This is a genomic window from Microbispora sp. NBRC 16548, from assembly GCF_030268985.1.
Lineage (GTDB): Bacteria > Actinomycetota > Actinomycetes > Streptosporangiales > Streptosporangiaceae > Microbispora > Microbispora catharanthi.
Genome location: NZ_BSSF01000009.1, coordinates 284,338 through 342,008, shown reverse-complemented (window position 1 = coordinate 342,008; position 57,671 = coordinate 284,338). Strand labels below are relative to the sequence as shown.

At 72.5% G+C, this 57,671-nt stretch carries 44 protein-coding genes, 1 tRNA gene and 3 pseudogenes (2 of these 48 only partly in view); 25 read left to right on the top strand and 23 right to left on the bottom strand.

Features of this window, described 5'->3' with window-relative positions; genetic code table 11:
• The 9 genes from QSK36_RS26060 to QSK36_RS26020 all read left to right on the top strand — a co-directional run.
• Window positions 1–515, top strand: the 3' end of a protein-coding gene (locus tag QSK36_RS26060; protein WP_183543386.1) for a class I adenylate-forming enzyme family protein. The gene continues 1,177 nt to the left of window position 1, outside the view; the window shows 515 of its 1,692 coding nt (coding positions 1,178–1,692); its start codon lies beyond the left edge, outside the window; it ends in the stop codon at window positions 513–515.
• Between the two features lie 180 nt (window positions 516–695).
• Window positions 696–1,778, top strand: a complete 1,083-nt coding sequence (aroF, locus tag QSK36_RS26055; RefSeq protein ID WP_183543388.1) for a 3-deoxy-7-phosphoheptulonate synthase — start codon at window positions 696–698, stop codon at window positions 1,776–1,778.
• Window positions 1,779–1,821: 43 nt separating this feature from the next.
• Window positions 1,822–3,951, top strand: coding sequence for a molybdopterin oxidoreductase family protein (locus QSK36_RS26050; protein ID WP_285784204.1), 2,130 nt, complete (start codon window positions 1,822–1,824; stop codon window positions 3,949–3,951).
• Complete coding sequence (locus QSK36_RS26045; protein WP_285784203.1) at window positions 3,948–5,429, top strand: FAD-dependent oxidoreductase; 1,482 nt, start codon at window positions 3,948–3,950, stop codon at window positions 5,427–5,429. Before QSK36_RS26050 ends, QSK36_RS26045 begins: the two co-directional genes overlap by 4 nt.
• A gap of 35 nt (window positions 5,430–5,464) precedes the next feature.
• Window positions 5,465–6,958, top strand: coding sequence for an MFS transporter (locus tag QSK36_RS26040; protein WP_183543394.1), 1,494 nt, complete (start codon window positions 5,465–5,467; stop codon window positions 6,956–6,958).
• Between the two features lie 352 nt (window positions 6,959–7,310).
• Complete coding sequence (locus tag QSK36_RS26035; protein ID WP_183543396.1) at window positions 7,311–8,537, top strand: ATP-grasp domain-containing protein; 1,227 nt, start codon at window positions 7,311–7,313, stop codon at window positions 8,535–8,537.
• Window positions 8,534–9,811, top strand: coding sequence for an MFS transporter (locus tag QSK36_RS26030; protein WP_285784202.1), 1,278 nt, complete (start codon window positions 8,534–8,536; stop codon window positions 9,809–9,811). The genes QSK36_RS26035 and QSK36_RS26030 overlap by 4 nt, the downstream gene beginning before the upstream one ends.
• Before the next feature lie 15 nt (window positions 9,812–9,826).
• Window positions 9,827–10,606 carry a cupin domain-containing protein gene (locus QSK36_RS26025; RefSeq protein WP_285784201.1) on the top strand — a complete coding sequence of 260 codons (780 nt, stop codon included), beginning with the start codon at window positions 9,827–9,829 and terminating at the stop codon, window positions 10,604–10,606.
• 183 nt (window positions 10,607–10,789) lie between these two features.
• A complete protein-coding gene (locus QSK36_RS26020; protein ID WP_183543400.1) occupies window positions 10,790–11,734 on the top strand; it encodes an aldo/keto reductase in 945 nt (314 codons plus the stop codon).
• A 53-nt stretch (window positions 11,735–11,787) separates the two neighbouring features.
• Here QSK36_RS26020 and QSK36_RS26015 read toward each other — a convergent pair whose 3' ends face one another.
• The 3 genes from QSK36_RS26015 to QSK36_RS26005 form a co-directional block, all read right to left on the bottom strand.
• Window positions 11,788–12,483 carry a response regulator transcription factor gene (locus QSK36_RS26015; RefSeq protein WP_225898814.1) on the bottom strand — a complete coding sequence of 232 codons (696 nt, stop codon included), beginning with the start codon at window positions 12,481–12,483 and terminating at the stop codon, window positions 11,788–11,790.
• 94 nt (window positions 12,484–12,577) lie between these two features.
• Complete coding sequence (locus tag QSK36_RS26010; protein ID WP_183543402.1) at window positions 12,578–13,666, bottom strand: sensor histidine kinase; 1,089 nt, start codon at window positions 13,664–13,666, stop codon at window positions 12,578–12,580.
• Window positions 13,667–13,708: 42 nt separating this feature from the next.
• Window positions 13,709–14,590: a UbiA family prenyltransferase gene (locus tag QSK36_RS26005; protein WP_182900637.1), complete on the bottom strand. Its 882-nt coding sequence runs from the start codon at window positions 14,588–14,590 to the stop codon at window positions 13,709–13,711.
• A gap of 363 nt (window positions 14,591–14,953) precedes the next feature.
• Between QSK36_RS26005 and leuA the strand changes: the two genes are divergently transcribed.
• The 4 genes from leuA to QSK36_RS25985 all read left to right on the top strand — a co-directional run bounded on the left by leuA (window position 14,954) and on the right by QSK36_RS25985 (window position 21,714).
• Window positions 14,954–16,687: a 2-isopropylmalate synthase gene (gene leuA, locus QSK36_RS26000; RefSeq protein ID WP_285784200.1), complete on the top strand. Its 1,734-nt coding sequence runs from the start codon at window positions 14,954–14,956 to the stop codon at window positions 16,685–16,687.
• Window positions 16,688–16,779: 92 nt separating this feature from the next.
• Window positions 16,780–19,578 (top strand): helix-turn-helix transcriptional regulator, encoded by a 2,799-nt coding sequence (locus tag QSK36_RS25995; protein ID WP_285784199.1) that lies wholly within the window; start codon window positions 16,780–16,782, stop codon window positions 19,576–19,578.
• Window positions 19,579–19,648: 70 nt separating this feature from the next.
• Window positions 19,649–20,965, top strand: a complete 1,317-nt coding sequence (locus QSK36_RS25990) for an APC family permease (RefSeq protein ID WP_285784198.1) — start codon at window positions 19,649–19,651, stop codon at window positions 20,963–20,965.
• Between the two features lie 107 nt (window positions 20,966–21,072).
• Window positions 21,073–21,714 (top strand): phosphatase PAP2 family protein, encoded by a 642-nt coding sequence (locus QSK36_RS25985; RefSeq protein ID WP_285784197.1) that lies wholly within the window; start codon window positions 21,073–21,075, stop codon window positions 21,712–21,714.
• Here QSK36_RS25985 and QSK36_RS25980 read toward each other — a convergent pair.
• From QSK36_RS25980 to QSK36_RS25960, 5 genes and pseudogenes are all read right to left on the bottom strand, one after another.
• Complete coding sequence (locus QSK36_RS25980; RefSeq protein ID WP_183543408.1) at window positions 21,677–22,339, bottom strand: response regulator transcription factor; 663 nt, start codon at window positions 22,337–22,339, stop codon at window positions 21,677–21,679. The genes QSK36_RS25985 and QSK36_RS25980 overlap by 38 nt on opposite strands.
• Before the next feature lie 41 nt (window positions 22,340–22,380).
• Complete coding sequence (locus QSK36_RS25975) at window positions 22,381–24,015, bottom strand: sensor histidine kinase (protein WP_285784196.1); 1,635 nt, start codon at window positions 24,013–24,015, stop codon at window positions 22,381–22,383.
• Window positions 24,016–24,822: pseudogene (locus QSK36_RS43745) on the bottom strand (site-specific integrase); the annotation flags it as partial. It abuts the gene before it with no gap.
• Between the two features lie 126 nt (window positions 24,823–24,948).
• Window positions 24,949–26,217 (bottom strand): annotated as a pseudogene (locus tag QSK36_RS43740) (RNA polymerase sigma factor); the annotation flags it as partial.
• 88 nt (window positions 26,218–26,305) lie between these two features.
• Complete coding sequence (locus QSK36_RS25960) at window positions 26,306–26,656, bottom strand: YciI family protein (RefSeq protein WP_285784195.1); 351 nt, start codon at window positions 26,654–26,656, stop codon at window positions 26,306–26,308.
• A gap of 396 nt (window positions 26,657–27,052) precedes the next feature.
• Between QSK36_RS25960 and QSK36_RS25955 the strand changes: the two genes are divergently transcribed.
• The gene (locus tag QSK36_RS25955) at window positions 27,053–27,856 is read left to right on the top strand and encodes a DUF998 domain-containing protein (protein ID WP_285784194.1); all 804 of its coding nucleotides are present in this window, start codon (window positions 27,053–27,055) and stop codon (window positions 27,854–27,856) included.
• 207 nt (window positions 27,857–28,063) lie between these two features.
• On the top strand, window positions 28,064–28,795 hold the full coding sequence (locus tag QSK36_RS25950) for a dienelactone hydrolase family protein (protein WP_285784193.1): 732 nt from the start codon (window positions 28,064–28,066) through the stop codon (window positions 28,793–28,795).
• Window positions 28,796–28,901: 106 nt separating this feature from the next.
• On the opposite strand, the gene QSK36_RS25945 is transcribed toward QSK36_RS25950, so the two are convergent.
• The 8 genes from QSK36_RS25945 to QSK36_RS25910 form a co-directional block, all read right to left on the bottom strand.
• Entirely contained in the window at window positions 28,902–30,251 is a 1,350-nt protein-coding gene (locus QSK36_RS25945; protein WP_285784192.1) for a sensor histidine kinase, read from the bottom strand.
• Window positions 30,248–30,919: a response regulator transcription factor gene (locus QSK36_RS25940; protein ID WP_183543418.1), complete on the bottom strand. Its 672-nt coding sequence runs from the start codon at window positions 30,917–30,919 to the stop codon at window positions 30,248–30,250. Before QSK36_RS25940 ends, QSK36_RS25945 begins: the two co-directional genes overlap by 4 nt.
• A 51-nt stretch (window positions 30,920–30,970) precedes the next feature.
• Complete coding sequence (locus QSK36_RS25935; protein ID WP_285784191.1) at window positions 30,971–31,909, bottom strand: hypothetical protein; 939 nt, start codon at window positions 31,907–31,909, stop codon at window positions 30,971–30,973.
• 302 nt (window positions 31,910–32,211) lie between these two features.
• The gene (locus QSK36_RS25930; RefSeq protein WP_285784190.1) at window positions 32,212–33,354 is read right to left on the bottom strand and encodes a sensor histidine kinase; all 1,143 of its coding nucleotides are present in this window, start codon (window positions 33,352–33,354) and stop codon (window positions 32,212–32,214) included.
• A 64-nt stretch (window positions 33,355–33,418) separates the two neighbouring features.
• Window positions 33,419–34,057, bottom strand: a complete 639-nt coding sequence (locus tag QSK36_RS25925; RefSeq protein ID WP_285784189.1) for a DedA family protein — start codon at window positions 34,055–34,057, stop codon at window positions 33,419–33,421.
• Between the two features lie 206 nt (window positions 34,058–34,263).
• Entirely contained in the window at window positions 34,264–34,554 is a 291-nt protein-coding gene (locus tag QSK36_RS25920; RefSeq protein WP_139577553.1) for a hypothetical protein, read from the bottom strand.
• Between the two features lie 250 nt (window positions 34,555–34,804).
• Window positions 34,805–36,283: an N-acetylmuramoyl-L-alanine amidase gene (locus tag QSK36_RS25915; RefSeq protein WP_285784188.1), complete on the bottom strand. Its 1,479-nt coding sequence runs from the start codon at window positions 36,281–36,283 to the stop codon at window positions 34,805–34,807.
• 5 nt (window positions 36,284–36,288) lie between these two features.
• Window positions 36,289–37,191: a M23 family metallopeptidase gene (locus QSK36_RS25910; RefSeq protein ID WP_183543428.1), complete on the bottom strand. Its 903-nt coding sequence runs from the start codon at window positions 37,189–37,191 to the stop codon at window positions 36,289–36,291.
• Between the two features lie 105 nt (window positions 37,192–37,296).
• On the opposite strand from QSK36_RS25910, the gene QSK36_RS25905 reads away from it, so the two are divergent.
• The 4 genes from QSK36_RS25905 to nrfD all read left to right on the top strand — a co-directional run bounded on the left by QSK36_RS25905 (window position 37,297) and on the right by nrfD (window position 45,192).
• On the top strand, window positions 37,297–40,221 hold the full coding sequence (locus QSK36_RS25905) for an AfsR/SARP family transcriptional regulator (protein WP_285784187.1): 2,925 nt from the start codon (window positions 37,297–37,299) through the stop codon (window positions 40,219–40,221).
• A 29-nt stretch (window positions 40,222–40,250) separates the two neighbouring features.
• On the top strand, window positions 40,251–43,418 hold the full coding sequence (fdh, locus tag QSK36_RS25900) for a formate dehydrogenase (RefSeq protein WP_285784186.1): 3,168 nt from the start codon (window positions 40,251–40,253) through the stop codon (window positions 43,416–43,418).
• Window positions 43,411–44,160 carry a 4Fe-4S dicluster domain-containing protein gene (locus QSK36_RS25895; protein WP_285784185.1) on the top strand — a complete coding sequence of 250 codons (750 nt, stop codon included), beginning with the start codon at window positions 43,411–43,413 and terminating at the stop codon, window positions 44,158–44,160. The genes fdh and QSK36_RS25895 overlap by 8 nt, the downstream gene beginning before the upstream one ends.
• 96 nt (window positions 44,161–44,256) lie before the next feature.
• Window positions 44,257–45,192: an NrfD/PsrC family molybdoenzyme membrane anchor subunit gene (nrfD, locus tag QSK36_RS25890; RefSeq protein ID WP_285784184.1), complete on the top strand. Its 936-nt coding sequence runs from the start codon at window positions 44,257–44,259 to the stop codon at window positions 45,190–45,192.
• Window positions 45,193–45,456: 264 nt separating this feature from the next.
• Here nrfD and QSK36_RS25885 read toward each other — a convergent pair whose 3' ends face one another.
• Complete coding sequence (locus tag QSK36_RS25885) at window positions 45,457–45,888, bottom strand: hypothetical protein (protein WP_285784183.1); 432 nt, start codon at window positions 45,886–45,888, stop codon at window positions 45,457–45,459.
• Window positions 45,889–46,110: 222 nt separating this feature from the next.
• Here QSK36_RS25885 and QSK36_RS25880 point away from each other — a divergent pair, with 222 nt between their 5' ends.
• The 3 genes from QSK36_RS25880 (at window position 46,111) to QSK36_RS25870 (ending at window position 49,350) form a co-directional block, all read left to right on the top strand.
• On the top strand, window positions 46,111–47,370 hold the full coding sequence (locus tag QSK36_RS25880; protein ID WP_183543436.1) for a sensor histidine kinase: 1,260 nt from the start codon (window positions 46,111–46,113) through the stop codon (window positions 47,368–47,370).
• Window positions 47,355–48,002 (top strand): response regulator transcription factor, encoded by a 648-nt coding sequence (locus QSK36_RS25875; protein WP_183543438.1) that lies wholly within the window; start codon window positions 47,355–47,357, stop codon window positions 48,000–48,002. The genes QSK36_RS25880 and QSK36_RS25875 overlap by 16 nt, the downstream gene beginning before the upstream one ends.
• A 175-nt stretch (window positions 48,003–48,177) precedes the next feature.
• Complete coding sequence (locus QSK36_RS25870) at window positions 48,178–49,350, top strand: MFS transporter (RefSeq protein ID WP_285784182.1); 1,173 nt, start codon at window positions 48,178–48,180, stop codon at window positions 49,348–49,350.
• Between the two features lie 60 nt (window positions 49,351–49,410).
• On the opposite strand, the pseudogene QSK36_RS43550 reads toward QSK36_RS25870, so the two are convergent.
• Window positions 49,411–49,920: pseudogene (locus tag QSK36_RS43550) on the bottom strand (DUF6886 family protein); the annotation flags it as partial.
• Window positions 49,921–49,966: 46 nt separating this feature from the next.
• Window positions 49,967–50,980, bottom strand: coding sequence for a selenide, water dikinase SelD (selD, locus tag QSK36_RS25865; protein WP_285784181.1), 1,014 nt, complete (start codon window positions 50,978–50,980; stop codon window positions 49,967–49,969).
• Between the two features lie 90 nt (window positions 50,981–51,070).
• Between selD and QSK36_RS25860 the strand changes: the two genes are divergently transcribed.
• Together QSK36_RS25860 and QSK36_RS25855 are read left to right on the top strand one after the other, a co-directional pair.
• Window positions 51,071–51,164, top strand: a tRNA-Sec gene (locus tag QSK36_RS25860).
• Window positions 51,165–51,273: 109 nt separating this feature from the next.
• The gene (locus tag QSK36_RS25855) at window positions 51,274–52,272 is read left to right on the top strand and encodes a hypothetical protein (RefSeq protein ID WP_285784180.1); all 999 of its coding nucleotides are present in this window, start codon (window positions 51,274–51,276) and stop codon (window positions 52,270–52,272) included.
• Window positions 52,273–52,299: 27 nt separating this feature from the next.
• Here the strand turns inward: QSK36_RS25855 and QSK36_RS25850 are convergent, their stop codons facing one another.
• The 4 genes from QSK36_RS25850 to QSK36_RS25835 form a co-directional block, all read right to left on the bottom strand.
• Window positions 52,300–53,139, bottom strand: a complete 840-nt coding sequence (locus QSK36_RS25850; protein WP_285784179.1) for a hypothetical protein — start codon at window positions 53,137–53,139, stop codon at window positions 52,300–52,302.
• A gap of 1,023 nt (window positions 53,140–54,162) precedes the next feature.
• Window positions 54,163–54,345 carry a hypothetical protein gene (locus tag QSK36_RS25845; RefSeq protein WP_285784178.1) on the bottom strand — a complete coding sequence of 61 codons (183 nt, stop codon included), beginning with the start codon at window positions 54,343–54,345 and terminating at the stop codon, window positions 54,163–54,165.
• A 458-nt stretch (window positions 54,346–54,803) separates the two neighbouring features.
• Window positions 54,804–55,565 carry an IclR family transcriptional regulator gene (locus tag QSK36_RS25840; RefSeq protein WP_183543452.1) on the bottom strand — a complete coding sequence of 254 codons (762 nt, stop codon included), beginning with the start codon at window positions 55,563–55,565 and terminating at the stop codon, window positions 54,804–54,806.
• 80 nt (window positions 55,566–55,645) lie between these two features.
• On the bottom strand, window positions 55,646–56,788 hold the full coding sequence (locus QSK36_RS25835) for a pectinesterase family protein (RefSeq protein WP_285784177.1): 1,143 nt from the start codon (window positions 56,786–56,788) through the stop codon (window positions 55,646–55,648).
• Between the two features lie 206 nt (window positions 56,789–56,994).
• Here QSK36_RS25835 and QSK36_RS25830 point away from each other — a divergent pair, with 206 nt between their 5' ends.
• Window positions 56,995–57,671 carry the start of a hypothetical protein gene (locus tag QSK36_RS25830; RefSeq protein WP_285784176.1) on the top strand. 1,198 nt of this gene lie beyond the right edge of the window, so only the first 677 of its 1,875 coding nucleotides appear in the window; its start codon is at window positions 56,995–56,997; its stop codon lies beyond the right edge, outside the window.

Here is a 57,671-nt window from a genome sequence, read left to right as displayed (position 1 = left end):
CGGCGATCACCGCCGGATACTGGAGCGACTCCGACACCACCTACCGCAGCAAGCTGTCGGGCTACTGGCTGACCGGGGACATGGCCTACCGCGACGAGGCGGGCAACTACTTCCAGGTCGACCGGGCGGTGGACGCGATCGAGACCCCGAGCGGCACCGGCTACTCGGTCTTCATGGAGGAGCTGCTGCTCAACGACCTGCCCGAGGTCCTCGACTGCGCCGTGGTGGCGGGCATCCACCGCGGCCGCACGGTCCCGGTGGCGGTCGTGACGTCCAGCGCCGCCAGGCCGGACGCGCAGAGGCTGCTCAACGAGGCCAACGAGAAGCTGAAGGCCGCCGGTCACCCCGAGCTGACCATGCTGGAGGTCGCGCGCAACGAGGAGGACTTCCCGGTCGGTGTCACCGGCAAGGTCCTCAAGCGCCGGCTGCGGGAGAAGTACAGCTCGCTGTCCACCTACATCCGCGAGAACGGCGGCAAGTCGCTCGGCACGATCCTCACCGACGTCTTCGTCTGATCCCGCCCCGCCGACGCCCCCCGATTCCCGCGATCCGCACGCGGATCAACGGCGATCCGCACCCGATCCGCGCCGCCGGGCCGGAGGTTCCCCCCCAGGCCCGGCCCGGCGGCGCACACGCAGACGACACTGCCGCCCCGACGCCACGAAGACCCGACCACACGGATGTGGAGAATTCCCATGACTGACGCCGAGCTGTTGCTGGTGTTCGACTCGACGATCGACCCGTCCGGCATCGAAGGGTGGGCCCAGCACTTCGACTCCACCGGCACCACGGTCACGACGTACCGGCTGGGCGGGGCGGACGTGATGGTGGCCCAGGGGCCCGGCACCCTGCTGCCCCTCCCGGCCGACCTGCCCCGGCCCCGGCAGACGGCACGGGCGAGCGGCGGCTTCCGGCTCGGCCGGCGCGAGCTGTTCCCCTCGGGCACGGCCGTGACCATCGGCTCCGCCGTGGTCGGGGACGGGGACATCGCCGTCTTCGCCGGACCCTGCGCGGTCGAGAACCCCGGGCAGATGATGTCCACGGCCAGGGCCGTCGCCCGGCACGGCGCGGTCGGCCTGCGCGGCGGCGCGTTCAAGCCGCGCACCACGCCGTACTCCTTCCAGGGCCTCAAGTGGGCGGGCCTGGACCTGCTGGTGCAGGCCAGGGAGGAGACCGGCCTGCCGATCCTCACCGAGGTGGTCGACCCCCGGCACGTCGACCGGATGGCCGAGGTGGTCGACGGCTTCCAGATCGGCACCCGCAACATGCAGAACTTCGAGCTGCTGACCGAGGTGGGCCGCAGCGGCATGCCGGCCGTGCTCAAGCGCGGCTTCGGCTGCACGGTCGACGAGCTGCTCACCGCCGCCGAGTACATCCTCGCCGAGGGCAACGACCAGCTCGTGCTGTGCGAGCGGGGGATCAGGACGTTCGAGGGGGCCACCCGCTTCACGCTCGACCTGTCGGCGGTGGCGCTGCTCAAGCGGCGCACCCACCTGCCGGTGATGGTCGACCCCAGCCACTCCCTCGGCATCCCCGAGCTCATCGAGCCGCTCACGCTGGCCGCCGTGGCGGCGGGCGCGGACGCCCTGCTGATCGACGTGCACGTCCAGCCCGAGCAGGCGCTGTGCGACGGCAAGCAGGCGCTGCTCCCCGAGGACTTCGCCCGGCTGATGAGCCGGCTGGAGATGCTCTCGCTCGGCGTCGGCCGCCGGCTGGCCCCGGCCCCGGCCGCCGACTACTCCGAGATCCACGACGCCCTCACCCCCGACGTCGTCTAGCCCGGCCCGGCTGCGTACGAGTGCCGGTCGAGGAGGTGGAGCGATGCGCGCGGCGACGAGCACGCGCCCGGCGGACGCCGCTGTCGGTGCCGACGGCACCGCCGTCGACACTCACTGCCCGTACTGCGCCTTGCAGTGCGGCATGACCCTCAGCCCGGCGGGCCGCGCCTCGGTGCGGGTGCGGCCCCGCGACCCGTCCGCGGGCGGACTGTGCCAGAAGGGCTGGACCGCCGCGGCCCTGCTCGGCTCGCCGGCCCGGCTCACCACGCCGCTCGTCCGGGACGGCGGGACCCTGCGCCCGGCGAGCTGGGACGAGGCCCTCGGCCTGGTCGCCCGCAGGATCAAGGAGATCGCCGCGGAGCGCGGGCCGGACGCCGTCGCGGTCTTCGGCGGCGGCGGGCTCACCAACGAGAAGGCGTATCTGCTCGGCAAGTTCGCCCGGGTGGCGCTCGGCACCTCCCAGGTGGACTACAACGGCAGGTTCTGCATGTCGTCCGCGGCGGCCGCGGCGCACCGCGCCTTCGGCCTCGACCGGGGGCTGCCGTTCCCCCTGGCCGACCTGGAGGGCGCGGACGCGGTGCTGCTCGCCGGGGCCAACCCGGCCGAGACGATGCCGCCGTTCCTGTCCCACCTGCGCCGCGCCATGGACGCCGGGGGGCTGATCGTGGTCGATCCCCGGCGCACCCCCACGGCCGAGCGTGCCGCGCTGCACCTCGCGCCGGCCCCGGGCACCGACCTCGCGCTGGCGCTCGGCATCCTCCACGCCGCCGTGGCCGACGGCCGTCTCGACCAGGCGTACGTCGCCGGCCGGACGACGGGCTTCGAGGAGGCATGGCGGGTGGCCGCCGCCTGGTGGCCCGAGCGGGTGGAGCGGGTGACCGGCGTCGCCGCCGCCGACCAGCGCAGGGCCGCCGCGATCCTGGCCGAGGCCGCGAGCGCCTATGTGCTGACCGCCCGGGGGGCGGAGCAGCACGCCACCGGCGTGGACACGGTCGGGGCCTGGATCAACCTGGCGCTCGCGCTGGGCCTGCCCGGCCGCCTGGGCTCGGGCTGGGGCTGCCTGACCGGCCAGGGCAACGGGCAGGGCGGGCGCGAGCACGGGCAGAAGGCCGACCAGCTGCCCGGCTACCGGCGGATCGACGACCCCGCGGCCCGCGCGCACGTGGCACGGGTGTGGGGGGTCGAGCCGTCCGCGTTGCCCGGCCCGGGACGGTCGGCGTTCGAACTGCTCGACGCGCTCGGCACTCCGGACGGCCCGTCCGCGCTGCTGGTCTTCGGCAGCAACCCGGTCGTGTCGGCGCCGCATTCGGCCCGGGTGGCCGACCGGCTGGCCGCGCTCGACCTTCTCGTGGTCGCCGACATCGTGCTGTCGGAGACCGCCAGGGCCGCCGACGTGGTGCTGCCGATCACCCAGTGGGCCGAGGAGGACGGCACGCTGACCAACCTCGAAGGACGTGTGCTGCTGCGCCGCCGCGCGCTGGCCCCGCCGCCCGGGGTGCGCACCGACCTGGAGGTCCTGCACGACCTGGCCGTACGGCTCGGGCAGCCGCCCGAGCGCTTCCCCACCGACCCCGAGACGGTCTTGACCGAGCTGCGGGCCGCGTCGGAGGGCGGTCCCGCCGACTACTCGGGCGTGACCTGGGACCGGCTGCGCGCCGGGGAACGACTCCACTGGCCGGTGCCGCGAACACCGGGGCATCAGGGGACGCCGCGGCTGTTCCTGGACCGGTTCGCCCATCCCGACGGGCGGGCCAGGTTCGCCGCCGTGGACCACAAAGGGCCGGCCGAGCCGCCGGACGAGGAGTTCCCCCTGTACGCGATCACCGGGCGGGTGCTCCAGCACTACCAGTCGGGCGCGCAGACCCGCCGAGTGGAGGAACTGCGCGCGGCCGTGCCCGAGGCGTACGTCGAGGTGCACCCGGACACCGCCCACCGGGCCGGGCTGCGCGACGGCGCGGCGGCGGCGGTCGTCGGCAGGCGCGGACGGGTCCTCGCGACGGTGCGCTGCGTGCCGTCGATGCGGCCCGACGTGGTCTTCCTGCCGTTCCACTTCCCGGGCGCCCAGCGCGCCAACCTCGTGACGAATCCGGCGCTCGATCCCGTCAGCCGGATGCCCGAATTCAAGGTCTGCGCCGTACGGCTGTCGCCGGCGGGGGAACGGGAGGCGCAGTGAAAACCAGGGTCGTGATCGCCGGCTACGGCATGGCCGGCGCCCGGCTGGCGGAGGAGATCCGCCGCCGGGACCCGGCGGGAGAGCGCGTCGCGATCGTCGCGATCGGGGACGAGCCGCACCCGCCGTACAACCGGGTCCTGCTGTCCAACGTGCTTGCGGGCGCGATGTCCGCCGAGTCGGTGCGGCTGCAGGAGGAGGGCTGGGCCGTCGCGCACGGCGTGGAGGTGCGGCGGGGCCGCGAGGTCGTCTCGATCGACCGCGACGGGCGCCGCGTCACGCTCGACGACGGCACGCTGGTCGACTACGACGTGCTCGTGCTGGCCACCGGCGCCCGCGCGTGGGTGCCGCCCGTCGAGGGGCTGATCGGCGACGACGGCGAGCTCGCCCCCGGCGTGACGACGTTCCGCACGCTGGACGACTGCGCCGCGATCGCGGCAGGAGCGCGCGGCGGCGTGCGGGTGGCCGTGCTCGGCGGCGGCCTGCTCGGGCTGGAGGCGGCCAGGGGCCTGGCGGCGCGCGGCAACGAGGTCACCGTCGTCCATCCGAGAGGCCACCTGATGGAGCGCCAGCTCGACGACGGCGCGGGCCAGGTGCTCGCCCAGGTCCTGCGCGGCCTCGGCGTGCGGGTGCTGCTGAACTCGCGGGCGGCCCGCTACCTGCCCGGCGACGGGCTGAAGCTGGACGACGGCCGGCTGGTCGAGGCCGACCTCGTCGTCGTGGCGGCGGGGGTGCGTCCGCAGACCGCACAGGCGTGGGCGGCCGGGCTCGACGTCGAAGGCGGCGTGCTGGTGGACGACGACCTGCGCACGAGCGACCCGTGGATCCACGCGATCGGCGACTGCGCCCGGCATCCCGGCACGGTCCCCGGACTGGTGCAGCCCGCCTGGGAGCAGGCCGCCGCGCTGGCCGCGCTGCTCACCGGCACGCGGTCGCCCTACCGCGGCACAAAGGTGGTGACCCGGCTCAAGGCGAGCGGGGTGGACCTGGCCGCGCTCGGCGACGTGCACGCCGCGCCGGACGACCCGCGCGCCGAGGTGCTGTGGCTGAGCGAGCCGGCCCGGGGCCGCTACGCCAAGCTCGTCGTCCGCGACGAGCGGGTCGCGGGAGCCATCGCGCTCGGCGTGCCCGACGCCGCCGCCGCGATCACCCAGTTCTACGACCGCGGCCTGCCCGTGCCTCCCGACCGGCTCGCGCTGCTGCTCGGCCGGGCCATGCCGTACGGCGAGGGCGCGGCCCCCGGCGGCGGGAACGCGGCGGGGCTGCCGGGAGCGAGCGTGGTGTGCCGCTGCAACGCGGTCAGCAAGGACAAGCTGGTCGCCGCGTGGCGGTCCGGAGCCCGCGACCTGACCGCCCTCGCCTCGGCGACCCGGGCGACCACGGGCTGCGGCACCTGCACCGACACGGTGTGCGGCATCGCCCGCTGGCTCGCCCAATCGGAGAAGGCCGAAGCCGCGGGGACCGCGCATGCCCAGTCCTGAGACCCCGACCCGACCACGCTGACGAGGAGTTGCCCATGAGCGGAACGAGGGCGGCCGCCCGGCGCGGCCGCGGATGGATCGAGCACTGGAACCCGGAGGACGAGGAGTTCTGGGAGACCACAGGCCGCCGGGTGGCCCGGCGCAACCTGATCCTTTCGGTCTTCACCGAGCACCTGGGCTTCGCGATCTGGGTGCTGTGGTCGGTGGTGGTGCTGAGCCTGCCCGCCGCCGGGCTGCCGATGAGCGTGTCGGAGTCGTTCTGGCTCGTCTCCGCGCCCAACCTGGTGGGCGCGGCGATCCGGATCCCGTACACGTTCGCGGTGCCGCGCTTCGGCGGCCGCGTGTGGACGACGATGTCGGCGGCGCTGCTGCTGGTCCCGTCGTCGCTGCTGGCGTTCGTCGTGCCGAGCGGCTGGCTGGCCGCACAGGACCACGACACGAGGTTCTGGGTCCTGCTCGCCTGCGCCGCCGTGGCCGGCGTCGGCGGCGGCAACTTCTCCTCCTCCATGGCCAACATCTCGTTCTTCTATCCCGAGCGGCGCAAGGGCTTCGCGCTCGGCCTCAACGCGGCCGGCGGCAACCTCGGCGTCGCGGTCGTCCAGCTCCTGGTGCCGCTGGTGGTCGTCGCCGGCGTGCCCGTGGCGGCGTCGGGCACGCGGGTCCACCTCGCGTACGCCGGCCTGGTCTGGATGCCCTTCATCGTGGTGGCCGGGCTCGGCGCCTGGCTGTTCATGGACAGCTTGGCCGAGGCCAAGGCCGACCCCCGGTCGTACGCGGCGGCGCTGCGGCACGGGCAGACCTGGATCGTGTCGCTGCTCTACGTCGGCACGTTCGGCTCGTTCATCGGGTTCTCCTTCGCGCTGCCGCTGGTGACCAGGACGACGTTCCCCGAGTTCCTCGCCCAGCATCCGTTCGTGCGCGACTACCTCGCCGGGCTCGGCTTCGTGGGGGCGCTGGCCGGGTCGGTCGCCCGGCCGCTCGGAGGCAGGCTGTCCGACCGGTACGGCGGGGCCCGGGTCACGCTGGCCGTCTTCGCCGGGATGGTCGTGGCGACCGTCGCGGCGGCGGCCGGGGTGATCCGCCACGACTTCGGCCTGTTCTTCTGCGCCTACCTGGTCGTCTTCGCCTGCTCCGGCGTGGGCAACGGCTCGACGTACCGGATGATTCCGGTGATCTTCGGCGAGCTGGGACGCAGGGAGGCGGCCAAACGCGGCCTCGACCCGGCGCTGACCGCGACGGACTACAAGCGCAGGGCCGCGGCCGTGATCGGCATCGCCGGGGCGATCGGCGCGTTCGGCGGGTTCCTGATCCAGCAGGTGTTCCGCCTGGCGAGCCTCGACGCGGCGAGCGCGATGAAGGGCGTGACCGGCGCCGCCGCGGCCCGCGTCGCCCAGGAGCACGCGGGGTGGTCGCTGCCCGCCCTGTGGATCTTCATCGGTTCCTACGTGCTGCTCGCCGGGCTCACCTGGTGGACCTATCTGCGGCGCGGGCCGAGCCGTGCGCCGAGCTTCGCCTACGCCCGAGTGTGAATTTTCGTAGCACTCCGGCGTAACCAAAGTTGTAGGCCGACTGCCCCTTCCGTCATCCGGCCTGGTCATTAGGGTGCGCGGCCGTTGTGGCGGCCATATGCGCGTGCCAGCGTGCTGGTCAGAGGGCCCGTGAAACGGCTCGTACGGGACTTGGAGGGATTTCGATGGCACGTCGCATCCGCGTGAGCAAGCCGACCAGGAAGCCCCAGTCGAACTCGCCCGACCTCCGCACGCCGTCCGGCCGCGAGCTGCCCTACTGACCGGCCCACTTCACAGAACCCACTCAAAGCACCCACTCAAAGCACCCACTTACACACACAGCCGCTTCCAGCAGCAAGAGGGGAGGATCCCGGTGAGCAATCTCGTCATGGTCATGCCCTACCGGGCGTTCGTCATCAAGGCCCGAGAGGAGGGGCACCGGATCTGCGCGGTCTGGGATCCCACCCTGCAGACGCCGGACTACCTGGCCGGCATCGCCGACCTGGCCGACGCCCTCGTGCTCACCGACTTCGCCGACCCCGTCGCGTTCGACCGGACCGTACGGCAGGCCGTGCGCGACTTCGGCGCCGACCTCGTCTACCACATCGGGGCCGAGGAGAGCATGCTCGCGACCTACCGCATCGCGGAGGACCTCGGCAAGGCGGTCAACCCCGCACGCTCGATCGAACTGCTCAACGACAAGCTCCAGCTGCGGCGGCTGCTCGCCGAGCACGATCTCTCGCCCGTGCGGTTCGCCCACGCGGCGCGCTGGCAGGACGTGCCCGCCCTGCTCGGCGGCTTCGAGCTGCCCGTGGTCGTCAAGCCGACCGAGCTGGCCGGCAGCCGGGGTGTGTACCTGCTGCGCGAGCCCGGCCAGGTCGCCGAATGGGGCGCGCTGCTCGACTCGTACGGCTACGGCGGCCCGGTCCTCGTGGAGGAGTACCTGCGCGGCCCCGAATACAGCGTGGAGTCGCTCAGCGACCACGGCCGCCACCAGGTGGTCGGCGTGACCCGCAAGGTGCTCGGACCGCCGCCGCTGTTCGTCGAGGCCGGGCACGTGCACCCCGCGCAGGCCGGGCCCGACACGGCGGCGATGGCCGAGCTGACGGTCGAGATGCTGCGGCTGACCGGCTACCAGACCGGCCCGGCCCACACCGAGATCATCTGGACCGCCGCCGGTCCCCGGATCGTCGAGTCGCAGGCGCGGCTCGGTGGCGACCAGATCCCGCGCCTGGTGCAGCTCGCAACCGGGCTCGACATCGAGCGGGCCGTCTTCCGGGTCCTCGACGGCAGGGCGCCGGGCACGGTGGAGCGCCGGGCGGTCGCCCACATCTCGTACTTCAGCCTCACCCCCGGCGAGGTCCGCGCCGTCTCCGGTGTGGAGGAGGCCAGGGCTCTCGACTTCGTGGACATGCTGGAGTTCCCGTTCCGGCCGGGCGACCGGATCCCGGAGACGGTGGACTGGCGCACCCGGCACGGCTTCGTCGTCGTGACCGGGGAGACCGAGGAGCAGGCCGTCGCGCGGGCGCGGCACGTCCACTCGCTCGTACGAGCCGAGGTGGGCGAGCCCGTCGCGGCCGGGGCGGGCGTGGCGTCATGAACCTGGCCGCCCTCCATCCAAATCTGCGCGTCCGCATCGCGGTCGGCTTCCTGCAGCGCCTGCTCGACTCGATGGTCATGTCGTTCATGGCCATCTACCTCGCCTTCGAGTACGGCGTGGCGGTCGCGGGCGTGCTGGTCGTGACCGTCATGGTGCTCGGCGTCGTGGGCACGCTGGCGGGCGGGCACATGTCCGACGCGCGCGGGCGGCGGCGCACGCTGCTGCTCGGCGAGACCGGCGTCTGCCTGACGTTCGCGCTCATGGCGGTCGCCGACTCGTCCGCCTGGCACAGCCCGGCGATCGTCTACTGCGGCTACCTCGTCAACAAGTTCGCCGCGAGCTTCGCGATGCCGGCGAACGACGCGATGATCCTCGACGTCACGACCCCCGAGAGCCGCAAGCTCGTCTACACGATCAACTACTGGTCGATCAACCTCGCGCTGGCCTTCGGCGCGCTGCTCGGCGGCTTCCTCTACAACGGCCACTTCACGCTGCTGCTGACCCTGGCCGCCGCGGGCACGGTCGCGATCGCCGCGGCCACGTACTTCCTCATCGCGGAGACCAAGCCGGAGGAGGCCGAGCAGGCGGAGACCGGTGCGGCGGCCGAGCCGCGCGGGTCGATCCTGCGGGACTTCGCCAACGGCTACCGGCTGGTGCTCCAGGACCGCGCCTTCGGCCGGCTGCTGGTGGCCGCCACGCTGTTCATGTCCATCGAGCTGCAGCTGATCAACTACATCGGCGTCCGGCTGGCCAGGGACCTGCCGGCGCAGGACCTGCTGTCGATCGGCTCGTGGTCGGTCCGCGTGGACGGCGTGGAGATGCTCGGCATCCTCCGCGCGGAGAACACCGTGCTGGTCGTGGCGCTCGCGCTCGTCGCCCACGTGGTGCTGCGCCGGGTGCCCGACCGGGTCCGGATGTACGCCGGGGCGGGGCTGTTCACCGCCGGATACATGGTGCTGGCCATCAGCGACACCGGCTGGCTCCTGCTCGTGGCCGCGCTGGTGCTCACCGTGGGCGAGCTGATGGACGTGCCGGTGCGGCAGGCCCTGCTCGCCGACATGGTCCCGGCCGCGTCCCGCACCCGCTACATGGCCGTCTACAACCTCAACATCCGGGTGGCCCTGGTCGTCGCGTCGCTGTGCATCACGATCGGCTCGGTCCTTCCGCCGTGGGGCATGGCCGCGCTGTACGGCGTCTTCGGCCTTGTGATCATCTGGCAGTACCACGCGATCCTCACCCCCTCCGCCGCCCGCGCCGAACTCGCGCGGGCGTGATCAGGGAGAGACCCGATGAACCTGACCACGCAAGAGATCGGCACCAGGCAAGAGACCGGCGCGGTGCTGCGGGGCGCGGAGCTGGAGTATCGGCGGCACGGCGACTGCTGGGTGAGCCCGGTGGCCGGCCCGCACATCGGTGCGCGGCACTCCGCCGTCGACGCCGTCCGCATCCCCGCGGGCCGCCAGTGGTCGCCGCCCGGCGCGGCGGCGGCCGAGCAGATCGCGGTCGTGCTGGCCGGCGCGGGCGTCGGCACCGTCGGCTACGAGATCAGCCGGATGCGCGCCGCCTCGGCGCTGTACTCGCCCATGGGCAGTACGTACTCCCTGTCGGCCGGCGACCGGGAGATGACCGTCTACATCTGGAGCGCCGTGCCGTCCAAGGGCGGCACGGCCCGCACCACCCGGCCCGGCACCGGCCCGGCCCGGTTCCGCTCGCTGTGGAACGGCGAGACCTGGCTGACCCCGCCCGCCGCGAACGTCCTGTTCCGGCCGGAGGCCGGCTGCGCGGGGCTCTGCCTACGCTGCGGGATCATGCTGCCGGGGGAGACGCTCGGCGTCCGCCCACGCGAGGAGAGCGAGGCGGTGTACTTCGTCTTCGAGGGCGAGGGACAGTTCTACCTGCACGACCGGTGGGTGGACCTGGGGCCGGGCGACGGCGTCTTCGCGCCGCCGGGCGTCCGGCACGGCGCCCGCAACCCCCACGCGGGCCACCTGGCAAGCCGCTTCGTCCTGTTCGGCGGTTCCGTGGCCGAAATGCCGTCATATCTGGCCGATGGTTTGCCAGATTTGTAGCGCGTACGGCCGCAGCGGTAGGGAAAAATAGGGGTGGAAAATCCGCCTCGTGCAATCTGAGTGGTATCGGGTGCATCCTCGCGTTTCTCGTACCTCCATTACTTCCAGCGGTGTCCACGTGAATGACAAAGCGATATCGAAACCGTTCAGACGGTCACGGCCACGCGGGTCGCGGGTGGCGTCATGCGGCGCGTGAGCCTCGGCGGGCAGGGCCTGGTCTCCACGAGCCTCGGGCTCGGCTGCACCGCGCTGACCGGCGCGTACGGCCCGGCCGACCCCGATGAGGCGATGCGGGTCGTCCTGCGCGCGCTCGACGGCGGCGTGTCGCTGATCGACCTGATCGACGCCGACGGCGAGGCCGAGCGCCTGGTCGGCAAGGCCGTCGCCCACCGGCGCGACGAGGCCCTGATCGCGGCCGGCCCTGGTGCGGTTCGATGGGACGGTGCGGCCCGATGGGAGGGGCGAGACTGCGTCTCCCGTCCCGAGGACCTCGGCCGAGCCTGCGACGCGTCGCTGGCCCGCCTGGGGATCGAGCGGATCGACCTCTTCGTGGTGGACCCCGGCGCGACCGGCGCGCCGATCGAGGAGACGATGGGCGTGGCCGGCCGTCTCCAGGACGCCGGGAAGATCGCGCACATCGGCGTCCGCGGGCTGGACGGGCACCGGTTGCGGCGCGCGCACGCGGCGCGGCCCGTCGCCGCCGTCGCGGTGGAGTACTCCCTGTGGCAGCGCCGGGCGGAGCGGGAGCTGCTGCCGTTGGCACGCGAGCTGGGGATGGGCGTCGTCGCCGGCAGGCCGCTCGGCCGGGGCTTCCTGACCGGCCGGATCACCTCGCCGGTCCAGCTCGGCCCGGGGGACGTGCGCCGTCTGGACCCGCGTTTCTCCCCGGAGAGCCTGGAAGCCGAGCTGCTGCGGCTGCGTGACGCCCAGCGGGTGGCGGCCGACATGGACGTCGGCATGGGCCGGCTGGCCATCGCCTGGCTGCTGGGGCGGGGCGGCGACATCGTTCCGGTGCCGAGCACGCGCGACCTGGTTCACCTGGAGATGAACCTCACCGCGACCGGCATCCTGCTGCCCGAGCCGGTCAAGGCCCGCCTCGCCAGGGCATTTCCTCTGGAGGAGGACTAACTGCCCGCCTTTGGAGGAGGAGGACTGAGTTTCCCCTGGAGGAGGGCTGAGGTTCAGGGGAACGAGCGCTGCCCCCGCAGGCCGGGGGGGTTCGGCCGGGGGCGGGGCGCGGGCTGGTCGCGGCGCGGTGAGATGAGCGAGGCGGCCAGCGCCTTGTTGACCGCGTCGATCCGGGAGACCGCGCCGAGCTTGGTGAAGATGTTGTGCAGGTGCCGCTTGATCGTCGCCTCGGTGAGCGTGAGCCGGGTGGCGATCTGGTAGTTGCTCAGCGCCTGGGCGGCGAGTTCGAGGATCTCCCGCTCCCTGTCGGTCAGCACTACCTTCGACCCGCCCCCCTGCACCTGGGCGAAGGAGTCGCGCGAGACGGCGAGCACGAGCCGGTCGGGCTCGGTTCTGACGCTCCTGACGGCCGAGATCAGCTCCTGGCGGTGCACGCTCTTGAGCAGGTAGCCGCGGATGCCCGCCGCCAGCAGGCGGCTCAGCAACTGCGGGCCGTCGTACATGCTGAGGATGATGATCTGCGACTCGGGCGAGATCGTGCGCATGCGGGTCACGGTCTGCGTGGCGTCGTCGCCGGGGATCTCGACGTCGAGGAGGACCACGTCGGGCCGCTCCCGCTCGACCAGGGCTACCGCCCCGTCGGAGTCGCCCGCCTCGCCGACGACCTCGAAGTCGTCCTGGGCCTCCAGGATCTCGCGCAGGCCCTCCCGGAACAGCGCGTGGTCGTCGACGACGGCAATGCTGATCATTTTGTCCGATTCGCTCATTTTGCCCCCTCGCCTGGCGGTTCGGGGTCGCATGAGCGAACCGCGCTGTGTTGCTTGATTCGCTCGCTACGCTCACTCATGCGGTGAGCCCCGAGAAGGGCACGTACAGTTCGACGTGCGTGCCGTTGCCTGGCCTGCTCGTGATGGTGGTCGTCCCTCCGATGATCGCAGCGCGTTCCTGCATCGACAGCAGGCCCACCCCGTCCGACCGCCTGCCCCCTTCCGCGAAGCCCAGGCCGTCGTCTTCCACCGACGCTCGCAGCTCGTGGGGGGCGAAGTCGACCCGGATCAGCACCTTGGTGGGGTTGCCGTGCTTGAGCGCGTTCCTGGTCGCCTCACGCAGGATGAGGAAGGACTCGTCGCGCACGGTGGGAGAGGCCCACGTCTCGTCCCCGCTGACCCGCAGCCGGATGTCCACCTCCTCCATGTCCACGGTCTCGAGGTAGTACAGCAGGGCCTTCTCCAGGCTGTTGAGCGGCTCCTGCGGGTGCAGTTCGCTGGTGACCGCGCGCAGGTTCTGCATGGTCTCCAGGATGGCCTGCTGGGCGGTCTCCACCTTGGCGGTCGCCGTCGCGGGCTTGCTCGCCCGGTGCAGGTCGTACAGCTCCAGTTGCCGGTGGGCGACGCTGAGGCCGTGCCCGAGCCGGTCGTGCAGTTCGCGGGCGATCCGGCGGCGCTCCTCGACCTGGGCCTCGTGGACCTTGTCGAGCAGGAAGCTGGAGTAGCTGGCCGAGGCCTCCCTGATCCGTGTCGTGATGCTGCGCTCCAGCCCCAGCACGACCAGCGTGAGCAGCTGCATGGACTCGGCGTCGCCGGGCATGCGCTCCAGCAGGCAGGTCACGACCGCCTGGAACCACACCGACGCCGCGCGGAGCGACTCGTCCGGGTGAACCCCGCTCGCCGCCCTGGTCGCCCCCACCTCCCACGCGATGATCTTGTGGGAGTCGCCCACCCTGATGCTGCCGGCCCGCAGCGTCTCCGCGACGTCGTCGAGGATCTGCTCCGCGTTCGCCAGCGCCTGCCGCAGGGCGATCGGATCGCGGCTGATCGGGCTGTTCAGTGCCGCCAGGTTCCGTGCGTACGCTTCCAGAATCTCGGAGCGATGTGCTTCGAGGAAACCCTCGAAGTCCGGGACCGCCGGTCCCAGTTCTTCATCTCCCGCCAATGGACCCTCCGAGAGGAAGCGGACGAGTGCCTCCATCCTGGACTAAGCCGCACGCCCAGACAATAAGAATTGTGACACCAGCGGGAGAAGAACAGCCAAATGCACAGCGTATTGCGTCGTCATGAACGCCCGGTAGGGCAGGCGGCGGCGCACCCGGGACCCCCGGGAAAGCGGAGTAAGAGTGACGACGACGAGCAGCGACGCGCCGGTGAGCATCGCGGCCGGCGCCAAGCCGAGCGGCGCCCGCAATAGCAGCGCGACCGCGCAGAAAGCGAGCGCGACGGAGGCGGCGACCGCCGACAGCAGCAGCCTGACCGGCCATTCTCCGCGGCTCACCGCGAACGTCACGCGCCCGGCGGAGCGGTCGCCCGCGATGTCGGGCAGGTCCTTCGCCGGTGTGCCGACCAGGCCCATCCACAGCGAGGCCGCGACGGCGAACGCGGGCAGCGCGATCACCGCCTGCCCGGTGGGGCCGGTCCCGCACGAGGTGTAGCCCGCGCAGTAGGAGAGAAGGCCGGACAGGCCGCCGACCACCACCGTGGCGCTGGACCACTTCTTCAGCTGGAAGGGCGGCGCCGAGTAGAGGTAGCCCAGCGCGAGCACCGCCGTCACCAGCCAGATCATCGCGCCGCCGAGCAGCAGCGCGCCGAGCAGGGCGGCCGCCGCGGCGGCCCAGGCGATGACCCGGGCCAGGCCGGGGTCGAGGTCGCCGCGGGCGATCGGCCGGCGCGAGCCGTTCACGCGGTCCTCCCGCACGTCCATCACGCCGTTGAACAGGTAGACGAAGAAGATCGCGCACTGCCACACCAGAGCCCCCGCCACCAGGCGGAACGGGTCGGCGGGGGCGAGTCCGGCGTCCAGGGCCGCGCCGGCGGCGAACCGCAGGAAGAAGATGGCCAGAACGGACGGGCGCGCCTCGGTCACGCACATTCCGAGGATTCGGAAAGGCGAAATCGAAATGGCCGGGAATGCTGCTCTGCTGATCGACATGACTCGGAGTATGTGTCCGGTTCAGGGGTGCGTTAAGAGGGCCGCCCGGGAGGTTGTACCGGGTCTACAACTTTCGATACCCCTACCGATCGTACGGGTGACACGGGGCGCACTCTAGTTGCTTCTCCCTTGCCCCTTGACCAGGGCGCTTGTAGCTTCGGCAACGTACCGGTCAGCGAATCACCAGCAATTTGGACGGCCTTCCGGATGGGAGTCGGCGCGATTCGCGGACAGCTTTTCGGAAAACGGTCGGTCGCGAATTCGGTGGCAAGGTCGCCGATGAGAAAGGAATTCCTCATGAGCAGCTCTCCTTCCCGTTACTCGGCCTTCACCCCCGTCCGCCTGGCGGACCGGCGCTGGCCGGACCGGACGATCGAGGCCGCCCCGCGATGGCTGTCCACCGACCTGCGCGACGGCAACCAGTCGCTGGTCAACCCGATGAGCCCGGAGCGCAAGCTCGCGATGTTCGACCTGCTCGTACGGATGGGGTACAAGGAGATCGAGGTCGGGTTCCCGGTGGCGAGCCAGGACGACCACGACTTCGTGCGCATGCTCATCGAGCAGGACCGGATCCCCGACGACGTGCGGATCTCGGTTCTGGTGCAGGCGCGGGACGAGCTGATCCGGCGGACCGTGGAGAGCCTGGCCGGCGCTCCCCGGGCCAACATCCACCTCTACAACGCGACCGCCCCGCTCTTCCGCCGGGTGGTCTTCGGCATGACCCGCGACGAGTGCAGGGACCTCGCCGTCGAGGGCACCCGCCTGATGATGAAGTACGCCGAGGCGACCCTGGGCGACTGCGACCTCGGATTCCAGTACTCGCCCGAGCTGTTCAACGAGACCGAGCCCGAGTTCGCGCTCGAGGTCTGCGAGGCGGTCATGGACGTGTGGCAGCCGGAGGAGGGCCGGGAGATCATCCTCAACTTCCCGACCACGGTGGAGCGGTCGCTCCCGCACGTCTTCGCCGACCAGATCGAGTGGCTCGACCGCAATCTGTCCCACCGCGAGCACGTCTGCCTGTCGATCCACCCGCACAACGACCGTGGCACCGGCGTGGCGGCCTCCGAGCTGGCGCTGCTGGCCGGCGCCCAGCGGATCGAGGGCTGCCTGTTCGGCAACGGCGAGCGGGCCGGCAACGTCTGCCTGGTCACGCTCGGCCTGAACATGTACACCCACGGTGTCGACCCCGGCATCGACTTCTCCGACATCACCGAGATCCGGCGCACTGTCGAGTACTGCAACGAGATGCAGGTCAGCCCCCGCCACCCGTACGGCGGCGACCTCGTTTACACGGCCTTCTCCGGCTCCCACCAGGACGCCATCAAGAAGGGCTTCGACGCGCTGGTCGTGGAGGCCGGCGAGGCCGGCGTCAGCGTGGACGACCTGCCGTGGCGCATGCCGTACCTGCCGATCGACCCCAAGGACGTCGGCCGCACGTACGAGGCGGTGGTGCGCATCAACAGCCAGTCGGGCAAGGGTGGCGTGGCCTACATCCTGAGCGCCTGGCACGGGCTCAACCTGCCCAAGAACCTTCAGGTGGAGTTCGCCCGCGTCGTGCAGGCCCATGCGGACGGCTCGGGCGGGGAGATCACCCCGGCCGTCGTCCGCGACCTGTTCGACGAGGAGTACCTGTCGCGGACCGAGATCACCGTCCCGCTCGGGCTCGGCGGCAGGCCGCTGCAGACCACGTTGTACGTCGACGGCGCGCGCTTCGACGTCGCCGGGCCGCGGGCCGACGCCATCCGCACCCTGGGCGCCCGGCTGGCGGTCTGGAACGTGGACGTGCAGATGGTCCACCGCACCGGCGTGGAGGCCGCGGCCGGGAGCGCGGAGGACCGGGAGGTCGCGGTCTACGCCGAGTGTGTGATCGACGGGCGGCAGGTCTGGGGGGTGGGCCTCGACCACGACGTGGTCGCCGCGTCCTTCGCGGCCGTCCGCTCGGCGCTGGCCCGTGCCGGCGAAACGGACGCGGAAGGCGCGGGAGAGCGGGCCGACGAGAGCGTTTCGGCGCGAATGACGCTGGTCGGCTGAACGCGGATCGACACAGAACCTTTACAGAAGTCACGGCAATTGTGAAACCGGCCGGCGCGGCCGAGAATCGAACGGAATTCGGGAGGCTCATTATGGCCCTGGTGGAGCGGGAAGAGGTGTTGGCCTCCCTTGAGGACATGCTGGCCGACGCCGTCACCGGCAGAGGAAAGATCGCGATCGTCGGCGGGCCCGTCGCGACGGGGAAGACCGCACTGCTCAACACTCTGGTCGAGGACGCGCTGGAGCACGGCGCCCTGCCGCTGACCGCGACCTGCTCGCAGTCGGAGTCGGGACTGGCGCTGGCCGTGCTGTCGCAGATCCTGCACAACGCGCCGCTCACCCCCGACGAGGAGGAGCGCACCCGCAACCTGCTGCACGAGGGCGCCCGCTGCGCCATGTCGGCCGACCCGCTGGCCGACTACGTCGACCAGGTGGACGCCCACATCGTGCACGCCCTGTGCATGGTGCTGCTCGAACTCGCCGAGCGGCACCCCCTCATGATCGTGGTGGACGACATCCAGCACGCCGACCGCGCCTCGCAGCTCTGCCTGGCCTACCTCGCCCGCAGGCTGCGCTTCGCCCACATCCTGGCGATCTTCAGCCAGTCGGAGGAGTCGTGGAACGCCCCGTCGCTGTTCCAGACCGAGCTGCTGCGCCAGCCGCACTGCCGCCGCCTCCCGCTGTCGGCCCTGTCCCGCGAGGGCGTCGAGATCATGGCCGCCGACATCGTGGGTGACGACGTCGCCCGGCGGTTCGCCGCGGACTGGCACGCGGTCAGCGGCGGCAACCCGCTGCTCGTGGGCGCGCTCATCGAGGACCACCTCGCCGCGACCGACGCGGGAGGCGCCCCGGCCGAGAGCGAAGCGGTGGCGGAGCCGGACGAGATCGTCGCGGGCGACGCCTACCGCCAGGCGGTGCAGTCGTGCCTGCGCCGCGGGCACCCGCTCGCGGCCCGCGTCGCGCGGGGCCTGGCGGTCGCCGGCGACCCCGGCCACCTCGACCGGCTGCTCGACCTCGACGCCGGCGTCGTCGTCCAGGCGCTCAACGCGCTGCACAACGCCGGGCTGGTCGGCGCCGACCTGCACCTGCGCCACCCCCAGGCGCGCGCCGCCGTGCTCGCCGACCTCGACCGGCACGAGCGGACGGACCTGCACCGCAAGGCCGCCGAACTGGCGTACGGCCAGGGCGCCCCGGCCGCCGTGATCGCCGAGCACCTGCTGGCCGCCTCGCACAACGGGGGCTCGTGGGCCGTACCGATCCTGGAGGAGGCGGCCCGGCAGGCGCTCAGCGAGGGACGCGTCGAGCCCGCCGTCGACTACCTGCGGCTGGCCGACGGCGCGTGCACCGACGACCAGCGCCGGGCCACCATCAAGACGACACTGGTGCGGGCGGAGTGGCGGCTCAACCCGAGCGCCCCCGCGGCCCACCTCGACGAGCTCACCGACGCCATGCACCGCGGCCACCTGCGCGGCTCCGACGCCGTCGTGCTGGCCAAGGCGCTGCTGTGGCACGGCCGCTTCGACGACGCCCGTGACGTGCTCGACCACCTGGGCAGGATCGGCTCGATCATGGACGCGGAGACCGTGGCCGAGATCCGCGCCGTCCGGCCGTGGCTGCGCTGCTCCTACACGCCGTTCCTGGCGCACATCCCGAGGGTCACCGACATGAGCACGCAGGCGCCGCCGTCCGCGCCGGTCATCGGCCGGCTGGAGGCCGCCACAGCGCTCGCGGCGGTGCTGACCAAGGGCCCGCACCCGCAGACGCTGGCCGACGTGGAGCGCATCCTGCGCGGCTCCCGCCTCGACGACATGTCGATGGACGCCGTCGAGTGCGCGCTGCTCGCGCTGATCTACGGCGAGCGGTCCGACCTGGCGGCCCCCTGGTGCGACCTGTTCTTCGAGGAGGCCGCCAGCCGGCGTGCCCCCAGCAGGCAGGCCCGCCTCGCGGCGCTGCGCGCCGAGATCAGCCTGCGGCAGGGTGACCTGGAGGGCGCGGAGGGCCTCGCCCAGATGGCCGTACGGCTCATCCCGCCGACGAGCTGGGGGGTCGCGGTCGGCGGTCCGCTGTCGGTGCTGCTGACGGCGGTGACCGCGATGGGCCGGTTGGACGAGGCCGTGCAGCTGGTGAACCAGCCGGTGCCCGAGGCCATGCTCCAGACCCGGTACGGCCTGCACTACCTGAACGCGCGGGGCCGCTACCACCTGGCGACGGGCGACCTCGGCATGGCGCTGCGCGACTTCCAGACGTGCGGCGAGCTGATGGGCTCCTGGAGCCTCGACTCGCCGGGGCTCGTCTCCTGGCGGACGGGCGCGGCCGAGGCGCTGATCGGCATGGGCCGCGCGGAGCGGGCGCGGCCGCTGCTGGACGAGCACGTGGCGCGCTGCGCCCCCGGTCCGGTCCGCGCCCGCGGGACCGGCCTGCGGTTGACGGCCGCCGCGAGCGAGCCCAGGCAGCGTCCCCCGCTGCTGCGGCGCGCCGCCGACATGCTCCAGGCGAGCGGCGACCAGTACGAGCTGGCCCGGGCCCTGGTCGACCTGGCCGACGCCTACCAGGCGGTGGGAGAGCTGCGCCGCGCCCGTACGGTCGCCAGGCAGGCCCAGCGGATCGCGGAGGAGTGCGAGGCCGTCCCGCTGGTCAACGCGCTCACCCAGGGCGGTCCCGGGCAGCCGGCCGAACCGCCCCGCACGGAGAGCGGCCCGGGGACGCTGAGCGAAGCCGAGCGCCGGGTGGCCTCGCTCGCCGCGGTCGGATACACCAACCGCGAGATCGCCGACAAGCTGTACATCACGGTCAGCACGGTCGAGCAGCACCTGACCCGCATCTATCGCAAGCTCAACGTCACCCGCCGTTCCGACCTGCCCGCCAGCCTCGAGTTCAGCACCTCCGCCTGAGACAGCTCCACGACCTGGGCCGGCCGGGTGTTCCCGGCCGGCCACTTCCCTGACTGGAAGGTGAACGCGCATGACTCAGCCGAGCGTCACCCCTGCCGCCCCACCACCGGCCGCCACACCCGCCGCCGCACCGGCGGGCCGCCTCACGGCGGCCCAGGGCACCGCCATGTACGTCGGCGCGGTGCTCGGCACGGGCGTCATCGCCCTGCCCGCGCTCGCGGCCCAGGCGGCCGGGCCGGCGTCGCTGCTGGCCTGGCTCGGCCTGGTCGTGCTGTCGGCCCCGCTGGCCGCGGCGTTCGCCGCCCTCGGCGCGCGCCACCCCGACTCCGGCGGCGTGTCGACCTACGCCCGCCTCGCCTTCGGGGACCGGGCCGCGGTCGTCGTCGGCTGGTGCTTCTACTTCGCGATCCCGCCCAGCGCCGCCGCCGCGGCGCTGTTCGGCGGCGAGTACGTCGCCGCGGCGGTGGGCGGCGGGACCGGCACGGCGACGCTGACGGCGGCGGGGCTGATGGCGATCGTGACCGTGTCGAACGCCTCCGGTCTGCGGGTGACCGGCCGGGTCCAGCTCGGGCTGGCCGGGCTGCTCGTCGCGTTGCTCGTCGTCGCCGTCGCGCTGTCGCTCCCGCACGCCGATGTGGCCAACCTGCGGCCGTTCGCTCCGCACGGCTGGACGGCCATCGCCCCGGCGGCGGCCCTGCTCGTGTGGAGCTTCGCCGGCTGGGAGGCGATCACGCACCTCGCCGCCGACTTCCGCAGGCCGTCCAGGGACCTGCCCAGGGCCGCCGCGGCCGCCGTCGTGCTGGTCGGCGTGCTGTACCTGTCGGTCGCCTTCGCCACCGTCGCCGTTCTCGGCCCGGCCGCCGGAGGCGCGCGGGCGCCCCTCGGCGACCTGCTGGCCCTCGGTCTCGGCGGCAACGCCCGGCTGCTCGCCGCCGTGGCCGCGCTGCTGCTGACGCTCGGCGCGATGAACGCGTACTGGGCCGGGGCCGCCAAGCTCGGCGCGGCCCTCGGCCGCGACGGCGCCCTGCCCGGCTGGCTCTCCCGCGGCAGCGTCGCCGGGGAGGTGCCCCGGCGCAGCCTCGCGGTCGTCGCCGTGCTGTCCTTCCTGGCGCTCGCCGTCGTGTACGCGGCGGAGACGGGCATCCGTCCCCTGGTGCTGATGACCAACGGGTCGTTCGTGGTGGTCTACGCGATCGGCGTGGCGGCCGCCATCCGGCTGCTGCCGCGCGGCCGGGCCAGGGCCGCCGCCCTGCTCGCGCTCGTGGCGGTCGCCCTGCTGGTCGCCGCGTCGGGCGTCTACCTCCTCTGGCCGCTGCTTGTCGGCGGCGCCGCCCTGGCGTACGCGCGGTTCACCCGCAGGGGGGCGGCCGTCCCGGCGGAACATTGACGAAAGTGAAGGGTCACCGGCGACTTTCCGCGAGTGCCCGCCGTGCGTCCGGTTCCTAGGGTCGAGGGGCCGGACGGACCGGCGGGAAGCAGCACGGAGGGGAACCGGTGGGCAACGAGATCGAGGACGTCCCGGACATCAGCGCCGAGTGGTATCGGGAGGTCACGGCGTTCGCCCTGCACACCCCCGCATGGGTGCGCGACGCGGCGGGGATCGCGACGGACGCCGTCCCCGCGATCCTCTTCGCGTTCCTCGTCTTCGGCTGGTGGAGGGCGCGGCGGGGGGATGACCGCAGGATGGCGCTCGCCCTGCTCGCACCGGTCGCGGTGGTGACGGCCTACCTCGCGAGCGAGGGCGTCAAGAGCGTCCTGCGGCTGCGGCGCCCCTGCTGGGACCTGGCCGACGTGGTCACCGTGGCGCACTGCCCGCCGTACGGCGACTGGTCGCTGCCGAGCAACCACGCGACCTTCGCCGCGGCGGCGGCCGTCGCGCTGGTCGCCCTGTGGCGCGGCATGGCGGTGGTAGCGCCGGCGCTCGCGCTGCTGGAGGCGTTCTCCAGGGTCTTCGTGGGCGTCCACTACCCCCACGACGTGGCGGCGGGGCTGCTGTTCGGCGCGCTGATCGCCCCGCTGGTCCTGCTGGCCCTGCGGAACCCCGCGACCGCCCTGGTCTCCGCGATGCGGCGGCGCCCGGCGCTGGCGGCGGTGCTGACTACCGCCCGCCCGCCAGTCCCGCCTCATGGGCGATGACCGCCGCCCGCACCCGGTTGGGCACGCCGAGCTTTCCCATGATCGTGCTCACGTAGGTCTTGACGCTGCCCTCGGCGAGGTGCAGACGGGCGGCGATGCCCGCGTTCGACATGCCCTCGCCGACCAGGGCCAGCACCTCGCGCTCCCGGACGGTCAGCGCCGCGACCTGCTCCCGGGCCGCGGCCGAGCGCGACAGCCGGTCGCCGGCGAGTCCCCGGATGACCCGTGCGGCCACCGGCGGCGACAGGTACGCCCCGCCCTCGGCCGCCGCCCGCACCCCGAGGGGGAACTCGCGCGGATCCCCGGTCTTCAGCAGGAATCCCGCCGCGCCGTCGCCCAGCGCCCGCGCGACGTAGGCGTCCTCGCCGAAGGACGTCATGATCAGTACGGCGGTGCCGGGGGCGGCCCTGCGCACTTCGGCCGCGGCGGCCAGCCCGTCCAGGCCGGGCATCCGGATGTCGACGAGCGCGACGTCGGGCCGGTGCGCCAGGACGGCGTCCACCAGCTCACGCCCGTCGGCGGCCTCGGCGACCACCTCGATGCCCGGGTCCGCCGCCAGGATCGCCCGCACCCCGGCCCGGATCACCGGTTCGTCGTCGGCCAGGACCACCCGGATCGCGTGCATGCCTTGATGGTACGGAAGCGTGGAAGGTCTCCGGGTGCTGCTCAGGAGGGCAGGAAAGCCTTGGCGACCAGGCGGCCCCCGGCGAAGCACAGCCGGTAGAGCTTCAAGTCGCCGAACGGCTCGGGGCTGGTGCTGTAGTAGCGGCACCGGGCGCCCGGCGGGATCGGCGGCTCGGGCCACGACGGATCGTCGATCCTGGTCCTGGCCGGCAGCACCGCCGCGACCTCGGACTCGGCCTGCCCGACCCGCAGCTTCGCGAACTCGGCCGGCGGCAGGACCGAGGTGACCGCCTCGTAGACCGTGAACCCCAGCACGAACGCCGCCACTCCGGCCGCCGCGGCCAGGCAGACCAGCGCCGCGGCCAGCCGTGTACGGCGCACCCGCCGCCGGGCCAGCGCCAGATCCAGCTCCACGGGCCGCGACGCCGTTCGCGGGGGAACATGCGAGGGGACATGCGGGTGGACATGCGGGTGGACATGCGGGGGAACGGAGCGCGGGAGCCGTACGGTCAGGGTGAACCCGCCGTCGGCGGGGCCGCTCTCCAGGGACCCGCCCTGCAGGCGGGCCCGCTCCGCCAGCGCCCGCAGTCCGTGTCCGCCGGTCACGCCGCGCCCGGGCTGGTGCGGCGCGGCGTTGGCGACGGTGACCACGGTCTCGCCCTGCGCGTGCGCGAGCCGTACGGTGACCGGGGCGCCGGGCGCGTGCTTGGCGGCGTTGGTCAGCCCCTCACGGACGACCCGCCGCACGGTGGCGAGCGCGGGCGCGGGGATCCGCGTCTCCTCCTGCGCGCCGTGCAGCGTTACCGGCAGTCCGGCGGCTGCGGCGCGCCGGACCAGTTCGCCCACGCTCTCCTCGGGCGGGTGCGTCGTGTCTTCATGCGCCGTGTCTTCATGCACCGTGTCTTCGAGTTCCGGGCCGGGGTCGTCGCCGTCCCTCAGCACGGCGACGATGTCGCGCAGGCGCTCCGCCGCGGCGGTGACCGCCTCGCGGGCCTCGCCCGCCGCCCGGCGCCGGCTCTCGGGAAGGCCGGCGTCGACCTCCAGGGCCCCGATCCGCAGCGCGACCAGGCTCAGGTCGTGACCGAGCAGGTCGTGCATCTCCCTCGCGATGGTGGTCCGCTCCCGCAGCCTCGCCTGCTCGGCGACCATGCGCCGCTCGCGCTCCAGGTGCCCGGCGCGTTCCCAGCCCGCCCTGGTCAGGGCCAGGCTCTGGTGCCTCGCGTGGCCCGCGAGCCACGGGACGAGTCCGAACAGCGCGATGCCCGTGACGGCGAAGAACCACGCGCCCAGATCCCACTGCGCCGCGAGGAGCCACCGTACGAACGGGACGACGGCGGCGGCGACCACCGCGGCGGCCGACAGGCCGAGCAGGGCGGGCCTGGCCCGGGCCATGCGCACCCCGGCCAGGTAGCTCGTCACCGCCAGGGCCGGGAAGAAGACGGTGGGGTCGCCCCGCACGGCCACCGAACCCGCCCACAGCGCGGCCGTCACGAGCATCGCCCCCAGCGGCCGGGGCCGGGCGAGCGCGACGGCGACGCCGATCGTCGCCAGGCCTGCGATCACCTCGGGCCAGGTGTACCTGTCGGCCAGGATGTTCGTGAGGCCCGCCCACAGCGCCGGCAGGCCGAGGACGGCCCAGAGCAGGACGTCCTTGAGGTATGCCGCTTTCCTCCCCACTCAGGCAACGGTATCCGCAGGTCGCGGGGCCCTGACGAATCCGTGCAGGGTCCGCGCGCTGGTGTGGCCGGACAGGGACATGAGCATCGGCGCCGACCAGCCCTCCTCGCCGAGGTGGGCCAGGCGCGAGTGGCGCAGGCGGTGCAGGGTGGAGCCGCCGCCCTCCGGGTCGAGGTCACCGGTGGCCCGTTTGAACAGGTACTCCGCCCGCTCGTACGACAGGCGGCCCCGGCCCGTGTGCGGGCACAGGTCGGCCGCCGCGGGCATGCGACCCGGCCCCGGCCTGCGGTCGGCGAGGAACAGCGGGCCCCGGCGGCGGTCTCCGACGAGGAGGGGCAGGAGCGCGGCCGTGCCGGACTGCCAGCGCAGCCAGTGCCCTCTGGCCTTCACCTCGCCGCGCATGCCGGGCAGGTCGAGGTCCTCCACGTTGAGCGAGAGCGCCCACTCTGCCGGGGCCGCGCTCTCGTACAGCAGCAGCCACAGCGTGCGCTCGCGCAGCGAGATGTCCGGCCGCTTCCACAGGCTCTCCAGCCGCGACCGGTCGATGGGGCGGGTGCGGGGGCGGGGCTCGGGCCGCCGGTCGAGCGGGGCGGCGAGGCCGGCGGCGGCCCAGCCGCGCTCGGCCGCCCACGTGGCGAACGACCGCAGCGCCGCGCGGTGCCGGTTCCAGGTCGCGGCCGCCGCCGTGCCCCACGCCGCGGCGAAGACCTCGGCGACCCGGTGGGACGTCACGTCGCGCATCGGGGCGTCCTCGCCGAGGTGCCGGCACAGCCGCGTCAGGGTCTGGTTGTAGGAACGGACGGTGTCGGCGCTCAGATCGGGCCGGGCGAGGAAGAGCCCCGTCGCCCTGCCGAGCGTGACGTCCCCGTCCGCCGGGCCGGCCTCCGTGGACTCTTCCTCGGCTTCTTCGGCTTTCTCCGCTTCCCCGGCTTTCGCTGCGCAGGTCGCGGCGCGCCGCAGCAGCACTGCGCGTTCCGCGCTGTTGAGGGTGAGGGACGCGGCGCGTTCGAACTCCGCCAGGGCCTCGTCGTGCCGGCCCAGCCGGGCCAGCAGATCCCCGCGTACGGCGGGCAGCAGGTGGTAGCCCTTGAGCGCCGGCTCGCCGGTCAGCGCGTCCACCAGCGTGAGACCGGCGCGCGGCCCGTGGGCCATGGCGAGCGCGACCGCGCGGTTGAGCTGGACGACCGGCGTGGGCAGCACCCTGACGAGGGCCTCGTAGAGCGCCGCGATCTGCGGCCAGTCGGTCTCCTCCGGCGTGGCGGCCCGCGCGTGACAGGCCGCGATGGCCGCCTGCAGCACGTACGGGCCGAGAGGGCCGCCGGCCTGCCGCGCCCGCAGCAGTGCCGCGAAGCCGCGCCGGATGAGCAGCGGGTCCCAGCGCCCCCGGTTCTGCTCGTGCAGCACGACGGGCTCCCCCGACGGGCCGGTACGCGCGGCCGAGCGCGACTGCTGCAGTTCCATGAGAGCGACCAGGCCGTGCACCTCGGCCTCGTCCGGGGTCAGCTCGGCCAGGACGCGGCCCAGGCGCAGCGCCTCCAGGCAGAGGGACGGGCGCATCAGGTCGTCGCCCGCCGTCGCCGCGTACCCCTCGTTGAACACGAGATAGATCACTTCGAGCACCGACGACAGCCGGGCCGCCCGTTCCGGCCCCGACGGGACCTCGAAGGGGACGTGCGCGTCGGCGAGCGCCCGCTTGGCCCGCACGATCCGCTGGGCGACGGCGCTCTCGGAGACGAGGAAGGCCCGCGCGATCTCGTCGGTCCGCAGGCCGCCGATCAGCCGCAGTGTGAGCGCGACCCGGGCCTCGGTGGACAGCACCGGGTGACAGGAGACGAACATCAGCCGGAGGACGTCGTCGCCGACCTCCCCGTCGAGCGCGTCCACCACGTCGTCCACGTCACGTTCGCCGTCGTCGGGACGGGTGGCGAGATCGTGGGCGAGCCGCTCCTGCCCGCGGTCCCGCCGCTCCTCCCGGCGCAGGTGATCGACGGCGCGGCGCTTGGCGACGGCCATGAGCCAGGCGCCCGGGTTGTCTGGGACGCCCGCCTCGGGCCACTGCTCCAGCGCGGCGAGGACGGCATCCTGCGCCAGTTCCTCCGCCAGGCCGACGTCGCCGGCCATCCGCACGAGGCCGGCGACGATCCTCGCGGACTCCATCTTCCAGACCGCGTCCACGACGCGATGGGCGTCCAGCGACGTCACCCGACCGATGACAGCATCGGCCCGTCCGCCGCGCAACCCGGCGCGTACGTCACCTGCTTCATCACGCCCTTGCCGACGATCTCCGGTGTCAGCGGGGGCCGTCCCCGGGGCCGTCTTCGGGGCCGAACACCTGCTGGATCGCGCTCTCACCGTCGCCGACGATCTTCCAGAAGCGGCGGGCCAGCTCCACGGCCTCCTCGCGGGACCGCGCCTCGATCAGGGCGAAGCTGACGATCGCCTCCTTGGCCTCCGTGAAGGGGCCGTCGGTCACGGTGATCTCACCGCCGGAGGAGATCATCCGCAAGCCGCCGGGCTCCAGCCCGCCGGTGGCCAGCAGCACGCCCGCCCTGCTCATCTCCTCGATGAAGGCGCCCATCTCGGCCATCATCTCCGCGTCCGGCGTCCGGGAGCCGCCCTTGGTGGTCATCAGAAACCGCATCGTCGTTCTCCTTCTTCTTCGGTCCAGTGGCCGGCCGGGCCGTTCGCCGGTCCCCGCCGTCACCTACACGTCGTATGGCACGAGCCGGAATCGACGGGCTCCGATCCTGACACGTCGTGACCTGGTCCTCTATCGGGATGTGACAGGGAATGCGCATGTGACAGGGAATGCGCAGCGGTGGCTGACGCCGCAGGTAGGAGGGGTAAGCGGCAGGCGGACCGTGCGGCTGGGCACGGGTGGTCGAATCGCGCGGACGCCGTTCGACGCGTGAGCGAGGCCGGACACCGCACCGGCCGGGACCACCGAGGACCGGAACACGAAGCCCGGAACCTCGGGGCCCCGAGAGCGCCGAAGCCCGGGACAGGGAAGCCCGGGACGCCGAAGAAGGGAACTGCCATGACCGCCACGCAGGACACGACCCAGCTCACCACCGAGATCACCACCGAGATCGCCACCGAGCTCACCGTGCGGCCGGCCGCGCGGCGCGCCACGCCGGGTTCGACGGGCTTCACGGGATCGACGCGTGCGCTGCTCACCTGCGCCGTGCTCTCCACCCCCGTCTTCGGGATCGTCTCGCTGACGCAGGCGTTCACCCGCGAGGGGTTCGACCTGCTCCGTCACCCGCTCAGCATGCTCAGCACCGGCGACCTCGGGTGGCTGCAGGTCGGCAACTTCTGGATCAGCGCCGTGCTGACGGTCGCCGGGGCGATCGGACTGCGCAGGGTCATGCGCGGCACGCCCGGAGGGACGTGGGCGCCCAGGCTGCTGCTCGTCGAGGGCGCCGGACTCGCGGCGGCCGGAGCCTTCAGCATGGACCCGGGGGACGGCTTTCCCGCAGGCACCCCGCTGGGGGCCCCGGCCGGGATGAGCTGGCACGCGATGCTGCACATGGCGGCCGGCTCGGTGGCCTTCACCGCGCTCATCGCGGCCTGCTTCGTCCTCGGCCGTCACTTCGCCCGCGCGGGGCGGGCCGGGCACGCGGTCGCCTCCCGTCTCGGCGGCCTGGCCCTTCTGCTGGGCAACGGATGGGCCATGTCCGGCGGGCGGGCCGGCTCCCTCACCCTGTGCGTCGGTGTGCTGGTCGCCATGGCCTGGGTCTCGGTGGTCGCCGCCGCCAAGCGCGCGGAACTCACGGGTGACGCTGACGCACTCGACGCTGACGCACTCGACACTGACGCACTCGACACTGCGCGACGCTGACGCGCTCGACGGGGAAGCCGCGCAGCGCTCCCGGTGCCGGGTAAACCACTGGGAGCTCTGCGAGGTGTGGTGATATGTTCGGCGCCGCCGTGCATATCGCCGCGACCTGAGGAGGTGAGACCGATCAACGCTGTGACAGGTCGGGGCTCCCTCCGTTGCATGGTCTAGGGAGCGCCCGCAGAAGGCATCCCGAAAGGCGTGAAACGCTTGCGCTTCATCTCTCGGACGTCGTCGGACGGCGTCACCGAACAACTGTTCACCCTCGGCGAGGTTCCCGGTGTGTTGTGGACGCCGGAAGACGCCGCCGGGGCTCGCCCCCTGATCCTGATGGGCCACGGCGGCGGGCAGCACAAGAAGGCCCCCGACATCGTGGCCCGCGCGCGCCGCTTCGTCACCGAGGGCGGTTACGCGGTGGTCGCGGTCGATGCGCCCAACCATGGCGATCGGCCGAAGACCGAGGAGTTCGCCCGGGTCGTTGCCGGGTTGCGGGCCGGCATGGCCGCAGGCGGGGACATCGCCCCGCATCTCGCCACCATGCATACGTTCCTGGCCGACCACGCCGTCCCGGAATGGCAGGCGGTCCTGACCGCGGTGCGGGAACTCGACGTCGTCGGCGCCGGCCCTGTGGGCTACTGCGGCATGTCGATGGGCTGCGGGCTCGGTGTGCCCTTCGTCGCCGCGGAACGCCGGGTCCGCGCGGCGGTGCTGGGCCTGCTCGGCGTGGACGGGCTGGCCGAGACCGCCGCCCGGGTCACCGTCCCGGTGCGGTTCCTGCTCCAGTGGGACGACGACAAGGTGCCGCGGGCCCAGGGCCTGGCGTTGTTCGACGCTCTGGGGTCGGCCGACAAGACGCTGCACGCCAATCCCGGCAACCACGGGGAGATCCCCGAGTTCGAGATCGACAGCTCGCTGCGGTTCTTCACCCGGCACCTCGGTTAGGACCTGTACGGCGGCCGGATCCTCAGGCGGGCCGGAGGCTGCGCCGCGGTCGGGCACGGCGCGGTGACGATCGCGCACGGAACCCGAGGCACATCAGCGGGGGTGCCTAGGGTTCCGTGTGTTCGATACACGTCGGCAGTATCAGCCGCAGTAACGCGCCGCTTCGACACGGCACGGCTTCGGCCGTCCCGCCGTGAGCCTCGGCGACCTGCCGGACGATGGCCAGGCCCAGTCCGGAGCCAGGGTGCGCGCGGGCCGCGGGTGATCGGTAGAAGCGGTCGAAGACGAATTCGAGGTCGCTGTCGGGGATCCCTGGGCCGGCGTCCGCGACCTCGAGGGTGCCCGCCTTGACGCTGATCCTGACCCGGCCGTCGGACGGGCTCCATTTCACGGCGTTGTCGACGAGGTTCGCGACGGCGCGTTCCAGGGCGTCGGGGTCTCCGTGGACGAGAGTGGGCGCGCAGGTCAGCTCGAATTCGATCTGCGGCGCCCGACGCGCCGCGCGGGCCGCGACGCGCTCGGCGACGAGGTCGAGGCGGACGTCTTCCGTGTGGAACGGGGCCTGGCCGTAGCGGGCCAGGTCGATCAGGTCGTTGACCAATGTCGTGAGTTCGCCGGCCTGGCCGAGCGCTTCGGCGGCGAGGAGTGGGGCCTGCGCGTCGGCCGGGTTCTCCGCCAGCAGCTCGAGGTTCACCGTCAGGCTCGTCAGCGGCGTGCGCAGTTCGTGCGAGGCGTCGGCCACCAGACGGCGCTGGGCGCCGACCGATTCGTCCAGAGCGGCGGTCATCGCCGCGAACGCCGAGCCGAGCCGGCCGATCTCGTCCCGGCTGTCGGCGGGGATCGGGATGGACAGGTCGCCGGTCGTGCGGATCAGTTCGACGGTCTCCGTGAGCTGGTGCACCGGGCGTAGGACGCGGCGTGCCGCCAGGCGTGAGGCCAGTGCTGCCAGAAGTCCGGCGGCCACCGTCGAGCCGGCGAGCAGCCAGGCGAGTTCGCGTAGCGTGGGTGCGGGATCGGACTCCGGGATGGCCGTGCGTACGAGCGTCCCCGGAGCTTCGGGCAGTTGGGCTGTGAAGACGCGGTAGGCGACGCCGTTGTAGACCGCGTCGCGGAAGTAGGCGTCGGCGGTGCCGTTCGCGACGGCGACGTCGCGGGCGGTGAGGTCGACGAACTCCGTCGACGGCCCGATCTGGACCGGGCCCGGCACGATCTGCAGCTGGGTGCTTCCGATCCCCAGCGGAACAGTCGGGAAGCCCGGCTCTCCGTTGACGTCCCTGAACTTGGTCTTGATGGCCGCGGCCACGTTCGGTGCCTGGTCGGCGGCCACGACCAGCGAGCTGTCGATCTGGCCGCGGAGGTTGGCGTTCACGGCCGGATACAGGACCACCGACACGAGCACCAGGGCGCCCGCGACCACGGAACCGCCGGCGATGGCCAGCCGGGTGCGCAGGTTCATGGTTCCTCGCGCAGGACATACCCCAGGCCGCGCACCGTCTGGATCAATCTGCTGCCGCCGTCCGCTTCGAGCTTGCTTCGCAGGTAGCTGATGTACACCCACAGTGCGTTCGACTCCGGGCCGAAGTCGTAGCCCCAGACGGACTCGAAGATCTGGGTCCGGCTCAGCACCCGGCCGGGATTGCGCAGGAACAGCTCCAGCAAGGACAGCTCCGTCTTGGTCAGATCCAGGCGCCGGCCGGCACGCTCGGCCCTGCAGCCGCTCAAGTCCAGGTCGACGTCGGCGAAGCGCAGCACCTCGGCCCTGGCACCGCTGCGCCGGAGCAGGGCTCTGAGCCGGGCCCGCAGCTCATCCAAGGAGAAGGGCTTGGCCAGGTAGTCGTCGGCCCCCGCGTCGAGCCCGGCGACCCGGTCGGTGACCAGGTCCCGGGCCGTGAGCATCAGGATCGGCGTGTCGTGCCCGCTCGAACGTAGCGTCCGGCACACCTCCAGCCCGTTCGGTTCGGGCATGAGGACGTCGAGAACCACCGCGTCCGGGCGGAACATGCCGTGCTCGGCGAGGGCGGACGCCCCATCGGCGGCGGACGACACGTCGTAGCCGTCCCGGCGCAACGCATGCTCCAAGGACCGCCGCACAGCCGGGTCGTCGTCCACCACAAGTATCCGCATGGTCGCCCATCCTCGCCGTCGATCCTGAAGCTGCGTGAGACGCGGTGGCTGTCAGCCCTTGATCAGTGACCGCTTCAGATCGCTCAACGCGGCATTGAGCTGGTCGGAGATGACCCCGAGCGAGGCGGCGATGTCACCGAAGGCCTTGGACGTCGGATCGACTCTGCCCCACGCCACCACAGTGGCCAGAGCGGCCTTGGCCTTGGCTTGATCAACACCGAGCGCCGCGGCCACAGACGCCGCCGCGGCGTCGGTGGTGAACGGCGAGTCCTGCGGGCCGTCCAGGGCCTTCTTGTCCATGCTGTCCAGCTTGCCCTGGTCGTCGCGACCCGGCGCGGGCTTGGCGACCATCGGCTCCAGAGCATCCTGAACCTGCGAGACCGGCAGCCCCAGGTTGGTCGCGACCGCCGAGACGAAGGCCTCCGGCGTGACGCCGGCCGAGTCGGCCAGCGACGTCTTGGCCGCGACCAGCGCGGCGTCGAGCCGCTCGGTCGTCACTCCGAGTTTCGCCGCGATCGCCGCCAAATCGGCATCCGCGCCCGCCCTGGGCTTGTCTGACGAGTTCTGCGGGCCTTCCAGGGCCTTCTTGTCCATGCCGTCCAGCTTGCCCTGGTCGTCGCGACCCGGCGCGGGCTCGGCGACCATCGGCTCCAGAGCATCCTGAACCTGCGAGACCGGCAGCCCCAGGTTGGTCGCGACCGCTGAGACGAAGGCCTCCGGCGTGACGTCGGCCGAGTTGGCCAGCGACGTCTTGGCCGCGACCAGCGCGGCGTCGAGCCGCTCGGTCGTCACTCCGAGTTTCGCCGCCATCGCGGCGAAATCGGCATTCGCGCCCGCCCTGGACTTCCCGTCTACCTTGACCGTCGCGGAGTCGGATTTCGCAGCGCCGGGTGTCGGGGCTGGATCGGCCGCTGCGGCCGCCGCGGCCGTACCGGTCGCGGCCAGTGTGGCGAGCGTGACCGTGGCCACGACCAGCCGCGTGCGTTTCATCATCATGATGCCTTTCGTCCACTGAGCGCGCCGGACGAGAACCGGCGTCCTTGGGACAACAGAAACATCGCGGCCTCTGGTGTGGTTTCAGCCACCTTTAGAGGTTCCTTAGAACGGCTACGTTCTCCCAAGCGTGCGATTGATCGGTCATGTCGCTGACGATAGCGCCGCACGGCGAGCGGTCACCGGTCTGCACGAGATGCCACGCGGCGCGCGTACGTCGACGACACGCTGATCGATTCCCCTGCTCGGCGGGAGGCCGGACGAGCCCTCCGGCAGGAGGATCCGGCCTTCGGCCGGGGTCACCCGCAGGGCAGCTCCGCGCTCACGGTGGTCGGACCGCCGGGAGGGCTGTCCACCCGGAACCGGCCGTCCAGCGCGGCGACCCTGCGGGCCAGCCCGGACAGGCCGCCCCCGCCGGGGTCGGCGCCGCCCCGCCCGTCGTCGCGCACCCGTACGACGATCGTGTCCTCGTCCTCCAGGATCTCCACCCGGACCTGCCCCGCCGCCGCGTGCTTGGCGGCGTTCGTCACGGCCTCCCGTACGACGAAGTAGACCGCCGTCTCCACCTCGGTGGGCGGGCGCGCGGTCAGGTCGTACGCGACCGTGACGGGTGTCCCGGCCCGCTCGGCGACGGCGGCCAGGGACTCGCGCAGCCCGAGCGTGTCGAGCTCGGCCGGGTAGACCCGCCAGGCGACCTCGCGCAGCTCGCGCAGGGCCTCCTGGGCCTCCTCGTGGGCCTGGTGAAGCAGGTCGTCGAGTAGCTGCGGGGTGCGCCCGCGCCGGGCCCGCCCGATCAGCACGGCGAGGGCCACCAGCCGCTGCTGCACGCCGTCGTGCAGGTCGCGCTCGATCCTGCGCCGCTCCTGGTCCACCGCGCTCACGATCCCGGCGCGGGTCCTGGCCAGCTCGTCGATGCGGCGCTCCAGCAGCTCGGTGGGGCTGGGGCCGAGGAAGCGGCGGGCGATCCGCAGTTCCAGGGCGGCGACGCCCTGGATGCCCATGATGTCGAGGAAGAGCAGCACCACCCCGGCGACACCGATGTAGGCGAGCACGCCGGGAGTGGGCGGGATGCCGTCGAGGTTCTCCCCGTGGGCCCAGCCCCACACCAGTTGCACGCCCTCGCTCACCCCCAGCCACAGCAGGAAGAGCACGAGGCCGCCGAGCAGGCCGACCGGCCACCGGGCCGCGAGATACCCGGTCAGCCGCCCGGTCCCGGCGGCGAGGTCGAACCCGCCGAGCAGGCCGAGCCGGCGGATCTCGACCTGGACCAGCCGTACGGCCACGGCCCGCAGCACCCGTTCCCCGGCCCGTCGCGCGCCGGGGTGCGGCAGGCAGAGCAGGGCGACCGGCGCGGCCACCAGCAGGCAGGCCAGCTCGACGACCGCCGTCAGCGTGCCGATTACCAGCGCCGCGAGGATCCTGAGGGCGCGTGCGACGTTCATCGGCTCCTTCGCGGCGGTTCGCGCCGCTCGGGGCGGCAGGCGGACCTGCCCGGGGAGCGGCCGGTCAACGGGCATGGGGTCCCCGGCCGCGCCGTTCCCGCAGCCGTACGACCGCGAACCGGACGACGACGAGCACGACGGCCGCCACGACCACCTTGGACACGATCCCCATGTACTCCTCGACGAGGTGCCAGTTCTCGCCGAGCAGGTAACCCGCCAGCACGAACACGGTGTTCCAGATCAGGCTGCCGAGCGTGGTGAACAGCAGGAAGGTGCCGAGCGGCATGCGTTCCACACCGGCGGGGACCGAGATCAGGCTGCGAAAAATCGGGATCATGCGCCCGAAGAACACCGTCTTCACACCATGTCGGGCGAACCACGCCTCCGCCTTCTCGATGTCGGAGATCTTGACCAGCGGCAGACGTGCCGCGACGGCCACCGTACGCTCCCGGCCGAGCAGCGCGCCCACACAGTAGAGCGCGAGCGCCCCCACGACGGAACCCGCGGTCGTCCACAGGAGGGCGGCGACCAGGCTCATGTCCCCGCGCGCGGCGGTGAACCCGGCGAGCGGCAGGATGACCTCGCTGGGCAGTGGAGGGAACAGGTTCTCCAGGGCGATCGCGACGCCGGCGCCCGGCGCGCCCAGGCGTTCGGTGAGCTCCATCGCCCACCCGGCGATCCCTCCGATTTCCGCGGTGTCCATGCGGGTGACGCTAGAAGCCGGGCGCCGCGGTCACCATGAGGGCCGCCGCCGGGCTCCCTCCGGTGCGCCGCATCCCAGGGGTGCGGAAAACCACAAGGAGTGGGAAAAGCTCAGGGCCGCATGGTCGTCCACAGGCTGTGGACATCGGCACGTCGCTCCTGCCCGCTGCTCCGGGGAAGGATCCGGCCGCATTCGCCGCCACCGGCTCAGAGGTCGTCCTTGGGCGTCTGGGCCAGCACCTGGTCGGCGGTCGCCGTCACCACCGCCGCGGCCGCCGAGATGTCCCTGACCTGCTCCGCGGGAAGGGCCCGCAGCACCGTCTCCAGCGCCTCCAGGTCAGCCTGGTAGGCGGCCGCCATGGCCGCCTGGGCCTTGGCGGTGCGCCCTGCCTGCTCCACCGCCTTGCCGAGTGCCCGGCCGGCGCGTTCGACGGCCCTGGCCGCCTCGATCGCCGCCTTCTCAAGATTTCTCGCCCACTCGGGCGGCTGGTCGCTCATCGATGTCCTCTGCGTGAGGGTGGTCCCGCGGGCATGAGTCGCCCACGAAGAGTGCCGAATCAGGCCCTTATTGCCCTCCCAGCGCGCTCTACACGTCGCGGGGCGCAAGCTCTCATCAATCTCTCAGGGACAGCGCGAGGGCCCCCGCGCGGTGCGGCGCGCGAGGGCCCCGGATCATGCTTCGGGCCGTGCTTCGGGCCGTGCTTCAGACCATGCTTCAGACCATGCTCGGACCCGATGCCGGAAGAGGTCAGCCGCAGTGCTCGAAGGGGCTGTCGTAGCTGGACGAGCCCGCCTTGCCTCCCCACTTCACGCATTTGTCCGCCGCGGACGCACTGACCGGCCCGGCGTAGTAGCCGTAGCTGCCCGAGTCGGTCACCCGGCTCCTGCCCTGGACCTCCAGGTAGGCGCTGGTCGCGGTGGCCGTGCCCAGCGACGTCTTCTTCATCGTGACGACGCAGTTGTTGCCGTTGCCGGAGTTGTAGAGCAGGTAGACGGTGCCCGCCGTGCCGAGGGCGGCCGAGTCGATCACCGAGTAGCCGCTGCCGCACACCTGCTCCGGCGTGTACGGGTTACCGGTCCCGCTGCCGCCCGTGACGTACTGCATGTACGTGTTCCAGTCCCAGTAGGGCCCGGGGTCGGTGTGGTCGCTCCCGGGGACCTGGTAGTGCCCCACGATGTGGGACCGGTCCTTCGGGATGCCGTACCGCGCGGCGATGGAGCGGACGAGGGCGGCCGAGGAGCGGTACATCGCGTCGGTGAACCAGGACGCGTCGTCCACGTATCCCTCGTGCTCGATGCCGATGGAGTGGTGGTTGTAGTCGGAGTTGCCCGCGTGCCAGGCCCGGTCCTTCTCCCGCACCATCTGGGTGATCGCGCCGTCGGAGGACCGTACGACGTAGTGCGCGGAGACCTGGGCGGCGGGGTTCTGGAACCAGGAGATCGTCCCGGCGTACGAGCCCTGGGTGACGTGGATGACGATGCGGTCGATCGTGTCGCTCGCCGGCCGGTCGGACACCGCGTAGTTGGCGGTGCTGGCCGCCACCCACGTCGCGCCCGGGTAGTCGACGGCCGCCGCGGCGAGCGTGCGGTTCTCCGGCTGGTCGAGGTCGCGGGCGTTCGCGAGGGCTCCCCGGTCCGGATTCACCGGGCGGGCGGCCACCGTGATCGTCTCGCCCGCAGGCGTCCGCGCGGTGAACCCGGCCGACAGCAGGTCGTAGACGGCGTCCGCGTACAGCCGGGCGACCTCGGGCGCGCTCGCCCCGCCGTAGCGCGCGACGGCGGTGTACCAGCGACCGGCGTCGGCGCGGGCGGCGGCGTCCAGGCCCAGGGCGTCGGCCCTGGACCGCAGGACGGCCGCCGCGCCCGCCACGTTGGCCGCGTCGTCGGCCTTGAGCGAGGCGACCGGCGCTCCGGTGAGCCGCGCCGCCTCCTCCAGGGTGTGCACCGTGGGATTGCTGACCAGGTGCGCCACGCCATACCCGCCGCTCGCGCTCGGCTTGCCGCCGTGGCCGTCGAGGTGGGTCTCGGCGTAGGCGAGCGCGACGAGCAGGTCGCGGGGAACGCCGTGGGCCGCCGCCGCCCGCGTGAAGGCGGTGGCGAGCGGGCCCTCGGCGGCCGAGGCCGACCCGGCCGGGACGAGCCCGGCCAGGCACAGCAGGAGCGTCACGACGCCGACGGCGGTCAGGGCCGTACGTCGGGACCCGCGGACGATCAGGGGTTCGGTCATGGGGGTCAGCCGCAGTGCTCGAAGGGGCTGTCGTAGCTGGACGAGCCCGCCTTGCCGCCCCACTTGACGCAGGTGTCGGCGGCCGAGGCGCGCACCGGCCCGGCGTAGTAGCCGTAGTTGCCCGAGTCGGTCACCCGGCTCCTGCCCTGGACCTCCAGATAGGCGCTGGTCGCGGTGGCCGTGCCCAGCGACGTCTTCTTCATCGTGACGACGCAGTTGTTGCCGTTGCCGGAGTTGTAGAGCAGGTAGACGGTGCCCGCCGTGCCGAGGGCGGCCGAGTCGATCACCGAGTAGCCGCTGCCGCAGACCTCCTGCGGGGTGTACGGGTTGGCCGATCCGCCGCCGCCGCAGTTGTGCGAGGTCACGGTCTGCACGGGGTAGCCGAAGGTGACCCCGTTGAACACCGCCTTCTGGATGTTGGCGGGGTAGGACGTGTCGCTGGTGCGCACCTCGTAGTGCAGGTGCGGGGCGATGTTGTTGCCGGGCTTGCTGGTGTTGCCGACCTCGCCGATCTTCTGCCCCTGGGTGACGTGCGCCCCCTCGCTCACCGACCGGACGCTCAGGTGCGCGTAGTAGGTGAACCAGCCGCCGCCGTGGTCGATCTTGATGAGGTTGCCGAAGCCGTTGGTGGAGCCCTGGTGGGCCGAGATGACCACCGTGCCGGCGGCCGCCGCCACGACCGTGTCGCCGTAGTCGGCATCGGCGGTGCTGCCACGGTTGAAGTCGATCTCGTACGACTGGTGGGCGCTGCTGGCGTTGGAGTTGCCGGTCCAGACCTGGCCGCAGGGGAACGGCATCTGGAAGTCCGGGCGCGGACCCGCCGCGGAGGCCGCAGGGGCGGTCGCGGCGCCGAACGCGAGGCTGAGGACCACCGCGAGGCCCGCCGTGACAAGCGATTTGAGTCTCATGACCAAAAAGAGTCGGAATCTACTGCACAAAAAACATCAAGACTCGGTACAAAGGGTGGGCGAGTCATGGCGAACCGGTCCTTCGACAGGGGGAGCAACGCGGTCATGACAGTCGATAAGCCCACGTTCAGGGTGCTCGGTCCCCTGGAGGTCCGCCTGCCGGGCACGGCACCACGGCTCGGCGGCCCCAAACCCCGCATGCTCCTGGCCACCCTCCTCCTCCACGCCAACCACACGGTCGGCGGCGACGAGCTCGCCGAGGTGCTGTGGCCGGGCCACCGGCCGCGCTCGACCGCGGCCAACCTCCGCACGTACGCGAGCGCCCTGCGCGCGGAGCTCGGGCAGGCCCCGGCCCGCATCCGGGCTCTCGGGGCGGGGTACGCGATCGAGCTGCCGCCGCACGAGCTCGACCTGCTGCTGTTCGACGAGCGGGTGACCGCCGCGCGGGAGTGCCGGGCGCGGGGCCGGCCGGACGAGGCGGCCGACCTGCTGGCACGCGCGCTGGCGCTGTGGCAGGGCGTCCCGCTGTCCGACCTGCCCGGCAGCCCGCTGTGGGACCGCCGGCTCGAACGGCTCGCCCAGGCGCGGCTGCGCGCCGCGGAGGACCTGGTCGAGCTGCTCATGGCGGCCGGGCAGTACGGCGAGGCGGTCGGGGAGCTGCGGGCCCTGCTCGCCGACCATCCCTTCCGCGAGGACCTGTGGCGCAGGCTCATACTGGCCCTGCACTGGTCGGGGCGGCAGGGCGAGGCCCTGCAGGCCTTCGGCACGGTCCGCGAGCACCTCGTGACCGAACTCGGCATCGAGCCCGGCCCCGAGCTGCGCCGGGCGCACGAGGCCGTGCTCGCCGGTGAGCCGCCCTCACGGGTCGTGCCGCGTCAGCTGCCGCCCGACCTGGTGGACTTCACCGGGCGGGCCGCCGAGGTGGCGGCGCTGACCCGGGCGCTCGCCCCCGGCGGGGTCGCCGTCGTCACCGGGCCGCCGGGCGTCGGCAAGACCGCGCTCGCGGTGCGCTGCGCGCACGCCGTCCGCGAGGCGTACCCCCACGGCCAGCTCTTCCTGTCGCTGGGCGGCACCACACAGCCCAGCGACACCGCGCAGCCCAGCGACACGACGCAGCCCAGCGGCTCCACACAGCCCGATGACACGGCACAGCCCGATGACGCCGTCTCGCCGGGCGGCGGCGCCTGGTCGCCGGTCGAGCCGGGAGAGCTGCTGGCCGAGGCGCTGCGCGCGCTGGGCGCGGCGGAGCCGTTGCCGCCCACGGTTCACGAGCGGGCCGCGCTCTACCGCACGCTGCTCGCCGAACGGCCGATGCTGGTCGTGCTCGACGACGCGGCGGGCGCCGCGCAGGTGCGGCCGCTGCTGCCGGGCGGCGGCAGCGCCGTCGTCGTGACCGGCAGGCGCCGCATCACCGAACTGCCCGGCGCCGCGCGGATCGACCTGGACGTCCTGCCACAGGCGGAGGCGCTGGGGCTGCTGACGGCGATCGTCGGCGCGGAGCGGCTGGAGCGGGAGCCGGAGGAGGCCGCCGCCATCGTGCGGGCCTGTGGCCGGTTGCCGCTCGCGATCCGGGTGGCCGGGGCGCGGCTGGCCGCCCGCCCCGGCTGGTCGCCGGCCGTGCTGCGACGGCGGCTCGACGACGAGACGGTCAGACTCGCCGAGCTGCGCGCCGGCGACCTGGAGGTGCGGGAGTCGTTCGACCGCAGCTATCGCCTGCTGCCGGACGACGCCGCGCGCACGTTCCGCGCGCTCGGCCTGCTCGGCACCCGGCCGCTGCCCGGCTGGGTGGTCGACGCCGTGCTCGACCGGCACCGCAGCGACGACGTGACCGACGTGCTGGTCGACGCGAACCTGCTGCGCCCGGTGGGGACCGACCCCCTCGGCCAGCCCCGCTACCGGCTGCCCGACCTGCTGCGCGTCGACGCCAGGGACAAGGCGGGGGAGGTGGACATGCCGGCGCTGGCCCGCGTGGTCGCGGGCTGGACAGCCGCCGCGGAACACGCGACGGCCCTGCTGCCCACCACGGTCTTCCGCCTGACCTCGCCCGCCGCCCGGCGCTGGCGGCTGCCGGAGGACGCCCTGCGCCGGGTCGCCGCCGACCCGGTCTCCTGGTTCGGCGCCGAGCACGAGACCCTGGTCGAGGCCGTACGGCTGGCCGCGGAGGCGGGGCTGGCCGGCGCCGCCTGGGGCCTGGCGGCGGCGCTCGTGCCGTACTTCGACCTGCGCTGTCACCTCGGCCCCTGGGAGGAGACCCACCGCGTCGCCCTGGAGGCCGCCCGCGCCGCCGGAGACCGGGCGGGCGAGGCCGCCATGCTGCGGGGGCTCGGCCAGGTGGCCCTCTATCGGGACAGGTACGTCCAGGCGGCCGGCATGTTCCGCCGCTCCCGGGTGATCTTCCGTACGCTCGGGGACGTCAGGGGCGAGGCGGTCTCGGTCTGCGGGCTGGGCGCGGTCGGCCAGTTCCGGGGCGATCAGGCCGCCGCCTCCCGGTATTTCCGCAGGGCCCTCGGGATGTTCGTGTCGCTGGACGACCGGTCGGGCGAGGCGTACGCGCGGCAGGCGCTTGGGCGCACCTGCCTGAGCGCGGGCGACCTGAACGGCGCCGCCGACTGGCTCGGCGGCGCGCTGCGCATGGCGCGGGAGCTCGGCGACGCCCACAGGGAGGGCTGCGTGTCGCTGCAGATCGGCCGCCTGCACGACCTCGCGGGGGAGACCGGGCGGGCGATGCGCGCCCAGGGCCGGGCGCTGACGATATTCGAGGGCTTCGGCGACCGGCACTGCGCGGCGTACGCGATGCAGGGCCTGGGCGGGCTCCAGGCGGCCAGGGGCGACTGGCGGCACGGCTCGGCCCGGCTGGAGAGCTCACTGGCGATCTTCCTGCAGCTCGGCGACCGGAGCGGGGAGGCGGCCACCCGGCGGCTGCTCGGCGAGCTGCACCGCTCGTCCGGGCGTCGCGCGCTCGCCCGGGGCTACCTCCACGCGGTCACGTCCCGGCGGGTGGTGGACGACACGGCGATCTCTCATGATTAGACCGTCACGACCGGGGCATCAGAGGCGTCGTGGGTGGTGGATGGCTCTCCCGGTGGCCGGTGATCCGGCAGCTCAAGGGAGAGGACGGCAGAGGGCAGGCGGCGCGCTCGGCGCGTACGGACGCCCTGCGGCCCCGGGTCGAGGGGGCCGAGACGGTCGCGCGTTCCGTCTGTCCCTACTGCGCCGTGGGCTGCGGCCAGCTCGTCTACGTCAAGGACGGCAAGGTCACCCAGATCGAGGGCGACCCCGACTCGCCGATCTCCCGCGGGCGGCTCTGCCCCAAGGGGTCGGCCAGCAAGCAGCTTGTCACCCACCCCGGCCGCCAGACGAAGGTCCTCTACCGCAGGCCGTACGGCACCGAGTGGGAGCCGCTCGACCTCGAGACCGCGATGGACATGATCGCCGACCGGGTCGTGCGGACCCGGCGCGAGACCTGGCAGCAGACGCACGAGGGGCAGGAGGTCAGGAGGACTCTGGGCATCGCCGGTCTGGGCGGGGCGACGCTCGACAACGAAGAGAACTACCTGATGAAGAAGCTCTACACCGCCCTCGGCGCGATCCAGGTCGAGAACCAGGCGCGCATATGACACTCCTCCACCGTCCCCGGTCTGGGGACCAGCTTCGGGCGTGGCGGCGCGACCCAGTATCAGCAGGACCTGGCCAACGCTGACTGCATCGTCATCCAGGGCTCCAACATGGCCGAGTGCCATCCGGTGGGGTACCAGTGGGTGATGGAGGCGCGTGCGCGCGGCGCGAAGGTCTTCCACATCGACCCGCGCTTCAGCCGGACCAGCGCGACCGTGGACAGGTATCTCGCGATCCGCGCCGGCACCGACATCGTGCTGCTCGGCGCGCTGATCAACTACGTGCTGTCGAACGGGCTCGACTTCCGCGAGTACGTCCTCGCGTACACGAACGCCGCGACCCTGGTGAACAGGGACTTCCGCGACACCGAGGACCTCGACGGCCTGTTCTCCGGCTACGACGAGGAGACCGGCAGGTATGACCCGTCGAGCTGGGCGTACGAGGGCGACGTGCCCGAGGAGGAGGAGCTGACCGAGGGCGGCAAGCGCCATGCCGAGGCGGCGGGGTCCGACTCCTACGGCGCGCGCGGCGCGGGCGCCAGCGCGACGCCGCCCGAGGACCCGACGCTGACCGACCCGCGGTGCGTGTACCAGATCCTCAAGCGGCACTACTCGCGCTACACGCCCGAGATGGTGGAGGAGTTGTGCGGCATCCCGCCGGAGCGGTTCCACGAGCTGGCCGAGGCGATCACGGCCAACTCGGGCCGGGAGCGGACCACGGCGTGGGTGTACTCGGTGGGCTGGACGCAGCACTCGGTCGGCGTGCAGTACATCAGGGCCGCCTCGATCCTGCAGCTGTTGCTGGGCAACATGGGCAGGCCGGGCGGCGGCATCATGGCGCTGCGCGGGCACGCGAGCATCCAGGGCTCCACCGACATCCCGACGCTGTTCAACCTGCTGCCGGGATACATCGCGATGCCGCACGCCTACCGGCACGACGGCCTCGACCACTATCTGGAGCGGGAGGGCGCCGACACCGGCTGGTGGGGCAACCGGCGGGCGTACGTCGTCAGCCTGCTCAAGGCGTGGTGGGGCGACGCGGCGACGGAGGCCAACGACTACTGCTTCGACTACCTGCCGCGCCTGACCGGCGATCACGGCCACTACGCGACCGTGATGGGCCAGATCGACGGGACGGTCAAGGGCTACTTCGTCGTGGGCGAGAACCCGGCCGTCGGCTCGGCCAACGGCAAGGCGCAGCGGCTCGGCCTGGCCAACCTCGACTGGCTGGTGGTCCGCGACCTCATGCTGGTCGAGACGGCGACGTTCTGGAAGGACGCGCCCGAGATCGAGACCGGCGAACTGCGTACCGAGGACATCGGCACCGAGGTCTTCTTCATGCCGGCCGCGAGCCACGTGGAGAAGGAGGGCACCTTCACCAACACCCAGCGGCTGCTGCAGTGGCGGGAGAAGGCCCTCGACCCGCCTGGCGACTGCCGCAGCGACCTGTGGTTCTACTACCACCTCGGCAAGCGGATCAGGCAGCGGCTCGGCGACGACGGGATCGACGGGCCGGTCATGGAGCTGACCTGGGACTACCCGGAGATCGGCGAGCAGCGCGACCCCGACGCCGAGGCCGTCCTGCGCGAGATCAACGGCACGGCCGCCGACGGCCGCCTGCTGGCGTCGCTGCGCGAGCTGAAGCCCGACGGCTCGACGAGCTGCGGCTGCTGGATCTACTGCGGGGTGTACGCCGACGGCGTCAACATGGCGGCCCGGCGCAAACCGCACACCGAGCAGGGTCCTGTCGCGCTCGAATGGGGCTGGGCCTGGCCGGCGAACCGGCGCATCCTCTACAACCGCGCCTCGGCCGACCCGCAGGGCCGCCCGTGGAGCGAGCGGAAGAAGTACGTCTACTGGGACGGGACCAAATGGACCGGACCCGATGTGCCGGACTTCGAGGAGGACAAGGCGCCCGGCTACGTGCCGCCCGAGGGGGCCAAGGCGCAGGACGCGCTGGCCGGCACCGACCCGTTCATCATGCAGTCGGACGGCAGGGGCTGGCTGTACGTCCCGTCCGGCCTGTCCGACGGGCCGCTGCCCACGCACTACGAGCCGCACGAGTCGCCGGTGCGCAACGCGCTGTACGCACAGCAGGCCAACCCGGCCCGCCGGACCATCGACCGCCCGGAGAACCCGTACAACCCGGCGCTGTCGCCCCGGTTCCCGTACGTCTACACGACGAGCAGGCTCACCGAGCACCACACGACGGGCGCCATGAGCAGACCCCTGCCCTACCTCGCCGAGCTCCAGCCGGAGGCGTTCTGCGAGGTGTCCCCGCGGATGGCGGAGGAGCTCGGGCTGGAGAACGGGGGCTGGGCGACGATCGTCACCGCGCGGACCGCGATCGAGCTGCGCGTGCTCGTGACCGGCCGGGTGCGCCCGCTGCGGCTGAACGGCCGGACCGTCCACCAGGTGATCATGCCGTACCACTGGGGATACAGCAGCGGCGGGGTGATCACCGGGGACGTCGTCAACGACCTGCCGTCGATCGTGCTCGACCCGAACGTCTACATCCAGGAGAGCAAGGCCGGCACCTGCGACGTCCTGCCGGGGCGCCGCCCGCGGGGCAAGGCCCTGCTCGACCTGATCGAGAGGTACCGCGATGGCTGAGCGGGTGGGGTTCTTCACCGACACGACCGTCTGCATCGGCTGCAAGGCCTGCGAGGTGGCCTGCAAGGAGTGGAACCAGGTGCCCGACGACGGGTTCGTGTTCCGGGCCACCTCCTACGACAACACCGGCGCGCTCGGCGCGAGCACCTGGCGGCACGTGGCGTTCGTCGAGCAGGACGGCCGGTGGCTGATGTCGTCGGACGTGTGCAAGCACTGCACCCACGCCGCCTGCCTCGACGTCTGCCCCACGGGTGCGCTGTTCCGCACCGAGTTCGACACCGTCGTCGTCCAGGCCGACGTCTGCAACGGCTGCGGCTACTGCGTCCCCGCCTGCCCGTACGGCGTGATCGACCGCAGACAGGACGACGGCCGGGCGTGGAAGTGCACGCTCTGCTACGACCGGCTGCGCGGCGGCATGGAGCCCGCCTGCGCGAAGGCGTGCCCGACCGAGTCCATCCAGTTCGGGCCGCTCGACGAGCTGCGGCAGCGGGCCGCGGAACGGGTCGAGCGGCTGCACGCCGAGGGCGTGACCGAGGCCCGGCTGTACGGCGCGGACCCGGACAACGGGGTGGGCGGCACGGGCGCGTTCTTCCTCCTGCTCGACGAGCCGGAGACGTACGGCCTGCCCCCGGATCCCGTGGTGACCACCCGCGACCTGCCCGCGATGTGGCGCTGGGCGGGCGGCGCGGCGCTCGCCCTGGCCGCCGGTGTGGCCGCCTGCTTCCTCGGAAAGAGGAGCTGACGGGGTTGGCGGACGACCTGACGAGCCCGGCCGGGACCTGGGATGGGAATGGGGGCGGGCGACTGTGATGGCGACACCGTGTGTGGGGAGGCACTGATGCCGAGGCGCCGGGACGAGATGGTGCCGGACGCCGAGTTCCGGTCCTACTACGGCCAGCCGGTCATCAAGCAGCCCATCTGGCACGAACCCCACATGCCGACGTACCTCTATCTGGGCGGGCTGTCCGGCGCGGCGGGCGCGATGGCGGCGGCCGCCCGCCTCACCGGGCGGGATCGGCTGGAACTGGCCGCCCGGATGACCGCCTTCGCCGGCGCGAGCGCCGGTGCGGCCTTCCTCGTGGCCGAGCTGGGCCGGCCGATGCGCTTCCTCAACATGCTGCGGGTGTTCAAGCTCACCTCGCCGATGAGCGTCGGCTCCTGGACGCTGGCCGCCCACAGCGGGCTGACCGGCGTCGCGGCGGGCTCCGCGGTGACCGGCCTGCTGCCCCTCGCGGGTGATGCCGCGTCGGTCGCGAGCGGCCTGAGCGGCGTGGCGATGGCCACCTACACGGCCGTCCTGCTGGCCGACACCGCCGTCCCCGCCTGGCACGAGGGGATGCGCGAGCTGCCGTTCCTGTTCTCCGGAAGCGCCCTCGCCTCGGCGGGCGCGGCCGTCATGCTGACCACGCCACGGGCGCAGGCCGGGCCCGCCCGCGCCGCCGCGGCGGCGGGCGCCGTGGCCGAGGTCGTCGCCGGCGGCCTGATGGAGCGCCGTCTCGGTCTCGTCGGCGAGCCGTACCGCAAGGGCAGGGCGGGCAGGCTCATGCGGGCCTCCCGCGTGCTCACCCTCGGGGGCGGCCTGCTCGCCACGGTCGCCGGTCGCAGCCGGGCCCTCACCGCGCTGTCCGGGCTCGCGATCACGGCGGGAGCCCTGTGCACCCGTTTCGGCGTGCTTGAGGCGGGCCGGGCCTCGGCCAAGGACCCGAAGTACACCGTCGTGCCGCAGCGCGACCGCCTCGACGCCGGCCGCCCCGCCTCCGTCCCCGGCCACTAGGTCGGGAAAAGGGCTGGGAGGGATGATGATCGGGCCGCGACTTCACCGTGGGGGACATCCCCGGAGTTCTCTGGTCGCCGGCTCCCGGCGCCGATCGTGCGCCCCTCGTCCTGATGGGCCATGGCGGCGGCAACCACAAGAAGCATCCGGCGATGGCGGGCCGCGCCCGCCTTCTCGTGACCGGCTGCGGCTTCTATGTCGCCGTCATCGACGCGCCCGGTCACGGCGACCGGCCTGCCGGCCGGGCGCCGCGGCAGCGGGTGCTCAGCGCGTCTTGGGGAAAGCGGCGCGGGGTCCGGATCCGCTGAGGATGAAGGCGACCGCGATCAGGGGCAGGACGCTTATGGCCTGCATCACGGCGTACCACGCCGGGCAGATACCGGGGATCAGGTCGACGCCGATGATCGCGATCGGCATGGTGACGCTGATGGTGCGCATACGCTCGAAGCTGCGCCGCGATCCCTGCGAAGCACGCACGATCATCCGGCGGAGCACCGGGGCGATGGCGAGCAGCACGACGGCCCGGACCCACATGAACGCGGTTCCCGGGTGATCGACGATCGACAGCACGGCAACCGTCGCGAGGGTGATGCCGCAGATCATGCCGGAGAGCGTGACGCACTTCTTCGCCAGGTCGAAGGCCTCTCGGGTGCGGCCGTCGTCGAGGTGTGCCGTGGCGCCGGTGATGGTGGTCATGTCATTTCTCCTTCTCGTCGTGGTCTCGACGCTAGGGAGCGGACGGGCGGCGCGGTATGCGTCTGGACGTACGGCGGGGTGGGGCCAGACCCACTCCGGGGGCGATCGGCTGGGCGCCGGGCTCTGTGCGGTACACAGTGGAGACATCACGCCGTACCGGCCCGGACCGGCGCATCGCCGAACACCTCGGAAACCGGGGTCGTGGAGTACGAAGGAAGGCTCATGCGACAGCTGGTGTCGTGGGTGGCGAGTGCCGCCGTGGGGTTCGTGCGAGCGTGCGTCGTGATGGTCGTCAGCATGCTGGTCCCGGCCGTGTGGGCCGCCGCCGTGGGGCTGTGGATCTGGTGGTGGGGCGGCAACCCGTGGCCGGCGATAGCGCCGTTCATCTGGGCGTGCATCGGCACGCTCGCCCTGTCTCGCCCGGTGTGCCGGATGGTCCGCTCTGTCGTCGCCGAATGGACGGGCACCGTCATTCCCCCCGGATATCGGAAGGCCGCGCCGGTGGTGCGTATGTCGACCGGCTACTGGTGGAACGGATTCTCCTACGAGCGCACCAGCCGGGACGCTCGCCGGGACCAGAGGATGCGGCTCTGGTGGAGCGATCCCGCCACCTGGCGCGACCTGCGCTTCGCGGTGATCGCACCCGTCACCATGGGGGTGATCGCGGCCGTTCCGCCGGCCGGAGTCGTGGCGGCGGTCGTCGGGTTCGGCCACCCGGCGGCCTCCATGCGTCTGATCGGGGTGCTCGGCGTGGCCGTGGCGATCGGCGCCGCACCGTACGCCTGGCGGGCGGTCGGGCCGGTGGCCGTCCGTTTCCTGGGGCCGTCGCCCGCGATGGCGCTGGCTGACCGGGTGGACGAGCTGACGGCCCAGCGCGCGGACACGACGGTCGCGCAGGCCGCCGAGATCCGCCGCATCGAACGGGACCTGCATGACGGAGCGCAGGCGCGCCTGGTCGCGCTCGGGATGTCTTTGGCGACCGTGGAGAGGCTGATGCAGACCGACCCCGACCGGGCCAAGGCGCTGCTGCGGGAGGCGCGAGCCGGGGCCGCCACGTCCCTGACCGAGCTCCGCGACCTGGTGAGGGGCATCAGCCCGCCGGTGCTGACCGAGCGAGGGCTGGTCGACGCCGTTCGCGCCCTCGCACTGGACAGTGCCCTCGAAGCCGCTGTCAGCGCCGACCTCCGGCTGCGCCTGGACCCGCCGATCGAGTCCGCACTGTATTTCGGAGTCGCCGAGTTGCTCACCAACGCGGCCAAGCACGCCCGTGCGACCCGGGCATGGATTTCCATCGCCGGCCACGGCACCGACGTCGTCGTCGAGGTCGAGGACGACGGCGAGGGCGGGGCCGGTATACGAGCCGGCGGTGGGATCGACGGGCTGCGCCGCCGCCTCGCGGTCTTCGACGGCACCCTGGAGATCACCAGTCCGGCAGGCGGTCCGACCCGCGTGAGAATGGTCGTGCCATGCGAATCGTTGTAGCCGAAGACCTCTACCTCCTGCGTGACGGGATGGTCCGCCTCCTGGAGGCGTACGGACACCAGGTGGTGGCGACGGCGACCACCGGGCCCGAGACGCTCGACGCGCTGCTGACACAGCGGCCGGACGTCGCGGTCGTCGACGTCCGCATGCCGCCGACCCAGTCGGACGAGGGCCTGCGGGCGGCTCTCGACGCCCGCCGCCGGCTGCCCGGACTGCCGATCCTGATCCTTTCCCAGCACGTCGAGCAGCTGTACGCCCGCGAGCTCCTCGCCGACGGCACCGGCGGCATCGGCTATTTCCTCAAAGAGAGCGTGTTCGACGCCGATCAGTTCGTCGACGCTCTGGAGCGGGTGGCCGGTGGCGGGACCGCCATGGACCCGGCCGTCATCGCCAAACTGCTGTCCAGCGGGTCGTCGAACCGGCGACTCGAACGGCTCACGGAACGCGAACACGAGGTGCTCGGCCTCATGGCCGAAGGGCTGTCCAATCAGGCCGTAGGCCAGCGGCTCTTCCTCAGTGAGAGCGCCATCAGCAAATACACGACCTCCATCTTCGGCAAGCTCGGCATCACCGACGACGGCAACAACAACCGCCGGGTCCTCGCCGTCCTCACCTACCTGAACAAACCCTGACGTGCTCCTCCAGGCGGCCTGCTTCGCCACGGTCGGCGGGCGTGGCCGGGCCCTCACCGCGCTGTCCGGGCTCGCGCAAGGGGGGTGGTCGCGTCCGAAACGTGCCAGTGCCCGCTGCCACCCCACTGTTTCGCTGGGTGCCCGCCCTCCACCCGCACCCGGCCGAACGGAACCCATGCCGACCACCACGCTCGCCCGGCCCCGCTCGCCCCTCATCGGCTGGCTCGCCGTCACCTCGCTCATGCTGGGCATCTTCGCCATCGTCACCAGCGAAATCCTGCCCATCGGCCTGCTGACCGCCATAGGCGCCGACTTCGGCATCTCCGACGGCACCACAGGGCTGACAATGACCCTGCCCGGCATCGTCGCCGCGGTCGCCGCGCCCACCGTCACACTCACCACCGCGCGCCTGGACCGCCGTGTGATGCTGTGCGCCCTCATGGCGGTGCTCGCCGTAGCCGACGTGCTGGCCGCAGTGGCGACCTCCTACTGGATCATGCTGATCTCCAGGGCGCTCGTCGGCCTCACGATCGGCGGCTTCTGGTCCATCGGGGCCGGACTGGCCGCCCGCCTGATGCCGCCGCACGCCGTCGGCACCGCCACCGCTGTGATCTTCTCGGCCGTGCCGCTGGGCTCCGTGCTCGGCGTACCGGCCGGAACCTTCATCGGCGACCTCGCCGGGTGGAGGACCGCCTTCTTGGTCCTGGCCGTGCTGGCACTCCTGGTCCTGGCGGCCCTGACACTCCTGCTGCCGCCGCTGCCCGCCCATCAGGTCACCCGCCCTCGCGTCCTGCTCGACCTGCTGCGCACCCGGGGCGCCGCCATCGCCTTGCTGGCCACCTTCCTCATCGTCTTGGCCCATTTCGGCACCTACACCTACGTCACGCCCTTCCTCCAGAACGTCACCGGCCTGCCTCCCGCCGCGGTCAGCGCCATCCTGCTGGCGTACGGCGTCGCCGGAATCGTCGGCAACTTCCTGGCCGGCAAGGGCACTGCGACACCGCGAACCGCCTTCGTGATCTGCGGCTTCCTGATCGCGGTCACCACCCTGCTGCTGCCCTCGGTCGGCGGCACAACCATCGGCGCCGTGATGTCACTCGTGGTCTGGGGCCTGGCCTACGGAGGCGTACCCGTCTGTTCGCAGGCGTCGTTCATCGCCGCCGCCCCTCACACGCCCGAAGCCGCGACGGTCGTTTTCACCTCCTCCTTCCAGGCGACCTTCGCTCTCGGCGCGTTCCTCGGCGGACGCGTCGTGGACGCTTTCTCGGTCTCCACCGTGATGATCTGCGGCGGGCTGACCGCTCTCCTCATGGCGGCCTCCCTGTGGTCGCTCGGCAAACCCCGCTGACTCCGTACGGTCGCCGCGATCAACGAATGGCTGTGAGCGCCGGGGGCGGGCGTTGCGGAGGCGGATGCCGCTCCAGCCCAGGGAGCTCGCGGTCACCGCGTCCCAGAACGGCCAGAGGTCGTCCAGCAGCCTGAGCTGGATGCCGGCTTCCTCGTGCAGTCGCAGCAGGTCGCCGACGGGCTCGGGCGGCCCGAGGGGTTCGACGGGCTCGGTCGCGACCACCGCGTTGGGCACCGGCTCTCCGAACGGGACGAACTTCTCCACCGGGAAGCGGTAGGCGTACAGGCGGACGGTCAGGAACGCCTCCAGCCAGCCGTACTCGATGGCGTGGACCCGCTCTCCGCAGCCCGGCCCGATGATCCGGTCGCGATCGGCGTGCGTGGAGTCCGGCGTCGTCCACGCCATGGCCCGCGGGCACTGGCGAGGGAACCAGTAGTCGGCGCAGCGCTCGGCCGTCACCGCCCAGACGTACGCCTCCGGCTGCCGCGCGGTGGCCGCCACATGCGGGATGAATCGGGTGATATTGGGGTCTTCGGAGAAATGCAGCACCTCGCCGGGCTCAGGTCGCATGTCCCGGGTCTACCACCTCGTCGCGATCGCGGCCGATATCGAGGTCTCAGGCGAGCCGGATCGCGGCGGCCTCGGCCGGGACGAGTTCGCCGACGATCGGCGCGCCGGGGACCTCACCGGCGACCAGCAGGCCGCCCGAGGTCTGGGCGTCGGCCAGCAGGAGCAGGTCCTCCTCCGCGTACCGGCCCGGGTCGAGGTGGGGGCGCACCCAATCCAGGTTGCGGCGGGTGCCGCCGCTGACGTAGCCGTCGCGCACCGCCTGCCGCGCGCCCTCCACGTAGGGCACGGACGCCACGTCGACCACCGCGGTGACGCCGCTCGCCCTGGCCAGCTTGTATAGATGGCCGAGCAGGCCGAATCCGGTCACGTCGGTCGCGCACACCGCCCCGGCCGCCAGCGCCGCCCGCGAGGCGTCCCGGTTTAGCGTCGTCATGACCTCGATCGCCTGTGGGAACACCTCGCCGGTCGCCTTATGCCTCGTGTTAAGCACACCCACGCCGAGCGGTTTGGTGAGGGAGATCGGCATTCCCGCCCGGCCCGCGTCGATGCGCAGCAGCCGGTCCGGGTCGGCCAGGCCGGTGACCGCCATGCCGTACTTCGGCTCGGGATCGTCCACGCTGTGACCACCCGCGACGTGGCAGCCCGCCGCCCGCGCCGCGTCCAGGCCCCCGCGCAGCACCTCCCTGGCGAGGTCCATGGACAGCGCCTCCCTGGGCCAGCCCAGCAGGTTCACCGCCACGACCGGCTCGCCGCCCACCGCGTACACGTCGGACAGCGCGTTGGTGGCCGCGATCCGCCCCCAGTCGTACGGGTCGTCCACGACAGGGGTGAAGAAGTCCGCGGTGGCGACGACCGCCCGGCCGCCCTCGATCCTGACCACGGCCGCGTCGTCGCCGTCGTCCAACCCGATGATCAGCTCGTTCGCGTACGCCGACGGGTTCGGGGCCACGAGCCCGGCCACGATGCTCTCCAGCTCGCCCGGGGGAATCTTGCAGGCGCAGCCGCCCCCGTGCGCCTGCTGGGTCAGCCGGATTCCGGCCCGCTCCGCCGCCTCGGTCATACCGCCCTCGTTTCGAGTCTTTCGTCCGCCACGCAGCCGCCATGGGGGCGCCGCCGTCGTCCCTACCCCGTTCCGGCTAGGTTTCTCCCTGGAGGTGTGTGGGCGCCTGGTGGCCCCCGCGGTCTTCAAAACCGACGAGGCCGAGGTCCTCGGCCTGGCGGGTTCGATTCCCGTCCGCCTCCGCTCACTCCCCCCTTGGCAGGTCAGCCTCCGGTCCCGTCGACAGTCCGCGTTCGACCAGCTCAAGCCGGGTGAGCAGTCATGGCAGTGGTAGATCTGCCGCGAGCTTCGTGGTGGATCTGCCGGACAGGAGAAGCCTTCTGCTCGGGCCGATATCGCTGCCGCTTCTGACCGAAATTCCTGACAACGAGCCGAGCAGGATTCCGGCTACTTTCCGCAAGTGGCTGATAGCGTTCCGTGTCATGCCGTCCCCCCTGCATGACACGCTCAACCTGCTGTTCCGGCACAGGCCGCAGTTCGCCGTCGAGATGCTGCGCGACCACCTTGGCGTCGACGTGCCCGACGGCCTGCCGGCTCAGGTCGCGAGCAACGACTTGAACGACCGTCCGTCCATCGATCTGCGACCCGATGTCGTGATCACGGTCGGGCCCCGGCATGCTCCCCTTCACGCGATTGTGGTGGAGATCCAACAGCGGCCGGATCCCGATAAGCAGCATGCGTTACCCCGGTATGCCGCCGCATTGTGGCTGCAGCTGAATTGCCCGGTCACGGTGTTGGTGGTCTCCCCCGAGGTCCGGACCGCCGTTTGGGCTGCCAAGCCGATTCCCACGAGCCTGCCCGGTTACACACTGACCTGCCGGGTGATGGGCCCGGATCATATCCCTCTCATCACCGACCCTGCGGAGGCAGCCGCACAGCCGGAGCTGTCCGCACTGTCCGTGATGAACCACGGAGAGCACGCCAAGGTGGTGGAGGCATTCGTGGCCGCGTTGCAGCACCTCCCCGCCGAACACGCTCCGCATTACTATGAATACGCATACCGGATGGCCTCGCAGGCCGCCCGACACCTGATGGAGGCACTCATGGAGTCCACCGTTTGGCCGGTCTACAGCCCATTCGCGAAGATGCACTACGGCAAGGGCCTCCAAGCCGGCCGAGCAGAGGGTGAGGCGAGGGCGGTGCTGACCATCCTTGAGGCTCGGGGTATCCCGGTCTCCGAGGATGACCGCGCGTTCATCATGGAGTGCACGGATCTGGAGCGGCTTGATGAGTGGGCACGGCGGGCCGTCACCGCGACCTCCTCCGCCGACCTGTTCGCCGAGGAGTCCTGACTCGTCCGCCATGGGACGGCACCGGCTCTATTCCTGACGGGACGAGCGGGAGGAACTGCTCCTGGCCGTGTAGGCGGCTATCGCGACCAGGAGGGCCGCGACGATCTGGAGGATCAGATGGTCCTTCGCGACGCTGCCGAGGACGAACGGCGGATCTACGCGGTTCACGAGACCGTGGTCGGCGACGCCCTGCAGAACTCCCGCGATGAGGGAGAGCCGGGCGGCTGCGAGGAACTCCGGCCGCCCGCGGGCCGGGCGGACGCCGAGCAGCAGCATGACGAGCACAGTGGGCAGGTAGACGGTGCGCACGGCACTGCCGAGGTCGAGCACCACGAGCACGGTCGCGGCGGCGCCGAGGACGAACGCGACGAGGGCTCGGGTGTCGCGTCGCTGCTCGATGCCCCGGACGACGAACAGGCAGAGGCAGGCGACCGCCACCACCGTCGCTCCCCACCACTGCAGCGTCTTCCCCGGGTCGTCGGTGATGCGTTCAGGAGAGGCAAGGTGGGCCGCGATCACCGCCACCGCGATCAGGCCGACCGTACGCTCCCCCAGCCATGACCACCGCGTCGTGCCGGGTGCGCCCTCCAGCATGACGACCGCGAAGATGAGCAGGGTCCCGGTCGCTGCGATCCACACGCTCCAGCCGCTGCTGTACTCCTCCGCGTAGAACGCGAGCAACCCCAGCATGACCGCGCTCAGACCGGCGGCGAAGCCGAGGGCGATCTCCCGAGCCCGTCCCTCCGGGGGAAGCAGTCCCGCCCCGAGGGCGGCGGCCACCAGCAGCCACTGCCAGATCGCGGCGGCCGGGGTCAGCCATGAGAGCGCCGCGCTCGCCAGCAGGAAGGCCGCCGGCAGGACGGGCACCCGGAGATTCAGGGCTCGGTCGCGTGACCGGAACGCTCGGAGGACGCGGTTCCGGATCCCCGCCATACCCTCGGGCGGGTCCGGCGATTCCGCCGTCGCCGTCTCGGAGACGGATGACGCCTGCTGTCCTACCGGGGACGGCGTGGTCGGAGGCGCCACGTGAGTGTGCGTCCTCGCCGCCGCGCTTGGCGCGCCGGTGCCGGGATCGGCGGCCACCCCAGGAACCGGGTCGGCGCGGTCGTCCGTGGGTGCGGTTGGAACGGGCTCGCCGGTGGTGGCGCGGACAGAGGTCGCGGGAGGTGCGGACTCCGACGGCTCGGGCTCCGGCGATACCGGCACGGAGTGGGGAAACTGCGACATCGGCGCGGGAGGCGGAGGCCCTGACGGCGATGCCGGTGCGGTTGTCCCGCCGGTGGCGAGGGCCTCGGCGGCGGCCGTGGACACGGTGCGGCTGTCGTCGTCGGCGAGTTCCTGCAGTGCCAGCCGTGCCGCCAGGGCGAGACCCTCGTGCCGGCTCCTCAGCAGGCGCCGCAGCTCCTCGACCGCCCCGGCGCGGACCCCTGGGAAGGGAGTTCTCGATCACCGCCTGGAGCTCCGCCGGCAGGGGCGAGGGCACGGTGACGGGGCGGGCGCGCCGCGCGACGTGGAGATCGCCCTGCAGGTCGAACGCCCACTTGCCCGGGGTCTGGCCCGGCGTCGTCTGCCGGACCTGGTCGTAGACGTAGTCGTACAGCTCGTCGATGCCGACGTAGCCGTCCTGGTCGCGGTCGGCGTCCCCGGACTCCAGCCCTTCCACGAGGGCGCGGGTGAACACCGACGGCGCCTGCTCCTGGGCGTCGGCGAGCTCGGTGCCGTCGAAGGCGTACTCCATCGCGTTCGACGCGGTGATCACCACTCGGCCGTGCCCGCCGAACTGCTCCTCCACGTGCACGCCCATGCCGGCGCGTGGCAGCGCGCCTCGTGCCCACGCTCCCGCGTAACAGCAGTCGAGCAAAAGGATCATGCGTCTGGACCGGCTGCGGCTCATCCTGCGGCTGACGAACTCGGCCGAGACCGCGGTCGCCCCAGGCGGTTCAGCTTGGTGGTGGGCGTGGCGAAGTACAGCTCTCCGTTGTCGTCCTTCACGCCGTGGCAGGAGAAGTGCAGCAGCAGCACGTCGTCCGGGGCACGGTCGGTGAAGAACTCTTCGACCATCTCGCTGACCACGTGCCCCCCAGAGATCGGTCAGGCGGCGTTGCTCGGCGGACGGCACACCGGTCAGCTCGATCGCGTCGCCGTCGATCGTGAGCTTCGCGGACCGGCGCTGGTCGCGGGTCAGCCAGGCCGTCACCGCGCCCACGACCGCGGCGAGCAGTTCCGTGCCCGCGAGGGAGACCACCAGGCCGCCGAGGGAGAACGACAGCACCGCCCTGGCGCCGGGTGGTGGCGGCGCCCCCCGCTCGGCCTGCGCCGTCACCACGTCGATCTTCAGCAACTCCGTACGGAGCCGGGCCGTCAGGTCCTCCATCGTGGGGGTCGGCGTTCTCCTCTGCGATCTGGATGGTCAGCCGGGTCGTTTCAGCGGCCATTGCGGCTCCCTCGCACGTACGGCCGGTTCCTGCCGATGCAGTGTCGGCCGGGCAGCCCAGGGGTGGAAACAGCGCGGTCCACTCAGCGGACCGGTGTCAGGTGCGGCCGAGATTGCGCGTGATCTCCCTCGACGCCCGCAGCACGAGTTCGGTGAGCCCCGCCGGCACCGCCGGCCGCACCGCGAGCGCGCTGACCGACGCGACGATCTCGCCGTCCGGGCGCCGGACCGGTACGGCCACGCAGCAGACCCCGGGAAGGACCTCCTGGTGATCGGCGGCGACCGAACCCGACCGGCGGAAGACCGCCTGGGCCCGCCGCCATTCGGCGAGCGTGAACCCCGGCGGCGCGGCGTCGCCGTCCGGTCTCTGCATCAGCAGCACCCGGCCCGCGGCGGTCGCCTCGGCCAGCTCGGAGCCCGGCAAGACCGGCGGCACCTTCCTGATCTCTCCCCGTGTCGCCGTGATCACCCTGACCCGGTCCTCTTCCAGCACGGTGAGGAACGTGACGGTCGTGGTCAGCGCGGACAGCAGGCGTACGGGTTCGCGGGCGGCGGCCTGCAGCCGCGGGTCGGGCTGCCAGGCGCCGCCCAGACGGGCGAGCCGCCGTCCCACGAAGTAGCGCTGCCCGTGCCGTTCCACCGCGCCGAGGTTCGCGAGCTGCCGGAGCAGGCGATAGGTGGTCGCCTTCGGCATGCCGGCGTCGCGGGCGAGCTCGGACAGACCGGCTCCGTCCTCGGCCGCCGCCAGGACGTCGAGCAGGTGGAACGCCCCTTCGAGCACGCCGCGTCCGTTTGCTGTCCCGGTTCGAAGCGCCGGTTCCCGGCCGGGACCGGCGCCGGCGTGGTCCCGCACGTCCATGGGGACTCCCCTCCCGAGACGGTTACCAGGAACTCGCGGAGGGGGAGTCCGCCGTTACCGCCGGGACCGACAGAACGGTGTCACCGGCCGGAGGGACGGGGGAGCAGGGCGGGGCCGGGGCGCCAGTCGCCGAGGTAGTTGCGGGGGGTGTGCTCGGCGGCCTGTTCCGGGGTGAGCTGCGGCCGGTTCTCGGGGACGGGGATCGCGGCGCCCCGGCCGATGTTGTGGAACTCGCCGAACCGCGCGTCCTGCCAGTGATACCCGGAGCTCATGTCCACGTACGGCGTGGCCGCGTCGATCGAGGGGCCCATCCAGGTCTCGCGTACGACGAGCGACGGGAGGGCGGTCGGGTCGCTGCTGGGCCGCCAGGGCCGGGCCAGGCCGAAGGACGCGTCGGCCGCGGTCCCGTTGATCACGCATCGCACCGCCAGGTAGCCGCGCGGGTTGGCGGCGGCCGTGCTCGGCGCGAACACGAAGCCGTACGGACGGAACGTCACGTCCCTGGCCAGGGTGCTCAGCTCGCACCGCTCGAAGACGGCGGTCGCGCGGCCGAAGACGAAGTCGACGTCCCCCTCGATGTGGCACTCGCGGTAGTACTGCCGCGCGAAGGAGGCCAGGGCGCGGGTGTCGGCATACAGCGTGTCCTGGTGGCCGAGGAAGCGGCACCTCTCGAAGTACGACCGGTCGCCCATGACCTTCGCCGCCACCGCCTGGGTGCCGGTGATGTCCGGGTGGTCGGCCCGCAGCCAGTCGTTGGCGAACGTGACGTGCGCGGCGGTGAAGCCGTCGGCCTGGATCGTGGTGGTGGCGCTGCCGCTGGTGCCGTACGTGCCGCCCTCGGGCTTGGGCGTGCCGGCCGCGTTGTCGTAGACGATCACTACGTCGCGCGCGTCGCCGGTCGCCCCCAGGAAGCACAGGCCGGTCTTGGCCTGCGGCACGAGGACGGTCTCCCGGTACGTCCCGGCGGCGATCACCAGGGTCCAGCCCTCGGCCGGGGCGTCCGGCGTCGCGTCGACGGCGGCCTGGACGGTGGCGTGGTCGCCCCGTCCCTGAGCGTCGACGTACAGCGTGCGGTCGTTCAGCCGGCGCCGGGGCGAGCCGTACCGGCCGAAGGGGAGCACGTGGGCGGCGCGTGCGGGCGACGCGACCGCGAGTCCGAGGATCGCGGCGGCCGCGCCGGCCAGCGCCTGCCGCCGGCCGATCAGGGGGGTCAGGGACGACATGACGGCTCCTATGGTCACATATGTGAACTAGTTCCTCAAATGCGAACAGAAGCACCGTAAGATCCGCCTCCGGCTCTGTCAACGACGGCAGGAAACGGCTGGGGCGGCGGTTACAAGGCGGTGTCAAGTGATCTCCAAGTCGGACCGGACAGCATGGCCCGTCTCCCATGAGCGACGACTTCCGTGAACAACGAAAAGGACCCCCGATGAGATGGACGGCGACGCTGCTGAGTGCCACGCTGCTCGGCGGCCTGCTGACCGCCCCTCCGGTGCTCGCGGCCCCTGCTCCCATGACGGCCCCCGCTGCCGAATCGGCCGCCCCCAGGCCGGCCCCTGTCGTCAAGACGGCCGTGGCCAGGGTCAAGGCGAGCCCGGCCACGAGATCCGGCGCCTGCCCCACCACTGTGGGCTTCTCCGCCGTGGTGGCGGCGAAGGGGAAGGGAACCGTGCGCTACCGCTGGGTACGCGGTGACGGGAGCAGGAGCGCCATCAGGAGCTTCCGCGTGAACGGCGCGCGCAAGGTGGTCGTGCGGGACCGTCAGACGTTCGACCGCAGCACCTCCGGCTGGCAGGCCGTGGAGATCCTCGGCAAGAAGGGGCTGTCGGCCAAGGGCCGCTTCGACGTCGGGTGCACCGGCGCCGTCGTGATCTGGGACACCGCCCACCCGCTGCCCGCCAGGCCGAGCGCACCGCTGGTCGCCGCTGCCGCGGTCGGCGCGAGCCCGGCGACCTACCGGGGCGCCTGCCCCACGACGGTGACGTTCACGGGCACCGTCCAGGTGTCGCGTACGCCCGCCAAGGTCTACTACCGCTGGATCGACAGCGGCACCGGGGAGGGCCGGCTTGAGTCGCTCTTCTTCGCGGCGGGTGGCCCGCGCAGCCG

Excerpts from the sequence above, each read along its gene's own strand:
- QSK36_RS25995 (WP_285784199.1), top strand. The coding sequence starts at position 16,780 with ATGGCCCTGGTGGAGCGGGAAGAGGTGTTGGCCTCCCTTGAGGACATG.
- QSK36_RS25925 (WP_285784189.1), bottom strand. The coding sequence starts at position 34,057 with ATGGACACCGCGGAAATCGGAGGGATCGCCGGGTGGGCGATGGAGCTC.
- QSK36_RS25920 (WP_139577553.1), bottom strand. The coding sequence starts at position 34,554 with ATGAGCGACCAGCCGCCCGAGTGGGCGAGAAATCTTGAGAAGGCGGCG.
- QSK36_RS26050 (WP_285784204.1), top strand. The coding sequence starts at position 1,822 with ATGCGCGCGGCGACGAGCACGCGCCCGGCGGACGCCGCTGTCGGTGCC.
- QSK36_RS26015 (WP_225898814.1), bottom strand. The coding sequence starts at position 12,483 with ATGATCAGCATTGCCGTCGTCGACGACCACGCGCTGTTCCGGGAGGGC.
- QSK36_RS25930 (WP_285784190.1), bottom strand. The coding sequence starts at position 33,354 with ATGAACGTCGCACGCGCCCTCAGGATCCTCGCGGCGCTGGTAATCGGC.
- QSK36_RS25880 (WP_183543436.1), top strand. The coding sequence starts at position 46,111 with ATGCGACAGCTGGTGTCGTGGGTGGCGAGTGCCGCCGTGGGGTTCGTG.
- QSK36_RS25915 (WP_285784188.1), bottom strand. The coding sequence starts at position 36,283 with ATGACCGAACCCCTGATCGTCCGCGGGTCCCGACGTACGGCCCTGACC.
- leuA (WP_285784200.1), top strand. The coding sequence starts at position 14,954 with ATGAGCAGCTCTCCTTCCCGTTACTCGGCCTTCACCCCCGTCCGCCTG.
- QSK36_RS26040 (WP_183543394.1), top strand. The coding sequence starts at position 5,465 with ATGAGCGGAACGAGGGCGGCCGCCCGGCGCGGCCGCGGATGGATCGAG.
- nrfD (WP_285784184.1), top strand. The coding sequence starts at position 44,257 with ATGCCGAGGCGCCGGGACGAGATGGTGCCGGACGCCGAGTTCCGGTCC.
- QSK36_RS25960 (WP_285784195.1), bottom strand. The coding sequence starts at position 26,656 with ATGCGGTTTCTGATGACCACCAAGGGCGGCTCCCGGACGCCGGACGCG.
- QSK36_RS25945 (WP_285784192.1), bottom strand. The coding sequence starts at position 30,251 with ATGAACCTGCGCACCCGGCTGGCCATCGCCGGCGGTTCCGTGGTCGCG.
- QSK36_RS25840 (WP_183543452.1), bottom strand. The coding sequence starts at position 55,565 with ATGGACGTGCGGGACCACGCCGGCGCCGGTCCCGGCCGGGAACCGGCG.
- QSK36_RS26025 (WP_285784201.1), top strand. The coding sequence starts at position 9,827 with ATGAACCTGACCACGCAAGAGATCGGCACCAGGCAAGAGACCGGCGCG.
- QSK36_RS25835 (WP_285784177.1), bottom strand. The coding sequence starts at position 56,788 with ATGTCGTCCCTGACCCCCCTGATCGGCCGGCGGCAGGCGCTGGCCGGC.
- QSK36_RS25980 (WP_183543408.1), bottom strand. The coding sequence starts at position 22,339 with ATGCACGCGATCCGGGTGGTCCTGGCCGACGACGAACCGGTGATCCGG.
- QSK36_RS25955 (WP_285784194.1), top strand. The coding sequence starts at position 27,053 with ATGACCGCCACGCAGGACACGACCCAGCTCACCACCGAGATCACCACC.
- QSK36_RS25875 (WP_183543438.1), top strand. The coding sequence starts at position 47,355 with ATGCGAATCGTTGTAGCCGAAGACCTCTACCTCCTGCGTGACGGGATG.
- QSK36_RS25905 (WP_285784187.1), top strand. The coding sequence starts at position 37,297 with ATGACAGTCGATAAGCCCACGTTCAGGGTGCTCGGTCCCCTGGAGGTC.
- QSK36_RS25940 (WP_183543418.1), bottom strand. The coding sequence starts at position 30,919 with ATGCGGATACTTGTGGTGGACGACGACCCGGCTGTGCGGCGGTCCTTG.
- QSK36_RS25935 (WP_285784191.1), bottom strand. The coding sequence starts at position 31,909 with ATGAAACGCACGCGGCTGGTCGTGGCCACGGTCACGCTCGCCACACTG.
- QSK36_RS25870 (WP_285784182.1), top strand. The coding sequence starts at position 48,178 with ATGCCGACCACCACGCTCGCCCGGCCCCGCTCGCCCCTCATCGGCTGG.
- QSK36_RS25885 (WP_285784183.1), bottom strand. The coding sequence starts at position 45,888 with ATGACCACCATCACCGGCGCCACGGCACACCTCGACGACGGCCGCACC.
- aroF (WP_183543388.1), top strand. The coding sequence starts at position 696 with ATGACTGACGCCGAGCTGTTGCTGGTGTTCGACTCGACGATCGACCCG.
- QSK36_RS26020 (WP_183543400.1), top strand. The coding sequence starts at position 10,790 with ATGCGGCGCGTGAGCCTCGGCGGGCAGGGCCTGGTCTCCACGAGCCTC.
- selD (WP_285784181.1), bottom strand. The coding sequence starts at position 50,980 with ATGACCGAGGCGGCGGAGCGGGCCGGAATCCGGCTGACCCAGCAGGCG.
- QSK36_RS25895 (WP_285784185.1), top strand. The coding sequence starts at position 43,411 with ATGGCTGAGCGGGTGGGGTTCTTCACCGACACGACCGTCTGCATCGGC.
- QSK36_RS25990 (WP_285784198.1), top strand. The coding sequence starts at position 19,649 with ATGACTCAGCCGAGCGTCACCCCTGCCGCCCCACCACCGGCCGCCACA.
- QSK36_RS26030 (WP_285784202.1), top strand. The coding sequence starts at position 8,534 with ATGAACCTGGCCGCCCTCCATCCAAATCTGCGCGTCCGCATCGCGGTC.
- QSK36_RS25910 (WP_183543428.1), bottom strand. The coding sequence starts at position 37,191 with ATGAGACTCAAATCGCTTGTCACGGCGGGCCTCGCGGTGGTCCTCAGC.